Below are 56,577 nucleotides of genomic sequence, written 5' to 3'. Positions count from 1 at the left end.
GGATCACGAACGGAAGAGTGTCGGAGCCTGGCCGTCGGGTGAAGGGTGTGTGACCCATCTGTGGACCTGCTCCTCCAGCGCATCGGACGCCTCCACCGCCATGCCGGCGGCCCGGCGGGGCCGGGCGCTCCGGGTGCTCCGGGCGCCTCCGCGCCGAGGTCGGCGTCGATCAGCGCCACGTCGAAGGCCCGGCCCTCGCCGGCCGCGCGCTCCAAGGCCCGCTCGGCGGCGGCGGCACTGCCGGCCGCCCCCACCTCCACGTCCGGCTCGGCGGCCAGTGCCGCGGCCAGCGCCTCGGCGAAGATCCGGTGGTCGTCCACCACCAGGACGCGAATCCGCCCCATCGTCCCTCCCCCTGCTCACACCGCCCGAGCCCGGGGACGGGGACCGGCCCGGCATCCGCGTTCCGGACCCGCCGTTCCGCCCGCCCACCGGTGGTCGGTGAGGCCGCATGGGCGCCGGCCCCCACCGGTACCGCCCTCAGCCTACGGGGCGGGAAACCCGCTCGTGGCGATTCGGTGAAGTTTCGTCAGGAGGCGGGTGAGTGGCCGGACTTGGACCGTCCGGCCACCGCAGGCCCGCGGTGATTCCTCCCAACGGGCCACGGCTCACCGGCCGTTGTTCACCGCCTGTTCATCGCTGCCCGTCGCTCACTGCCCGTTCTTCGCCAGGGTGAACTTCCAGGCGTCGGCGACGATCTCGTCCAGGTTCGGGCGGCGCGGGGTCCAGCCGAGCGTCTCGCGGGCGCGGGCGGCCGAGGCCACCAGCACCGCCGGATCGCCCGCCCGGCGGCCCTCGACCCGCACCGGGATCTCCCGGCCGGTGACGCGCTGGACCGACTCGATCACCTGGTGCACCGAGAAGCCGCTGCCGTTGCCCAGGTTGCAGATCAGGTGCTCGCCCGGCTTCGCCGCGTCCAGCGCCAGCAGGTGCGCCTCGGCCAGGTCGGCGACGTGGATGTAGTCGCGGATGCAGGTGCCGTCCGGGGTCGGGTAGTCCTCGCCGTACACCGCGATGTGCGGGCGCTGCCCCAGCGCGGCCTGGAAGACCAGCGGGATCAGGTGCGACTCGGGGTCGTGCCGCTCGCCGTACGCGCCGTACGCACCCGCCACGTTGAAGTAGCGCAGCGAGACGGCGGCCAGGCCGTGCGCGACGGCCTCACCGGTGATCAGGTGGTCCACGGCGAGCTTGGTGGCGCCGTAGGTGTTGGTCGGCGCCGTACGGGCGGTCTCCGCGATCGGCACGGCCTCCGGCTCGCCGTAGGTGGCGGCGGTGGAGGAGAAGACCAGCTTGCGCACGCCCGCCGCGCGCATCGCGCTGATCAGCTCCAGCGAGCCGGCCACGTTGTTGCGCCAGTACTTCTCCGGGTCCGCGACCGACTCGCCGACCTGCGAGGAGGCGGCGAAGTGCAGCACACCGTCGAAGGAACCGTCCAGGACCTTGTCGGCCTCCTGGATCCGCCCCTCGACGAACTCGGCACCGGCCGGGACGCCCTCACGGAAACCGGTGGAGAGGTCGTCCAGGACGGTCACCTGGTGCCCCGCCTCCAGCAGGTGGGCGGCCACCACACTGCCGACGTAGCCGGCGCCACCCGTGACCAGGTACTTACTCATGTTGCGACCTCCAGCGAACGACGGTCCGCCCGGGCGGAAGCCGTCGACGGAATGCGTACGACGGGGGTCATTCTCCCAACCCCACCGGGGTGCTCCGCACCATGCGGACGGCCGCTCTCCCGCCGTCCCGCCGGCCCCTCAGCCACCGGCCATCCGCTCCAGCAGGCCGGTGCGCGCCGCCACCGCGGCCGCCTCCAGCCGGGTCCGCGCGCCGAGCTTCATCAGCACCCGCTGGACGTGCGTCCGGGCGGTGCTGGCGGCGATCCGCATCCCGGCGGCGATCGCCGCGGTGTCCTCGCCGTCCGCGATCCGGGCCAGCACCTGCACCTCACGGCGGGTCAGCAGCCGCAGCAGCCGGACGGCCTCGTCGTCCGGCTCGGCCGCCGGGCGCAGCAGGTGGTCGAAGGCGCCGCGCAGGACGTCCACCGCGACCGCGGCCTCGCCCGCGCGCGCCCGTCCGATCGCCCGCTCGACCACCTCGATCCGCTCGTCGCTGGGCACGTAGCCGGCCGCGCCGGCCGCGAACGCCCCTGCCACCGCGCGCAGTTCGCCCACCGGGCCGAGCACGATCACGGCCACCTCGGGGCGCTCGCGACGAATCCGGCGCAGCCCGTCGAAAGCACCCGACTCCGCCGGCGCGGCCACCCCCAGCAGACACACCTCGGGCCGCCGGCCGACCACCAGGTCGGCGGCGACGCCGGCCGGGGAGCCGACCGCGAGCACCCGGTGGCCGCGCAGCTGGAGCGCGGTGGCCAGCGCCTCGGCCAGCAGCCGGTGGTCGTCCACCACCACGAGTCGAACACCCATGACGCCCTCCCGGTCGGGGTCCGGCTCGCGCCCGCACCCCTCGGGCTGGCGGCCGATGACGCACCATCACAGCGCATTCCGTACCCGACCCGCTAGGCCGTGGCGTGTCGACGGGTGCGGAACCGGCCGGAGAACGCGAAAGACCCCCGCCGCGAGGCGAGGGTCTTTCAGTGGAGCCCCCATGCGGAATCGAACCGCAGACCTTCTCCTTACCATGGAGACGCTCTACCGACTGAGCTATAGGGGCTTGCTCGCTTGCCGGTGTTTCTCCCGGCCGCTCGAACAAGGAAGACATTACACGGCTGCGGGCCCGGAAGGGAAATCGGCCTCCGCGCCGCCCTGACCGGCCGAACCGCCTCCCCGCGACGGCCGGTCCTCGGCGGCTCAGTCCTCGCCGTGCGCCGCGTCGAACTCCTCGCGGGCCGCCGTCATCCGCCCGGCACGGTGCTCGGTCCACCGGCCGACCGGCGCGAGCAGCTCGGCCAGTTCCCGGCCGAGCGGCAGCAGGTCGTAGACCACCCGCGGCGGCGTCTCCGGGAAGACCGTCCGGAGCACCAGCCCGCTGCGCTCCAGGTTGCGCAGGGACTGGGTGAGCATCTTGCGGCTGACCCCGCCGACCCCGCGCTGGAGTTCGGAGAAGCGCTGCGGCCCGCAGCCGAGCAGGCTCATCAGGATCAGCATCGACCACTTGTCGGCCAGCTCGGCGAACAGGTCGCGACTGGGGCAGAGCCGGGCGAACACGTCGTACTGCGGGCCCTCCTCCGGCGGGCGGGCTTCCCGCAGGCCGCCTTCCCGCGGGCCGTCCGCCCGCAATCCGTCCGCCTGCGGGCCGTCCGCCTGCAGGCCGCCTGCCGCTTCCCGCTCCGCGGGCCGTCCGGCCCCGGGCCGGACCGCTTCCTCCGTCGTCATGCCTCCAGCGTAGCCGCGGAGGTCTCCAATCCACCCTTGGTAACCAATAGAGACCTGGTCTATATTAGAGACCGATCGGGGCCACCTCCGCCGCCCCGTGCCCGTCCCCCCTGGAGTGCCCCATGACCGCCGTCCGTCCGACCGTCGCCCTCGCCTACCACTCCGGCTACGGCCACACCGCCGTGATCGCCGAGGCCGTCGCCCGCGGCGCCGCCGACGCCGGCGCCGAGGTCGTCCGGATCGCCGTCGACACCATCACCGAGGAGCAGTGGGCCCAGCTGGACGCCGCCGACGCGATCGTCTTCGGCTCCCCCACCTACATGGGCACCGCCTCCGGCGCCTTCCACGTCTTCGCCGAGGCCACCAGCAAGCGCTGGTTCACCGACGCCTGGAAGGACAAGGTCGCGGCCGGCTTCACCAACTCCGGCTCCAAGAGCGGCGACAAGGCCGGCACCCTCGGCTTCTTCCAGACCCTCGCCGCCCAGCACGGCATGAACTGGGTCAACCTCGGCCTCAAGCCCGGCTGGAACGCCACCACCGCCTCCGAGAACGACCTCAACCGCCTCGGCTTCTTCAACGGCGCCGCCGCCTCCTCCCCGACCGACGCCGGCCCGGAGGGCGTCCACAAGGCCGACATCGCCACCGCCGAGCACCTCGGCGAGCGCGTCGCCCGGCACACCGCCGTCCTGCTGGCCGGCCGCGCCGCCCTGGCCGGCTGACGCCCCGGCGCCGCTGCGCCGGCGCGCCGCCAGCGTCGCTACGCCGCCGGATCCGCCCCCCACCGGGGCGCCCGGCGGCTTCCGCCGTCCAGCGGCCCGTCCACCGGTCCGTCCGACGACCCGGCCACCGATCCGTCCGACGACCCGTCCGACGCCCCGGTCACCGAGCCGAGCTCCGCGCCGGTGTTCTCCGGCAGCCTCCGCAGGCACGCCAGGGCCAGCACCCCCAGCGCCGCCAGGTACCAGCCCACCGGCTGGGCCGTCCCGTACGCCCCGGTCAGCCGGGTGGCCACCAGCGGTGTCGTCGCCCCGCCGACCACCCCGCCCAGGTTGTACGTCAGCGCCGCGCCCGTGTAGCGCACCCGGGTCGGGAACAGCTCCGGCAGGAACGCCGCCAGCGGCCCGAACATCCCGCCCAGCACCACCATCGCCCCTGCCAGCGCGACGAACATCAGCGGCCGGCTCACCGTCTCCAGCAGCGGGAACAGCACGAGCGACCAGACCGCGGCCAGACCCGTCGCCCACCGCAGGGTCCGGCGCCGCCCCCAGCGGTCGCTGTACGCGGCACTCAGCCACACCGTCGCCGCCATCCCCGCCGCGCCGGCCAGCAGCATCGACAGCACCAGGGCGCTCGGCACCCCGAGCCCGGTGGTCGCGTACGCCAGCGCGTACGTCGTGGTCAGGTAGAACAGCGCGTACCCCACGGTGATCGCCCCGCCCCCCGCCAGCACCGGGCGCCAGTGCTCGCGCAGCACCTCCAGCACCGGCAGCCGCTCCCGGCGCTCCTCCGCCCGGAACAGCGGCGACTCCTCGACCCGCAGTCGGACGAACAGCCCCACCGCGACCATGACGACCGAGGCCAGGAACGGCACCCGCCAACCCCACGCACGGAACGCCCCTTCGTCCAGACCGAGTTGCAGCGCCAGGAACACCCCGTTCGCCAGCACGAACCCGATCGTCGGCCCCAGTTGCAGGAAACCCCCGTACCGCCCCCGCCGCCCGGCCGGCGCGTTCTCCGCGATCAGCAGCGCCGCCCCGCCCCACTCCCCGCCCAAGCCGACGCCCTGGCACACCCGCAGCACCACCAGCACCGCCGGCGACCACCACCCCCACGCCGCGAACCCCGGCAGCAGCCCCACCGCCGCCGTCGCCAGCCCCATCAGCAGCAGCGACACCACCAGCGTCGTCTTCCGCCCCACCCGGTCCCCGAAGTGCCCGAACACCACCGCCCCCACCGGCCGGGCCAGGAACGCCACCGCGTACACCGAGAACGCCGCCAGCAGCGCCCCCACCGTGCCCAGCCCGGGGAAGAACACCGGCCCGAACACGAGCGCGGCCGCCGTCCCGTAAATGAAGAAGTCGTAGAACTCGATCGCCGTCCCGATCAGCGCCGCCCCCGCCGCCCGCCGCACCTGCCCGACCCGCCAAGCACCCTCCGCATCCATACCACCACCCTCACGACCCCGCCCCACCCCCACCAGCCGCCACCCGAGTGACCCCGGCGCACACCCGCCGCCCCACGCCCCCGACACACACGAGGGCGCCGGGTCACCCCGACGCCCTCCGCTGCCCCTGCTTCTCCGTCCGCCGCTACCGCTACCTCGCGTACGGGTTGTCCTCCGGCGGCACCGGCTGCTGGTACGACGGCAGAGGCGGCGGCGGGGGCAACGGCGGACCGTACACCGCCGACTGCCCGCCCGGCCTCCGCCCGCGGCGCATCACGGCGAACACCACACCGGCCACCAGCACCAACGCGGCCACCACACCCGCCACGACGGGCAGCGTGCTGCCACCCGCCGGCGCCGGCACCTCGGCCTGCGGCTGCACCGTCGGCACATCGGCCGGACTCGGCACCACCGGCGCGGGCGCGACCGGCGCAGCCGCGACCGCACTCGCCGAAGGCGACGGGGCCGCCGCCGGCACGACCACGTCGGCCGCGAGCGGCGACACGTCGGCGGGGCCGGGATCCCCCGGATCCGTCAACGCGATCCGCGGCCGCACCGCGCCGTAGCCGACGATGTCATTGCGACCGGCCCCGTCGTTCGCCTTCCCGGCGGTGTTGATGAGCACCCGCAGGACCTGATTAGCCGTCCAGTCCGGATGCACCGACCACACCAGTGCCGCCGAGGCGGAAACCAGGGCGGTCGCATCCGACGTACCGTGGCTCTTGCAGTACCCGGTCGGGCTCGCACAGGCCCCGATGATGTCCATACCCGGGGCGACGAGAACGACCTGCGGTCCGCGCTCGGACTCGGCGGTGACCGTGGCGTTCCGGTCCGAGGCACCCACACCGACCACATTGGGCAGGGCTCCCGGGTACTCGACGAGGTTCCCCTTGTCTCCGGAGTTCCCGACGCTGGAAACCACCAGCGAGCCCTTCGCCCGAGCCCAGGCCAAGATCCTGTTCAGCTTCTCCACATCAGCCGGAGAAGTCGTGACGGCGGCCGTTCCTTGGGAGATGTTGATGACCTTGGCACCCTGCTCGACCGCATACGTCACGGCCTGCCCGATCTGGTCCAGGAAATCGGCCGAGACGACCGCGTGCTCGGATCCGTTGGCGATCTTCACCGGGAGGACCCTGGCACCGGGCGCAAGGCCATAGGCCCCCCTGCCGCCGTCCGACTTCCCGGTACGCGCGATGAGGCTGGCCATCTGCGTGCCGTGGCCCTCCTTGTAGGACCCGACCCCACCCGGACTCTCGCTGAAGTCCTTGCCCGGAAGGAACTGCCCCTCCAGGTCGGGATGATCCAGCTTGAACCCGCCGTCGATCACCGCGACGGTGACGCCCCGCCCCTTGGAGATCTTCCACATCTCCGGAGCATGCATGGCATCCAGGTGCCACTGATCGGCACGAATCGAGCCGTCCGCGGCGGCCGGCGTCACCGCCGCCCCCACCACGCACAGGCTCGCGCCGCCAAGCGCCGCGAGCCGACGAACCCACCTCAACCGGTCCCCCAACACCTCGAACTACCTCGCGTACGGATTGTCCTCCGGCGGCACCGGCGGCTGGTACGACGGCGGAGGCGGCACAGCTCCCATCGGCTGCTGCGACGGCACCGGCGGCACCTGGGCCGCCGCAGGCTGCGCGGCCGGGGTCCGCCTGCGGCGCATCACGGCGAACACCACACCGGCCGCCAGAACCAGAGCAGCCACCACAGCCGCCACGATCGGCAGCGTGCTGCTCGACCCCGACGACTTCTCCGCTGTCGGCTGCGCCGTCGGGGCGCCCGCTGCCACATCGGTCGGGCTTCCCGCAGGACTCGGTGCCGACGACGCGGGGGCGGACGCACTCGCCGAAGGCGACGGGGCAGCCGAGGGCACAACCGCGTCGGCCGGAAGCGGCGACACGTCCGCCGGCCCGGGATCCCCCGGATCCGTCAACGCGATACGAGGCCGCACGGCGCCCCAACCGGCGTCATTCGTACGGACCGTTCCCCCGTTCGGCCTGCTCGCCGTATTGATGAGCACCCGCAGGACCTGATTGGCCGTCCAGTCCTTGTGGACCGCCCAGACCAGCGCCGCCGACGCGGAGACCAGGGCAGTCGCGTCGGACGTACCGTGACTCTTGCAGTACCCGGATTCGGAGATACAGGCCTCCACCATGTCCTCGCCCGGTCCCACGAGAGCCACCTGCGGCCCAGTCTGGGACTCCGCAGTCACGGTTCCACTCCGATTGATCGCCCCAACACCGACGACATTGGGCAGAGCGGCCGGATACTCTGCGAGATTTCCATCTCGCGCAGAATTCCCGACACTGGACACCACCAACACCCCCCTCGCCCTCGCATTCGCAAGAATGCGAGTCAGTGTGGCGACGTTCTCGGGCGAGGTTCTCACCGCGGCGATGCCTTGGGAGATGTTGATGACCTTGGCCCCCTGACTCACGGCGTAGTCAACCGCTTGGCCGATCTGGCCGAGGAAGTCCGCCGAGACCAACGCACCCTCAGCGCCGTTGGCGATCTTCAGGGGCAGGATCTTGACTCCAGGTGCCAGCCCGTACGCCCCTGCCCCTCCTTGGCCCTTGCCGGTCCCCGCGATAAGGCTTGCCATCTGGGTTCCGTGGCCTTCAGCATCGGATCCGAAACCGCTGGCGCTACCGCTGAAGTCCTTGCCCGGCAAAAACTGCCCTACCAGGTCCGGATGATCGAGCTTGAAGCCTCCATCGATCACCGCGACAATGACCCCGTCACCCTTTGTGGTCTTCCACATGTCCGGGGCGTGCATGGCGTCCAGATGCCATTGGCTGGAACGGATCGAACCGTCTGCAAGTGCTGGCATTGCGGCAGGGCCGACCATGATTCCCGCCGCAAGAAGCGCCGCAGCAGCAGCCCGCCAACGCGCTCGCGCGTTCGTCCGCCCCATCACAACTCCTCGTCAATCTCTCCGTCGACCGGGAAGCGTGCCCCGAACAAGGCTGCCCGGCCACTGGGGGTGCCCAGTGGCCGGGCAGTGTGTCGCCGTCCTACTCAATCACGTCCGGGTTGCTGTGCGGCGTACCGCTGGTCCAGGTCTCCTCGTCCTCGTGCAGGTAGTCGGCCCGCTTGCGGCGGTCGCGCTCGTTCCGGCCGCCGTGGCCCGTTCCGGGGGCCATCATGCCGTTCTGCCTGGACTGGCCGCCGCCCTCGCCAGCAGCCGCCGCGCGGTTGCGCAGACCGGTGCCGCCGGGCGTGAACTCCCCGCCGGCGGTCGGTCCCCTGCGGCCGCCGACCGTCCCGCCGGTGGTCGAGGACAGGCCCCGGCCGCGCGAGCCGCCGCCGGCACCGACCGCACCGCCGTGGGCACCGCCCATACCGGGGTGCATGCCGCCCGCGCCGGGCCCACCGACCCGGCCGCCGCCCGGCCCCGCCTCACGGTTGCCGAAGACCGTCCCGCTGGGCAGCCCCGGGGTACCGCTCTTGCCCTGCCCCGGAGTTCCGCCGAACGGGGTCGTACGCGGCTGGACCTGGCCGCCGCCCTTGGTCGGAAGGGATCCACCACCCGGTCCGGTCGGAATCCCCGGCACCGGGCCGCCTCCGGGAATGCCGGGTCCGTTGTTCGGGCCGTTCGGCCCGCTCGGGTAGCCGGGAAGACCGGTCGGACCGTCCGTCGGCAGCTGACCGCCGCCCGGTCCGTACGGGCCGTACGGACCGGTCTGGTTCGGAAGGGTCGGCACGGGCAGGCTGTTGAGGTCGGTGCCCGGACGGTTGACCGGCTCCGACGGGTAGGACGGCGGGATCGCCGTCCCGGGGTCCTGCGGTGCCGACGGCAGCTGGCCGCCGCCGCTGTGCGGCGGCGGCGTGGTGTTGCCCGGGTTGGAGGGGCCAGGGGCGCCCGAACCCGGGTCACGGGGCAGGACCTTGCCGCCGCCGTAGCTTCCGCCGCCGGACGGGTCGGAAACGCTTCCGCCGCTGCTGCCAGCGCCAGTACGTGGGCTGCGGACTGAACCACCCCCGCCGACACCACTCCCGCTACCTGACGGGATAGCCGTCGTACCGTCACGACTACCCTTGTCGCCCGGCGTCCCCGGCAGCACGACGTTGTCGTCGATCCCGTTCAGCGTCGTCGTCGCCGCGCTGTACGCCTGCGCCAGCTTCTCCATCTGGAGAATGGCTTCCTGGTGTTCCTTCTCGACCTTCGCCTTGGCCTGGTTGAACTCCGCTGTGGTCACCCAGTTGGGGTTGACCGACTTCATGTACTGGTCGGCGGTCTGACCGACGGCGAGCTGGGGAATGTTGGGCAGACTCGACTGGCTGCTGTGCTTGTTCATCGTCTGGATCTCGGTCTCCGGCGGCTTCGGCACCGCCGATCGGGCAGTACTGAGCGCCTCGCCGGCCTGGGTCATCGCGCCGCCGGCGGTCGTGGCGTGCTGAGAGATGATCGCCGCGGACTTGTACAGGTTGCCGACCCAGGTCTTGAAGTTCTCGGCCGCCGGGCCTTCCCAGGTGACCTTGCCCAGGTGAGCCTGGAGCGCCGTGCTGAGCTCCGACAGGACGCGTCCGGCGTCCTGGAGCTGGCCCGCTCGCTTCAGCACCTCCGACGGCTTCGCGCCGTCGACCATTCCCTTGAGCACGGCGTGGTCGACGCCGCCGAAGTCTGTCGTTCCTGCCATGGTTTGCTCCCCGTCTCCCCGTACGTCTCTCCCGGCACCGCTGTCAGAGGTTCATGTCCTTGGACGTCGGTGCCGTCCCGCTCGACCCCGCCGACGGCGAGGTGACGCCCGCTTGCTGCGCCACCGCGTTCTGGGCGGCCGTCGCCTGCTCCTCGTTGCTGGCGTACGAGTTGGCCGTCTTCGCGACCGCCGCCGTCATCGCCTCGATCTGGGACACGAAGTCCTTGTGGAGCTTGACGAGCTGCTCGTGCACCTTGCCGTAGGCGGTGTTCAGGGCCACCGCCTCCGGGAACTTCCCCGCGTCCGCCCCGTTGACGAAGCTGCCCTGGGTGACCTTCTGCTCCTGGAGCTTGTACGGCGCGGCCGCCGAGCCCTCCATCGCGGCGAGCAGCGCCTCGACCTTCCCGGCGAACGTCTTCAGCGTCTGCAGCTCGATCTGGACGTTCTGCGCGCCGAAGGCCGCCACCAGATCACTGGCGCTGGTGTTCGTCTGATGGGTGCTGACGATGGGGGCGAGGTCGATCCCGCCCAGCGGCCACGGGAGCTTCTGCTCCAGCATGTACGGCGCGTCGGAACTCCCGTGGCCGTTCGGGTCGGTACCCGACGGGCTCGGTGCGGAGTTGGACGACGGGCTGGGTGCGGAGCTCGCCGAAGGGCTGGGCGAGGGGTTCGCCGACGGGCTCGGCGAAGGAGTCGCCGAGGGCGTCGGCGAAGGACTGGGCGACGGACTCGGCGAAGGAGTCGGCGTCCCCGAACTAGTTGCACCATTGCCTGCCACAGCAGTTCACCTCTCCCCCGTACGGCCGGTCACGCCCGGGGCGCCCCGGGCGGCTCCCGCCGCAACACACCGTCAACTTCTGGGTCGTACCGTCCTGGTCGGCACACCGTCCGCCCTGTGGACGGTTTCCGCCTCCGTCATCGTAGCCACCACCTCTGTCGGACCGGCAGGGCCCTTGGCCCGCCCGTACGCGATCGGTACGAACTTGACACGTACGAACCGCCGGAGCAGCCCTGGGTAGACTGGCCCGGTACGCCCCATCTGCCGCGCAATGTCGCACAGCAGCGACCCAAGGCCGCAGAACGGACGTGACCGCGTGAGCTCTCCCGACGCCTCCCCCTCCCCCTGGTGGGCCCGTGCCGTGCGGCCCGCGCGGCCGCCGGTGCCGGTGGCGCTGATGGTGCGGGCGGCGGTGGGCATGGCGGTGCCGCTCGCGGTCGGGCTGCTGGTGCACCGGCTGGACCTGGGCGTGTTCGCCGGGCTCGGGGCGATGCACGCGACGATGAACGACCGGGTGGAGCCGGCCGGGCCGCGGGCCGTCCGGATCGGGACGGCCGTCCTCGCCTCGGCGGCCGGCATGCTGATCGGCACCGCCCTCCAGCACGCCGACGCGGACGGCCTCCTCCTGGGCGTCGTGCTGACGCTGACCGCCTTCGCCTCGGGCGCGCTGAGCGCGACGGGTCCGCGCGGTTCGGCGGGCGGGATGCTGCTGCTGGTGTCGGCCGCGCTGGGCAGCGGGATGCCGCTGCCGCAGCCGTGGTGGGCGGCGGCGCCGATGATGCTGCTCGGGGCCGCGTTCGTGGTGCTGCTCGGGCTGCCGGCGGGTGCGCCGAACCGGCCCGCCGCGGATCCGCGCAACCGGGCGCTGGCGGCCGCGTACGACGCGCTGGGCCGCACCCTCGCCGACCTCGGCGGCCCACGGGCGCCCGCCTCGCGCCAGGTGCTGACGGCCCGGCTGAACCAGCTCCAGGACCTCCTCGGCCCGAGGCTCCGGGACGACCAGCACGACCGGGACAACAGGCACGCCAGGCACCACAGGCACGACCGGACCCGCCAGGACCGCCGGACCCGCCAGGAACGCCGCGCCCGGATGTACGAGGCCGCCCTCGCCGCCACCGAGGCGGCGACCGGCCTGCTGTGGGCCCGCCGCCCCGTCCCGCCGGAGGTGGCCGAGGTGCCGAACCGGCTGGCGGCCGCCGTGCGGCAGGGCGGCGGCGAGGTCGCCGTCCCCGACTGGCGGCCCGACACCCCCTCGCGGCAGGCCCTGGACGCGGCCCTGCGCGCCGCCGCCGACACCGTGGCCGGCCGCGACACCCGGCTCGGCACCGCCCCCGCGCCGCCGCCGGACCCGTGGCGGCTGCGGGCGCGGCTGCTGTCCCGGGGATCGGTCCGGTACGGCCTGCGGGTCGCGCTGTGCATCGCGGCCGGCTCGGTGCTCACCGCCAACTTCCCGCTCAGCAAGAGCTACTGGGTCCCGATGACGATCGCCTTCGTGCTCAAGCCCGACCTCGGCTCGGTGTTCCTGCGGGCGGTGAGCCGCTCGGTCGGCACGGTGCTCGGGGTGGCCGTGACCGCGGCGCTGCTCCTGGCCGCCACCGACGAGTGGGCGCTGACCGCGATGGCCGCCGGCTGCGTGGCCCTGCTCCCGTACGCCACCGCGGCGCACTACGGGCTGAACACCGTGGTGATGACGCCGATGGCACTGGTCCTGCTCCAGCTCGGCGGGCAGAGCAGCGCCGCCGAGTTCTGGCCCCGGGTCCTGGACACCGTGCTGGCCAGCGCGATCGTCCTGCTCCTCGGCTACCTGCTGTGGCCGGAGCGCCCGCGCCACCGGATCGAGCCCGAGCTGATCAGGGCGACGACGGCGCTGCGGGCCTACCTCGACGCCGTCGTCGAGGACGCCTCGACCGAGGGCGCCTCGACCGAGGGCGCCTCAACCGAGGACGCCTCGACCGAGAGCGCCGTCGCCCACGTGTGGCTGCGCCGCACGGCCTACCGCTCACTGGCCGACGCCCGCCGGGAGGTCCAGCAGGGCCTGTCCGAGCCGCCGCCCACCGGTCGGCTGGCCGAGCGGTGGCTGCCGGCGACGGCGGCACTGGAACGGCTGGGCGGCGCGGTGGCGGCCTTCGCGGCGCAGATCCGGTACGGCGGCCGGGTGCCGGACCCGGCCGAGGTCGACCGGGTGCGGCACGCACTGGACGAACTGACCGCCGCCGCCCGGGCGCACCGCCCGCCGACACCCCGGACGGCCCCCACGGACCGAACGGACCGAACGGACCGAACGGACCGAACGGACCGAACGGACCGAACGCCCCTTCCGACCACCCCGCACGACCCGACCCGCAGCGCACTGGGCCGCGCCGCGGAGGAGCTCGAAGCGCTCCTCCGCACCCGACCCGACGCCTAGAACAGAGCCCGACGCAAGCAGAGCCGGCCTAGAACAGAGCCCGACGGGAACAGAGCCCGCCGACAACAGGCCCCGAATCAGACCTGCTCGGCCAGCTCCAGCCAGCCCATCTCCAGCTCCTCCTTCTCCTCCCGGACCGCGCGCAGCTGCGCGTCCAGCTCGGCGACCTTGGAGAAGTCGGCCGCGTGCTCGGCGAGTTGGGCGTGCAGCTTGGACTCCTTCTCGTCCAGCTTGGCGATCTGCCGCTCCAGCTTCTGCATCTCCTTCTTCGCCGCCCGCAGGTCCCCGCCGGACAGCGCCGGAGCAGCCCCCTCAGCAGCCGAGCCCGCCGAGCCGGCCGAAGCAGCGGCACCCGCCGAGCCCGCCGAAGCGGCGGCCGCGGCCGCGGCGGCGGCCATCCGGGCCCGGCGCTCCAGGTACTCGTCCACGCCGTTCGGCAGCATCCGCATCTTCTTGTCGCCGAGCAGCGCCTGGACGGTGTCCGTGGTGCGCTCGATGAAGAAGCGGTCGTGGCTGATGACGATCATCGAGCCGGGCCAGCCGTCGAGCAGGTCCTCCAGCTGGTTGAGCGTCTCGATGTCCAGGTCGTTGGTGGGCTCGTCCAGGAACAGCACGTTGGGCTCGTCCATCAGCAGCCGCAGCAGCTGGAGCCGGCGCCGCTCGCCGCCGGACAGGTCGCCGACCGGCGTCCACTGCTTGTCCTTGCCGAAGCCGAACTGCTCGCACAGCTGGCCGGCGCTCATCTCCCGGCCCTTGCCGAGGTCGACCCGCGAGCGGACCTGCTCGACGGCCTGCAGCACCCGGGTCGCCGGGTCCAGCTCGGCGACCTCCTGCGACAGGTAGGCCAGCCGCACGGTCTTGCCGACCTTGATGACGCCCGAGGCCGGCTGGACGTCGCCCTCGCTCGCGTACGCGTCGCGCAGCGCGCGCAGCAGCGAGGTCTTGCCGGCGCCGTTGACGCCGAGCAGGCCGATCCGGTCGCCGGGGCCGAGCTGCCAGGTGACGTTCTCCAGCAGCAGCTTCGGGCCCGCCTTGACGGTCACGCCCTCCAGGTCGAAGACCGTCTTCCCGAGCCGCGCGTTGGCGAACTTCATCAGCTCGGACGTGTCGCGCGGATCCGGCACGTCCGCGATCAGGGCGTTGGCGGCCTCGATCCGGTAGCGCGGCTTGGAGGTGCGGGCGGGGGCGCCGCGGCGCAGCCAGGCCAGCTCCTTGCGGGCCAGGTTCTGGCGCTTCTGCTCCTCGACGGCCTCGATCCGGGAGCGCTCGGCGCGGGCGAAGACGTAGTCGGAGTAGCCGCCCTCGTACTCGTGCACCTCGCCGTGCTGGACGTCCCACATCCGGGTGCAGACCTGGTCGAGGAACCAGCGGTCGTGGGTGACGCAGACCAGCGCGGAGCGGCGCTTCTGGAGGTGCTCGGCGAGCCAGTTGATGCCCTCGACGTCGAGGTGGTTGGTGGGCTCGTCGAGGACGATCAGGTCGGGCGAGCCGAGCAGCAGCTTGGCGAGGGCGATCCGGCGGCGCTCACCGCCGGAGAGCGGGCCGATGACGGTGTCCAGGCCGTCGGCGAAGCCGGGCAGGTCGAGGCCGCCGAAGAGGCCCTCGATGATGTCGCGGATGCGGGCGTCGCCGAGCCACTCGTGGTCGGCCCGGTCGGCGATCACCTCGTGCCGGATGGTGGCCTTCGGGTCGAGCGAGTCGTGCTGGGTGAGGACGGCCAGCTGGAGGCCGCCGTTCCAGGTGATCCGGCCGCCGTCGGGCTCCTCCAGCTTGGCGAGCATCCGGATCAGGGTGGTCTTGCCGTCGCCGTTGCGGCCGACGACGCCGATCCGGTCGCCCTCGCTGACGCCCAGGCTGACCGCGTCCAGCAGGGTGCGGGTGCCGTAGACCTTCGTGACGGACTCGATGGTGGCGAGGTTGACGGCCACGTGTGCTGCGCTCCTGGGTTCGGCGGTCGCGGGGCGGCCCGCCGACTCGACGGCCGGGCACCCCTGTCGGGGACGCCCCGATCTCCCCAGCCTAATGGGCCCGCCGCGGCGGCTCCGCCGCGTCAGCCGACGACGGACGCCCCCGGCACCGGCCCGTGGGTGGCGTGCGCGGTCCGGCAGGTGCCGGAGGCCCGCAGCGCGTCGGCCACCGCGGCGGCGGCCTCGGCGTCCTTGACCAGGAAGGCGCAGGTCGGGCCGGAGCCGGAGACCAGCGCCCCGAGCGCGCCCGCCTCGGTGCCGGCCCGCAGGGTGGCGGCGAGCGCGGGGCGCAGCGAGAGCGCGGCGGGCTGGAGGTCGTTGGCGAGCGCGGCGGCCAGGGCGACGGCGTCGCCCTGGGCGAGCGCGGCGAGCAGGGCCGGGTCGGCGCCCGGGGTGGGGACGTCCGTGTCGCTGGAGCCGGTGCCGGCCTCCTCGCGCAGCCGGTCGCACTCGCGGAACACGGCGGGGGTGGACAGGCCGCCCTCGGCGACCGCGAAGACCCAGTGGAAGGTGCCCTCGACGGCCAGCGGCTCCAGGATCTCGCCCCGGCCGCGGCCCAGCGCGACGCCGCCGAGCAGGGCGAACGGCACGTCGGAGCCGAGTTCGGCGGCCAGCTCCAGCAGGACCGGGAGCGGGGTGTCCAGCTGCCAGAGCGCGTCGCAGGCGACCAGGGCCGCCGCGCCGTCGGCGCTGCCGCCGGCCATCCCGCCGGCCACCGGGATGGCCTTGGCGATGTGCAGGTGCACGCCCGGGTCGGCGATGCCGTGGTGGGCGGCGAGCAGCCGGGCGGCGCGGGCGGCGAGGTTGCTGTCGTCCAGCGGGACGACGGCGGCGTCCGGCCCGGTGCAGCTCAGCGTCACGCCCTCCCCCGCGGTGGCGGTGACCTCGTCCCCGAGGGCGACGGCGAAGAAGACGTTGGCCAGGTCGTGGAAGCCGTCGGCGCGCAGCCCGCCGACCCCCAGCTGGACGTTGACCTTGGCCGGTACCCGTACGGTGATCACGTGGCGTCCTTCGCGGGCTCGTGCGCAGCGGGCTCGTGCGCAGCGGGCTCGTGCGCAGCGGGCTCGTGCGCGGCGGGCTTGTGCTCGGCGATCGCGGCGAACTGCTCGACCGTCAGCATCTCGCCGCGCAGCTTGTGGTCGATGCCGGCCGCCGCGAGCGCCTGCTCGGCACCGGCGGCGGAGCCGGCCCAGCCGGCCAGCGCGGCGCGCAGGGTCTTGCGCCGCTGGGCGAACGCGGCGTCGACCACCGCGAACACCTCCTCGCGGCTGGCAGTGGTCTTCGGCGGCTCGCGGCGGATCAGCGAGACCAGCCCGGAGTCGACGTTGGGGGCGGGCCAGAACACGTTCCGCCCGATGGCGCCGGCCCGCTTCACGTCGGCGTACCAGTTGGCCTTGACCGACGGGACGCCGTACACCTTGTTGCCCGGCTTGGCGGCGAGCCGGTCGGCGACCTCGCTCTGCACCATCACCAGGGTCCGCTCGATGCTGGGGAAGGTCGCCAGCATGTGCAGCAGGACGGGCACCGCGACGTTGTACGGGAGGTTGGCGACCAGCGCGGTGGGCGCCGGCCCGGGCAGCTCGGTGACCTCCATGGCGTCGCTGAACACCAGGTCGAAGGCGTCCGCCTTGCCGGGCATCCGGGCCGCGACGGTGTCCGGCAGGTGCTGCGCCAGCACCGGGTCGATCTCGACCGCGGTCACGTGCCGCGCCACCTCCAGCAGCGCCAGCGTGAGCGAGCCGAGCCCCGGCCCGACCTCCACCACCGCGTCCTCGGCCGTCACCTCGGCGGCCCGGACGATCCGCCGCACGGTGTTGCCGTCGATGACGAAGTTCTGCCCGCGCTGCTTGGTCGGCTTCACGCCGAACGCGGCCGCCAGCTCCCGGATGTCGGCGCTGCCCAGCAAGGGGGTCCCCCCGGCCGGAGGCTGGGGGCGGCTGTCAGAGGTGGGGTCGGTGGTGCTCACGCGCCAAGGATACGGGCGCGCGGGGAACTCACAGTTCGACGACCTTCGCGAGGTCGATCTCCACGGGGTACGGGAGCGAGGTCCGGAGCACGCCCTCGTGCTGCGCGACGGGCAGGTAGACGCCCTTCTCCTCGTCCCGGTGGAACTCGTGGACGATCGGCAGGTTGTCGATGCCCCGCTCGACGCGCCAGTAGTAGGGGATGCCCTTCTCGGCGTACTGGCCGGGCTTGCGGAAACGGTCGGCAGCCCTCGTGCCGTAGGACACGACCTCGACAGTGAGTGCCACAGCCTCGGGCGGAACGCATTCCAGCTCGAAGACGTCGAGGCCGGTCTTGTCGAACACGACGACATCCGGCTTGGTCGTGTTGTCCTTGTCCAACAGCACACAACGCTCGACGTTGGCCGCGTAGGGCAACACCCGCGCGGCGAACAAGGCCATGAACAGCCGGTCCCGCACCTGGTCATGCCACTGATTCGTCTGCCCCCGGACCACGATGACTCCGTCCACCAGATCCCAATCGAACGGCAGGTCGAGGGTCTTGGCCTGCTCGTACGTCCAGTCCTGGGACAGCGCCCGCACCCACTCGGGGAGATCGTCAACGGGTTCATCGACAGGCTCGACGGGTTCGTTGATCGGCTCGGCGGTCATTGCCACCTCCCTCACTGCACTCATGCTAGCCAGCATCGCAGCGCCGCGAGAGTGCCGAACCGTTTCTCCCGAACCCGAAATCCGTTCGACCGGCTCAGTACCCGAAGGCCCGCGCCGTGTTCGCCGCGACGGCCGCCGCCAGCTCGTCCTCGTGCAGCCCCAGCGTCGCCGCCATCGACCGCACCGTGACCGGGATCAGGTACGGGGCGTTGGGGCGGCCCCGGTAGGGGTGCGGGGTGAGGAAGGGGGCGTCGGTCTCGACCAGGATCCGGTCCAGCGGGGTGGCGAGCAGGGCGTCGCGCAGCGGCTGGTTGGCCTTGAAGGTGACCGGGCCGGCGAAGGAGAGGTACCAGCCGTGCTCCGCGCACACCGCCGCCATCTCGGCGTCGCCGGAGTAGCAGTGGAAGACCGTCCGCTCCGGGGCGCCCTCCTCCAGCAGGACGGCGATGACGTCCTCGTGGGCGTCCCGGTCGTGGATGACCAGGGCCTTGCCGTGCCGCTTGGCCATCTCGATGTGGCGGCGGAACGACTCCTTCTGGATCTCCACGCCCTCCGGGCCGGTGCGGAAGTAGTCCAGCCCGGTCTCGCCGACCGCCAGCACCTGCGGCAGCGCGGCGAGCCGGTCGATCTCGGCGAGCGCCTCGTCCAGCGCGGCGGCGCCGCCGGCCTTCCGCTGCTGCCCGGACCAGCCGTCCGCGTCGCCGAGGAAGATCCGCGGCGCCTCGTTCGGGTGCAGGGCGACGGCCGCGTGCACCTGCTCGTACCGCGCCGCCAGTTCGGCGGCCCAGCGCGAGCCGGGCACGTCGCAGCCCACCTGGACCACCGTGGTGACCCCGACCGAGGCGGCCTTCGCTAGGCCCTCGGCCGGGGTGCCGGACTGCATGTCGAGGTGGGTGTGCGAGTCGGCCACCGCCACTGCCAGGGGTTCCGGCAGCGGCGGCGGGGTCGACCGGTCGTCGTCCTTGGCCATGTCAGGCGGTCGGCTTCTCTTCGAGGCGCGGGAACAGGATCTCGCCCTTGGTGACGGTGGCACCGGCGGGCAGCCGGCCCCAGTCGGCCGCGGTGGCGACGGTCTGCGCGGAGAGCGCGCCCAGCCCGGCGGCCTCGGCGCCCAGCGAGGTCCACAGCTTCTCGGCGGTGGACGGCATCACCGGGTTGAGCAGCACGGCGGTGGCCCGCAGCGCCTCGGCCGCGGTGTACAGGATGGTGGCCAGGCGGGCCCGGCCCTCGGCCGAGTCGTCCTTGGCGACCTTCCAGGGCTCCTGCTCGGTGAGGTAGCCGTTGACCTGCTTGACGAACTCGAAGATCGCCGCGAGGCCGCCGGCGAAGTCCAGCTCCTCGCCGATCTTCCGGTCGGCCGTCTCGACGGCCCTGGTCAGCCCGTCCGCCACGGCCTGCTCGGCGTCACCGGCCGCGGCGGCGGCCGGCAGCACCCCGTCGAAGTACTTGCCGACCATCGCGGCGACCCGGGAGGCCAGGTTGCCGAAGTCGTTGGCCAGCTCGGAGGTGTACCGGGCGGTGAAGTCCTCCCAGGAGAACGAGCCGTCGGTGCCGAACGGGATCGCCCGCAGGAAGTAGTAGCGGTACGCGTCCACGCCGAAGTGCGAGGTCAGATCGGTGGGCGCGATGCCGGTCAGGTTGGACTTGGACATCTTCTCGCCGCCGACCATCAGCCAGCCGTTGGCCACGACCCGCTTGGGCAGCGGCAGCCCGGCGGCCATCAGCATGGCGGGCCAGATGACGGCGTGGAACCGCAGGATGTCCTTGCCGACCAGGTGGACCGAGGCGGGCCACAGCTCGGCGAAGCGCTCCGGGTCGCTGCCGTAGCCGGCCGCGGTGATGTAGTTCTGCAGCGCGTCCACCCACACGTAGAGGACGTGCTTCTCGTCCCAGGGCAGCGGCACGCCCCAGTCGAAGGTGGAGCGGGAGATCGAGAGGTCCTTGAGGTCCTGCTCGACGAAGCGCAGCACCTCGTTGCGGGCCGAGGCCGGCTGGATGAAGTCCGGGTTGGCCGCGTAGAACTCCAGCAGCTGCGGGCCGTAGGCGGAGAGGCGGAAGAAGTAGTTCTCCTCCTCCAGCCACTCGACCGGCTTCTTGTGGACGGAGCAGAGCTTCTCGTCCGCGGTGGCGCCGTCGAGCAGCTCGGACGGGAGCTTGAACTCCTCGCAGCCGACGCAGTACGGGCCCTCGTAGCCGCCCTTGTAGATCTCGCCCTTGTCGAACAGGTCCTGGACGAACTCCTGCACCCGGTCGGTGTGCCGCGTCTCGGTGGTGCGGATGAAGTCGTCGTTGGCGATCTCCAGGTGCTCCCAGAGCGGCTTCCAGGCTTCCTCGACCAGCTTGTCGCACCACTCCTGCGGGGTGACGCCGTTCGCCTCGGCGGTCCGCATGATCTTCTGACCGTGCTCGTCGGTGCCGGTCAGGTACCACACCTTCTCGCCGCGCTGGCGGTGCCAGCGGGTGAGGACGTCGCCCGCCACGGTGGTGTACGCGTGGCCCAGGTGCGGGCGATCGTTGACGTAGTAGATCGGGGTGGTAACGAAGTACGCCGGGGCGCTCGCCCCGGTGGTGCTGTGGTCTGCAGTGGCCGCCATGGTCGGAAAGCTTAGTCGGGCGCGGGGACCGCCCTCGACCGAGTTCTCTCCCGGCCGGGGGCGGTCCCTTCCGTCGCCCCGGTGTCAGCCCAGCAGCCGCGACCAGAACCGGGCCCAGCGTCCGCGCGGCCGGACGGGCTCGGCGACCGGGGGCGTACCGGTCGCCGCGGGCGTCCCGGTCACCGGGGGCGGCCCGGCCGGCTCGGCGTGCGCCGGGTAGCCGGGGGCGTGCTGCCAGGGCTGGTCCGCGGAGGCGCGGGCCACCCCGCCCTCGCGCATGATCCGTACGGTGTGGCCGCCGCACCCCGGGCAGGTCGGCTGGAGCAGCGGGGACGGCACCCGGACGCCGTTGGCGTGGTACTCGAACACGACGTGTCCGTCCTTGGCCACGTGGTGCTCGATGTCGTACGCCTGCTCCCAGCCGTACCCGCAGCGCAGGCACGCGAAGGAGTAGGCCTCCCGTACGGTCTCGACGGGAGTGTGCGGCCGGCCGGCCAGACCGGCGGTGCTCAGTGCGCTGCCACTGCGGGGGCTACCGACAACTTCACTCATAGCCGTCTCCCAGCGCCCGCCGGACGCTCGTCCGGCTGGGTCTTTCCCTTCCAGGAAATGCCCGGACCGCCTCGGCCGACGCCCCACTTGTGAAGACTTGGATGCGGGTTGGGGAGCCCTATACGAAGGGCCCTCCCAGGACCGGAACCGCTACCGGAACTTCAGCTCGGCGGGTGTTTACCGGGGCCTTCTCTCCACGGTACGACTCCCCGTGAGCAACGCAACCCCCGGGCGTTCACCCCTTCCCCGGGCCGCTCTCCAGGCCCTCCCGCTTCGCCGCCACGACCGCGTCGAAGACCTCCCGCTTGGGCAGCGAGAGCTCCACTGCGACGGCCGCGATGGCCTCCTTGCGCCGCTCCCCGGCCTCCTCGCGGACGGCCACCAGCCGGGCCAGCTCGGCCGGGGTCAGCTCCTGCGGCGCGGCCGGCGGGGCGCCGGCGACCACCACGGTGATCTCCCCCTTGACGCCCTCGGCCGCCCAGGCCGCCAGCTCGCCGATCGGCCCGCGCTTGACCTCCTCGTAGGTCTTGGTCAGCTCGCGGCAGACGGCGGCCGGCCGCTCCGGCCCGAACGCCCCGGCCATCGCCGTCAGCGCCTCGGCGATCCGGTGCGGCGCCTCGAAGAAGACCATGGTGCGCGGCTCGGCGGCGATCGAGGCGAGCTGCCGGGCCCGGTCGCCGCTCTTGCGCGGCAGGAAGCCCTCGAAGGTGAAGCGGTCCACCGGCAGTCCGGAGAGCGCGAGCGCGGTGAGCACCGCCGAGGGCCCGGGCACCGCGGTGACCTTGACGTCGGCGGCCACGGCGGCGGCGACCAGCCGGTAGCCGGGGTCGGACACCGAGGGCATGCCGGCGTCGGTGACCAGCAGCACCCGGGCGCCGCCGAGCAGCGCCTCGACCAGTTCGGGGGTGCGGCCGACCTCGTTGCCCTCGAAGTAGGAGACCACCCGGCCCGCCGGGGTCACCCCGAGCGCCTGGGTGAGCCGGCGCAGCCGCCGGGTGTCCTCGGCGGCGATCACGTCCGCCGTCGCCAGTTCGTTGACCAGCCGGGGCGGGGCGTCCGAGACGTCGCCGATGGGGGTGCCTGCGAGAACGAGTACTCCTGTCACGGTCCCCATCCTCGCAGCTGTCGCGCGCCCGGGGCTTTTGGTGACGATTCGGTCAGCTTCCGAGGGAGCGGACACACGTGCGAGGAGCGCCCCTACGATGTGGCGGATGAACGGCGACACGGCGGCGCGCACGCCCACTGGTACGGACCACTCCGCGTACGGCGGCGTCGGCCTGCCGTCACCGCGCTCCCCGCGGACCGGGCCGGTCGGCTGGCGCGAGCGCCTGGCGGCGTACGGCTACCGCGCCCGCCCCACGGGGACGCTCACCGAGCGCCTGGTGCCGCCGATGCCGGACGGCCCGCGGGTGACGCCCCGGGACGTGCCGCAGTCGCCGCTGCTGCTGCGGATGGGCCTCTCGCTGCCGCAGGGCCTCTGGTTCTTCCTCTGCCGCTGGGCCGGCTGGCTGGGCCCGATCGCGGTGGCGCTCTTCGCCGGCCTGCTGCGGTTCACCGGCCTCGGCCAGCCGCACGCGATCATCTTCGACGAGACGTACTACGCCAAGGACGCCTACGCGCTCTGGCACGGCGGCTACGAGATCAGCTGGCCGGAGGACGCCAACAGCACGATCATGACGCCCGGCGCGGCCGTCCCGTACCGGGCGACGCCCTCGTACGTGGTGCACCCGCCGGTGGGCAAGTGGATCATCGGTGCGGGCGAGCAGCTGTTCGGCATGAACCCCTTCGGCTGGCGGTTCGCGGTGGCCCTGCTCGGCACCCTGTCGGTGCTGATGGTCGCCCGGATCGCCCGCCGGATGTTCCGCTCCACCCTGCTGGGCTGCGTGGCGGGCCTGCTGCTCTCGGTGGACGGGCTGCACCTGGTGCTCAGCCGGGCCGCGCTGCTCGACCTGGTGGTGATGTTCTGGACCCTCGCCGCCTTCGGCTTCCTGCTCCTGGACCGCGACCGCACCCGGGCCCTGCTGGCCCGGAAGCTGGGCGGGGTCGAGGACCCGCGGCTCGCCCAGCGGGTGAACCTGGGCTGGCGCCCGTACCGGATCGCGGCCGGCGTCTGCATCGGCCTGACCTGCGCCACCAAGTGGAGCGGCCTGTACGTGATGGCGGCCTTCGGCCTGCTGACCGTGCTCTGGGACGTCGGCGCCCGCCGCCTGGCCGGCGCCCCGCGCCCGTACCTGGCGGTGCTCGCCCGGGACGTCGCGCCGGCCTTCGCCTCGGTCGTCGTGGTCCCGATCGCGGTCTACGTCGGCTCCTGGTGGGGCTGGTTCGCCAGCAGCACCGCCCCCGGCCAGGGCGGCTGGGGCCGGGACTGGGCGGTCGGCCGCTCGACCGACTACCCGTGGATACCCGAGGCCGTGCGCGCCCTGTGGCACTACCACTCGACGGTCTACGACTTCCACGTCGGTCTGAGCGACCCGCACACCTACCAGTCCAACCCGTGGTCCTGGCTGGTGCTGGGCCGGCCGGTGTCCTTCTACTACGAGTCCCCCAAGTACGGCCAGGCCGGCTGCACCGCCGCCGACTGCGCCCGCGAGGTGCTGGGCATCGGCACCCCGCTGCTGTGGTGGACGGGCGTCGCGGCGCTGGTCTACTGCCTGTGGCGCTGGGCGGCCCGGCGGGACTGGCGGGCCGGCGCGCTGCTCTGCGGCCTGGCCGCCGGCTACCTGCCCTGGTTCGCCTACCAGCAGCGGACGATCTTCCTCTTCTACGCGGTGGTCTTCGTCCCGTTCCTGGTGCTCGCGGTGACGATGCTGATCGGCGCCCTGATCGGCCCGGCCGGCGCCTCCCGGGACCGCCGGCTCATCGGCTCCACGGCGGCGGGCCTGCTGATCCTGCTGATCGTCTGGAACTTCCTCTTCTTCTACCCGCTCTTCACCGGGCAGACGATCCCGCTGGACGACTGGCGCCGCCGGATGTGGTTCAACACCTGGATCTGACCGCTCCCGCGGTCTCCACCGCGTTCCCCCGAACCGTCCGTATGCGGTGCACACCACGTACCAGATCCGTCACAAGTCCCCGGCGATTCGCCGACGCACCGATCCGGGCTGCCTAGGGTGGAGGGGTACCGCGTTTCCGGCCCCGGCCGGTTGCGCCCGGCCGCGAGACCCCTGGGGGAACTGCACCATGCGCAGTGGCGCGAAGATCGGCATCATCACCGGCGTGTCCATCGCCGTCCTCGCGGGCGGCGGCTACGGCGTGTACAGCCTGGTGAGCGGCTCGGACGGGCCCGGGGCCAAGAAGCCCCGCACGGTGGTCGCCGAACCGCCGTCGGCCGAGCAGGCGGCGGCCGGTCTGAAGGACTTCCTGGCGGCCTGGTCGGCCGGCGACATCGCCAAGGCGGCCTCGCTGACCGACGACCCGGCCGCGGCCACCACCGCGCTGACCGCCTTCCGGGACCAGGTCAAGCCGAGCGCGCTGACCCTCACCCCGTTCGGGCCGACCACCCAGCAGGTCTTCTCCGCCGCCACCGGCACCCCCGCCCCGGCCGCCAAGCCCTCCGCCGCGGCCTCCGCGACGCCCGGGGCGACCGACGCGCCGGGCGGCGACTCCCCGTCCCCCAGCGCGACGCCCGGGCCCACCGGCACGCTGATGTCCTACAAGGCGCGCGCGGAGTTCGCGGGCACCAACCGGGCCTGGGACTACCAGGGCTTCCTGGGCGTCGTGAAGATGAGCGACAACACCCCGGCCGTGCACTGGGCCCCGTCGGTGATCCACCCCCACCTGTCCGGCAACGAGACCATCGCCGTCCAGCCGGTCTACGCCCCGCCGTCCACCGTGGTCGACCGCAACGGCAAGCCGGTCCAGGGCGCCTCGCTCACCCCGGCGCTGATCAGCACCCTCCAGGAGAACGCCAACAAGCTGCTGCCGCCGGACCCGGCCAAGGAGCAGGACGCGGGCAGCGCGGTGGTGATCACCGACCCGGCCGGCAAGGGCGCCCAGGACAAGCTGTTCACCATCGTGGAGCCGAAGCCCGGCAAGCCGTTCAAGGTGACCATCGACAACACCCTCCAGGCCGCCGCCGAGAAGGCGATGACCGACCTGGGCGGCAAGCCCGGCTCCATCGTCGCGATCGAGCCGAGCACCGGCCAGGTGCTGGCCTTCGCCAACTCGCCGGCCAACGGCCAGAACCGGGCCTTCACCGGGCTGCTCGCGCCGGGCTCGACGATGAAGATCGTCACCTCGGCGGCGCTGCTGGAGGCCGGGATCAACCCGGACTCGGTGGTGGCCTGCCCGGAGAAGAGCGGCAACGCGCACCCGATCCCGAACTCGTTCCCGGGCGCCTTCCCGAACAACACGCTCCAGCAGGACTTCATGATGTCCTGCAACACGGCCTTCATCAACCAGGGCCTGGCCAGCCTCAAGCCCGAGACGCTGTCCGGCACGGCCAAGGACGTGTTCGGCATCGGCCTGGAGTGGAAGACCGGCCTGCCGAACGCCGACGGCAAGGTGCCGGCGACCCCGGGCAGCAAGGACGAGCAGGCGATGAACTACATCGGCCAGGGCAAGGTCCAGATGAACCCGCTGGCCATCGCCTCGGTCACCGCCACCGTGCAGAACGGCGAGTTCAAGCAGCCGGTCCTGGTCGCCGAGCTGCCGCAGCAGAAGGCCGCCCGCCCGCTTTCCCCGGACGTGGCCGCCAAGCTGAAGGCGATGATGGCCGCCACCGCCACCGGCGGCACCGCCAAGGACGTGATGGCCGGGATCACCGACAACGCGGGCGCCAAGACCGGCTCCGCCGAGGTCGCCGGCGTCGACGTCACCAACAGCTGGTTCACCGCGTACCGCGGCAACATCGCGGTGGCCTCCGAGGTGCAGGGCGGCGGCCACGGCGTGGACGCGGCCGGCCCGGCCGTCGCCGCCATCCTGAAGGCCGCCGGCAGCCGCTGAGCCCGGCGGGGGTCGAGGGGGCGCGGTCCTCCTCGACCCCCGCGGCCCTCCCCTCAGCCCCGCCGCAGCGCGGGCAGCGGCCTCCCCCGCACCCGGCCGGGCGGGACCGGGCGCCGGCTGCTCCAGCGCCGGGCCGCCAGCCGGGGCCAGATCATCAGCACGGCCGGCAGCGCCAGGTAACCGAACCGCCCGGCCGGGGCCAGCATGAAGGCGATCGCCAGCCCGGCCGCCAGCAGGTCGGCCGCGGCGATCGCGGAGACCGGCGGCCGGGCCAGCAGCCAGATCGCCACCCCGATCAGGGCGATGGTCATCAGCGCCATCGAGATGGAGTGCCCGACCGGCCCGAAGCCGGCCAGCACCTTGCCGGGCAGCGGGCTGCCGGCGGGGGTCCGGATCGCGGTCATCCCGAGCGGGAAGCGCACCACCTGCTCGGCCAGCGCGTCCGCCTGGGTGACCACGGACGGCAGGATCACCACCGCGCTCACCCCGACCCCGATCAGCGCGGTCCGGGCCGCGGGCCGCCGCCCGTACAGCCGCCAGAGCAGCAGGACGGCGACCGGCAGCGCGGGCCAGGCCGTCCACTTCAGGGTGCAGGCGAGGGCGAGCACCAGCCCGGCGCCGACCGTGCGGTCCCGCTCGGCGAGCGCCATGGCCAGGCAGCAGACCCCGATCAGCGGCAGGTCCACCCCGCCGACCACCAGGGCCAGCGCGATCAGCGGCGAGGCGGTGAGGACGGCCAGCGGCAGCAGCGGCGCCCGGTCCCTGGAGGGCCGCAGCAGCCGCCAGGCGGCCAGCAGGCAGGCGAAGAAGGTCAGCGCGAACCAGATCCGGGCGTCCCCGGCGACCCGCGCGAAGGCGGTGGAGTCCCCGAGCAGCTGGCGCGGCATCCCGAACAGGGACATCGCCGGCAGGTACGGGTTGTAGTCGGTGACCACCACCGGGTGCGGCAGGTACGCGGTGCCGGTGGTGAGCAGCAGGTGGGCCGAGCGTTCGACCACCATGACCTCGGACTGGTGGCGGCCGTGCAGGGCGAGCAGTCCGAGCGGGACGAGGACGGCCCCGACGAGGGCGACCGAGGCCGCCGCGTGGGCCGCGACGCGGCGCGGCAGGGTCAGGCAGAGCAGTCCGGCCAGGGCGTAGGCGGGGGCCGCGATCAGGCCCCAGAGCCGCTGGTTGGCCAGGTCGGAGACGAGCGGGAAGGCGGCGGCCCAGCCGGCCGCGATCAGGCAGCCGAGCAGTTGGACGGTCCGCATCGAGGCGAGCTCGGCGAGGCCGGCGGCGCTGAGCCGGTCGGGCGTGGGCGGAAAGGTGCTCTCGCCGCGCTGGCGGGGGAACGGCCGGGTGGAGAAGCCGCGCGGCGGCCGTCCGGCTCGGGACGACGCCTCGGTCGCGGAGGCCTGGGCCGGCGTTCTGCGGCGGCCGGTGAAGCGGCCGCGCGGGCGGGAGAAGCCGGGCGTGCGGGTGCTCACCATGGTGGAAGGTTAGGGGTGGGAGCCGGGCCCTGTCGCCATGGCGAAGGACACCGGACGGGCGGTGGCGCGAAAAGGGCCGCCGGGTGCCTCGGCGGTCGGCGGCCCTTCACGCGGGGTTTGCTCGCCGGTCAGCCGGCGGTGCTGTCCGAGGTCACGGACTGCGGCTCGGTCTGCTCCAGCCGGGAGTGCTTGATGCTGTAGCCGAAGTAGACCACCACGGCGACGGCGAGGGCGATCGCGCCGGCCCGGAAGGTGTCCGCGTGCAGGCCGGTGATCAGGTAGACGCAGAAGGCGACGCTGATCAGCGGGACGACCGGGTAGCCGGGCACCCGGAAGCCGCGCGGCAGGTCGGGCTGGGTGCGGCGCAGCACGATCACGCCGATCGAGACCACCGAGAAGGCGATGAGCGTCCCGAGGCTGGTGATGTCGGCCAGGATGTTCAGCGGGACGAACGCGGCCAGCGCGCCGACGCCGAGGCCCACCACGAGGGTGTTCCACACCGGGGTGCCGCTGCGCGGGGAGAGCTCGGCGAAGCGCCGGGGCAGCATGCCGTCGCGGCCCATCGAGTACAGGATGCGGGTCTGGCCGTAGATCACCACGAGGGTGATGCTGAAGATCGAGACGATCGCGCCGACCGCGAAGAGCATCGCGGGCCAGCTCTGGCCGGTGATGTCCTGGAGGATCTGGGCGAGGCCGGCCTCCTGGCCGTCGAACTTCTGCCAGGGCTGGGCGCCGATGCCGGCCAGGGCGACCAGGATGTAGAGCAGGGTCACCACGACCAGCGAGATGATGATCGCCAGCGGCAGGGTGCGGCGCGGGTTCTTGACCTCCTCACCGGCGGTGGACACGGCGTCCAGGCCGATGAAGGAGAAGAAGATGCTGGACGCGGCGATCTGCACGCCGCCGATGCCGAGCGGCATGAACGGGGTCAGGTTGCCGGAGTGGAAGCCGGTGAGCGCCACGCCGATGAACAGGATCAGGATCAGGATCTTGATCGCGACCATCGCCGCGTTGACCTTCACCGACTCGCTGACGCCGCGGATCAGCAGGACGCAGACCATGGCGACCAGCAGCAGGGCCGGCAGGTTGAACCAGTGGCCGTCGCCCGGCGCGCCGGACAGCTGCTCGGGGATCTTGACCCCGAAGGCCAGGTCGAGGAACTTGTTCAGGTACTCGGCCCAGCTGACCGCGATCGCGGAGGCGGAGACGCCGTACTCCATCAGCAGGCAGATGCCGACGCCGAAGGCGACGCCCTCGCCGAGGGTGGCGTAGGCGTAGGAGTACGAGGAGCCGGAGACCGGGATCGCGGAGGCCATCTCGGCGTAGCAGAGCGCGGTGAGTCCGGCGGTGACCGCGGCGATCACGAAGGACAGGATGACGGCCGGGCCGGCCGAGGGCACCGCGGTGTTCAGCACGAAGAAGATGCCGGTGCCGATGGTGGCGCCGATGCCGATCGAGGACAGCTGCCACAGGCCGATCGAGCGGCGCAGGTGGATGCCGGAGCGCCCGCCCTCCTCGGGCGCGCCGGCCGGGAGGGCGTCCTTGCCTTCGGTCTCAGCGATCAGTGTCGAGACGGGCTTGCGTCGCAGCAGACGCGCACCAAGGGTGTTGCTGGCCAAAACTGCGGTCCTTCTAGGCGGGGGAGGGTGTCCTAGCGGCTGGTCACCCGCAACACCCTGGGGTGTCGGGGGATCAACCGAACAAACATGGGACAGTACCCGGCGAAAGCACCAGTGTCGCAAACGAACAGTCCCAACCGGCGCATTGTCCTAATCGGCAGATATCGCTGTACAAACCGGACACTTCGTAAACGGCGCTTCTACCACTCGGCAGTTAAAGCGGCAGCTCAGCGTGCCTGCACCGGTTGCGCGGACCACCCGCCGCTCGTGGTGGTCACCCGCCGCTCGTGGTGATCACCCGCCGAGCACCGCCCGCATCACCGAGCGGGCGATCGGCGCGGCCAGCGCACCGCCCGTCACGTCGGTGGCGTCACTGTCCGCGACCACCACGGCCACCGCCACCGGCGGCACCGCCGCCGAGCCGGCCGGCGCGGCCCAGGCGATGAACCAGGCGTACGGCGTCCCGCTGTTGCCCACGCCGTGCTGGGCCGTCCCGGTCTTGCCGCCGACCACCGCCCCGGCGATCCGGGCGTTGCCGCCGGTGCCGTGCTCCACCACGTCGGTCATCAGCCCGCGCAGCTGGGCGGCCACCGCCGGGGTCACCGCCCGCCGGTAGACGGACGGCTCCGTCCGCTGCACCGTGGTGCCGTCGCCCGCGGTCAGCCGGTCCACGAGCCGCGGACGCATCACCGTCCCGTCGTTGGCGATCCCGGCCGCGACCATCGCCATCGCCAGCGGGGTGGCCGCGGTGTCGAACTGCCCGATCGAGGAGAGCGCCAGCTGCGACTCGTCCATCCGGGTGTCGAAGTTCGACCGCGCCGCGCGCACCGGGACGTCCACCCTCGCGTCGTTGAAGCTGAAGTCCGCGGCCGTCCCGGCCATCCGGTCCAGCCCGGTCCGCACCCCCAGGTAGCCCAGCACGCTGTTGCAGCTGAGGGTCATCGCGGCGGCCAGCGACAGGCCCGGCCGGTCGCAGGCCGGGGTGTCGTTGACCAGCGGCGTGGTCGTGCCGGGCAGCACGTACGGGAAGGGCGCCCCGGTCGGCGCGTCGGGATCGGTCACCACCCCGGCGGCCAGCGCGGCCGCGGCGGTGACCACCTTGAAGGTCGAGCCCGGCGGGTAGGTCTGGCGCAGCGCCCGGTTGAGCATCGGCTCGTCGGGGTCGGCCTGCAGCCGGTTCCAGGCCTCCTGGTCGTCGGCGCCGTACCCGGCGAAGGCGCCCGGGTCGTAGGACGGCGTGCTGGCCAGCGCCAGGATCCGCCCGGTGGCGGGCTCGATCGCGGCGACCGCGCCCTTCTGGCTCCCGAGCCCGCGCATCGCGGCCTGCTGGGCGGCCCGGTCCAGCGTGGTGTGGACGTCCCCGCCGGGGTTCTGCCGGCGGGTGACGGCATCCCGGAGCGACCAGCCCGCCAGCCGGCCGTCGGTGCCGGTCAGCAGCTCGTCCTCGGTCGCCTCCAGCTGGCTGGTGCCGTACGCCTGGGAGGCGAAGCCGGTGACCGCCGCGTAGGTCGGGCCGTCGGTGTAGCTGCGCCGGTACGCGTACCGGCCGCCGGTCGACTCGGAGCCGGTCACCCGGTCCGGGCCGACCAGGATGTCGCCGCGCGGCTGGGCGTACCGCTCGATGGTGAGCCGCTGATTGGCGCCGTTGCGGTCGAGCTCCCGCGCCTGGAACACCTGCACCCGGGTGGCCTGGGCGCACAGCGCCACGACCAGCAGCAAGCAGAAGGTGCCCGCCCGGCGGCCGGTGACCGAGATGCCGGGCAGCCCCTGCGGGCCGTTGCCCCTGGCCCGGACGCGCGCCATCAGGCCTCCCTCGGAGTCGACCGCCGGGCGATGTCGCTCATCCGCACCAGCAGCGCGACGATGATCCAGTTGGTGACCACCGAGGAGCCGCCCTGGGCGATGAACGGCATGGTCATCCCGGTCAGCGGGATCAGCGCGAGCACCCCGCCCGCCACCACGAACACCTGGAGGCCGACGATCGCGGCCAGCCCGATCGCCAGCAGCCGCCCGAACGGGTCGCGCAGCGCGATGCCGGTCCGGAAGCCGCGCGAGACCAGCGCCGCGTACAGCAGGAAGACCGCGATCAGCCCGGTCAGCCCGAGCTCCTCGCCGATGGTGGCGAGGATGAAGTCCGACTTGGCGGCGAAGCCGATCAGCACCGAGTGCCCGTTGCCGAGCCCGGTGCCCAGCTCGCCGCCCCAGGCGAAGGCGAACAGCGACTGGGCGATCTGGTTGGCGCCCCGGCCCGCCGCGATCGAGCCCAGCGGGTCCAGCCAGTCCGCGACCCGGCTGTGCACGTGCGGCGAGAGCCACCCCACCGTCACCGCCCCGACGGCGGCCAGGCCCAGGCCGATGGCGATCCAGCCGGTGCGCGCGGTGGCCACGTAGAGCATCACCACGAACAGGCCGAAGAACAGCAGCGAGGTGCCGAGGTCGGTCTCCAGCACCAGGACGCCGAGGAACGCCGCCCAGATCAGCAGCACCGGCCCGAGCACCCGCCCGCGCGGCAGCTGCCAGCGCCAGACCCGGCGGCCGGTGAGCGCCAGCGCGTCCCGGTGCACCGCCAGGTACGCGGCGAAGAAGACGGCCAGCAGGATCTTGGCGAACTCCCCCGGCTGGAAGGAGAGCGGCCCGATCACGATCCAGATCCGGGAGCCGTACACCGGCGGGAAGAAGATCGGCAGCACCAGCAGGACCAGCGCCACCAGCGCCCCGAGGTAGGCGTAGCGCCGCAGCCGCCGGTGGTCGCGCACCAGCAGCACCACCGCGACGAACAGCGCCACCCCCAGGGCCGACCAGAGCAGCTGGGTGGGGGCGGCGGCGGCGCGCCCCGGGGTGGCCCGGTCGAGCCGGTGGATCACCACCAGCCCGATCCCGTTCAGCAGCACCGCGACCGGCAGCAGCAGCGGGTCCGCGTACCGGGCCCGCCACCGGACCACGAGGTGCGCCGCCAGGGCGAGCACGCCGAGCGCGGCGCCGTACTCGGCCGCGTCGGCCGGGACCCGCCCGTCCAGGTTGACGCCGACCTCGACGTAGCCGAACACGGCGATCAGGACGGCGCCGAGCACCAGGACGAGCTCGGTGGTGCGCCCGGTCGGCACCGGCCGGCTCGGCCCGGCGGCGGGTCTCGCCACGGTGGAGGGTGTCGCCACGGACCGTCCTGGGGGTCGCACTCGCGGGAGGGCGGGAAGGGGCGGCCGTCAGGCGGACGCGCCCGTGTCCCGATTCCGCACCCTAACGAGTGTTATCCATATCTACGGACTCTTCGCCACGGTGTGTCCGCCATCGTCGGAATCACCCCGCCCCGCCGGTCCCGCCCGCTCCCTGCCGGACCGTCACTCCGGCCGCCGGCCGGCCAGCGCCGCCACCCCCGCGCCGACCGCCGCCAGCAGGACGACGGCGGCCAGCAGGCTCGGCCACGGCACCGCCACCCGGCCGGTCCGGGCCGCCGCCACCAGCCCGCGCACCGCCGCGTTGGCCGGCGAGACCGGCACCACCAGCAGCAGCGCGGCCAGGGCCAGCGCCGTCGGGACGCCGTACTGCGGGCGGACCAGCACCGGACGGTTCGCCACCGCCCCCGCCAGCACTCCCAGCAGCGCGCAGACCGCGGAGGCCGCCAGCCCGGCGAGCACCGCCCGGCCGGCCCCCGGGTCCTGCCCCGCCCCCGCGTTCGCCACCGGCCCGCTGGTCCACCAGACCGCCGCCACCTGGCCGACCGCCAGCACCAGCGACACCGTCAGCGCCGCCAGCAGCGCCGCCAGGTGGACCCGGGCCGGGCCCGCCGCCGCCACCAGGCAGGCCCGCGAGGCCGGCGGCTCCGCACCCAGCACGCCGCGCACGTACCAGGCGCTCACCGGCAGCAGCACCCCCGCGCCGAAGCCGAGGCTCCCCAGCATCGGGTCGCCGACCGTCACCCCGACCACCAGCAGCAGCGCGTACGCCAGGAACGGCGGCAGCCAGGCGTGCGAACGCAGCAGCAGCTCCAGGTGGTACCGGGTCAGCGCACCGAGCCGCGCGCTCACCGCTCCCCCTCCTCGCGCCGCCGCACCGCCAGCACCCGGACGGCCGGGCGGCCCAGCAGCAGCCGGCGCAGCAGCGCGTCCGAGTGCGCGGCCGGCACCACCAGCCGCACCGCCGTCCCGTCCAGCGCGGTGGCCTCCGGCGACCCGGGCAGCGCGGCGGGCAGCGGGGAGCCGTCCGGGACGTCCACCTCGACCTCCATCACCGGGCCGCCCGGCACCGGCTCCCGCACCCCGTCCTCGACCGGCCGCACCGCGCCGTCCCCGCCGACCAGGTACGCGGCGCTGGTCAGCCCGGCCAGCCGGGCCGGGTCGTGGTCGACGAACAGCACCGTGCCGCCCGCCGCCGCCCGCTCGGCGGCGGCCTCGTCCAGCACCGCCCGGGCCTGCGGGTCCAGCCCGGTCCAGGCCTCGTCCAGCAGCAGCACCCTCGCCTGCGGCAGCAGCGCCTGGACGACCGCGACCTTCTGGCAGGTGCCCTTGGACAGCCGGCTCAGCGGCGTGCCCGCCCGGTCCGCGACGCCGAACCGGTCCAGCCACTCCCCCGCCCGCCGCCGCGCCCGCTCCGCCGACAGCCCGTGCACCCGGCCCACCCGCAGCAGGTAGGTGACGGCGTCGAAGGGCAGCGCCGGCGGGAAGCGCTCGGGCACGTACGCGGCCGGCCCCGGCCGCACCACCCGCCCCGCGCTCGGCCGCTCGATCCCGGCGGCCAGCCGCAGCAGCGTCGACTTGCCGCTCCCGTTCCGCCCGGTGATCCGCACCAGCTCGCCCGGGCCGGCCGCCAGGTCGACCCCGCGCAGGACCCACCGCTCCCGCCGCCCGTACCGCTTGCCGACCGCCGCCAGCTCCATCGCGCCCCCGCTCCCGTCCGTCCCGCACGGAAGGCTATCCAGGACGTGTAAGGCCGCCGTGAGCGCCCGGACTCCCCATCCGTGCGCCGGAGTTCACGCCGCGGCTGGTTGGGGCACGATCCGGACTCGTTTCGCCAGGGCGAACTGATGCTCCCTAGGATCGGGCGGGTGAATACCGGACGACGACCACAGACCAGGCTCGGCAGCCTGCTGGCGGCCCTGGCGATAACCGGCGCCTCGCTGCTCCTCGGCCTGCCCGCCCACGCCGACGAACCATCAGCCGGAGCCGCCCCCACGACCAAGGAGGCCCCGAGGGTCGACCTCGTCCTGGACGTCAGCGGCTCCATGCGCGAGGCGGACATCCAGGGCAAGAGCCGCATCTCGGTGGCCCAGCAGTCGCTGAACGAGGTGATCGACGCGCTGCCCGCGGAGACCGAGTTCGGCATCCGCACCCTGGGCGCGAACTACCCCGGCAACGACAAGGCCCAGGGCTGCCTGGACACCAAGCAGCTCTACCCGGTCGGAAAGACCGACAAGGTCGAGGCCAAGACCGCCGTCGCCACCCTGCGGCCCACCGGCTTCACCCCGATCGGCCTGGCTCTGCGCGGCGCCGCCCAGGACCTCGGCAAGGGCGAGACCACCCGCCGCGTGGTGCTGATCACCGACGGCGAGGACACCTGCACCCCGCCCGACCCCTGTGACGTCGCCCGCGAACTCGCCTCCCAGGGCATCCACCTGGTGGTCGACACCCTGGGCCTGGCCCACGACGACAAGACCCGCCAGCAGCTGCTCTGCATCGCCAACGCGACCGGCGGCACCTACACCGACGTCCGCACCCAGGAGCAGCTCACCGACAAGGTGAAGCAGCTGGTCGACCGCTCCAACGACACCTACACGGTGGCCCCGGTCAAGACCGCCGGCACCGACAGGTGCGAGAGCGCCCCGGTGCTCGCCCCGGGCGTCTACACCGACCGCGAGAAGTTCTCCGAGCACCGCGTCTACAAGGTCCCGGTCAAGTCCGGCCAGGAGCTGCGCGCCTCGGTCAGCGTCGCCCTCGACCGCCCGGTGGCCCGGGACTACGGGGTGCTGCTCCAGGCCACCAGCGCGACCGGCCAGGAGCTGGTCCGCGGCACCGACGCCGGCAGCGGCCGCACCGACGTGGTCTCCACCGGCCTGCGCTGGTCCACCGACGACTCCAAGGGCTACGTCACCGCGAGCCCCACCGCCACGAAGGGCTCCAAGGAGAAGCCGGAGACCACCGTCTGCCTGGTCGTCAGCAACTCGCTGGCCCCGCAGACCGGCGTGCTGGCCGACCCGGGCCTGCCGCTGGAGCTGACCGTCGACCTGGCCTCCGCGTCCCCCGCTCCGGAGGGCGCCGCGATGGGCCTCGGCCGCGGCTGGATCCTGCTGCTCACCCTCACCCTGGCCGGCCTGGTCTTCGGGCTGCTCCTCGGCTGGATCGCGCGTTGGCGGATCGCCGTCTGGCGGGAGAACTGACCATGCGTACGACGCTTCGCGGCACCCTCGCCGCCCTCGCCCTGCTGCCCGCCCTCGCGCTGAGCGCCCTGGGCGCCCCGGCCGCCTCGGCCGCCTCGCCGTCCCCCTCGGCCAGCGCGAGCGGCACCCCGGCCCCGGCCACCAAGGCCGGCACCTCCTTCCTGACCGCGGTCAACCTCTCCCCCGGCCAGGACGCCAAGGTCGCCGTCTCCACCGGCGACTACCTGTACTGGGCGTTCGGCGCCTCCGAGGGCCAGACCCCGACGGTCGACCTGACCGTCGACCTGGCCCCGGCGGCCGACCGGCACGGCCCGCAGACCTGGTCCGTCGAGGTCTTCGACGGGCTGCGCCGCCGCCAGTCCTGCACCGCCGGCACCCAGAACGCCACCGCCGAGCAGAGCGCCGCCACCCTGGCGCTGAACTGCACCCTGCGCGAGGTCCGCACCTGGGCCGAGCCGTGGTCCGGCGACCCGCTGCCCGGCACCTACTACGTGCGGCTGTCGGTCAACGACGTCCCGCAGCCGGACCTCGGCCTGGCCTCCGCGGTGCGGCTGCACGTCGCCGCCAGGGGCGACGCCGACAACGCCCAGCCGGAGGGCGGCGAGCTGAAGGCCCCGCTGGTCCCGCCGGCCGGCGGCGGCGCGAGCACCGCCAAGGCGGCCGCCCCGGTGGAGCCGGAGGACCACTGGTACACCGGCTGGTTCTCCGGCTGGAACAGCCGCTGGTACTGGACGATCGGCGGCGGCTTCCTGGCCGCGCTGGCCGGCGTCGTCGGCTACAAGCTGACCCGGCACCCGCGCGGCCACCGGCCCGGCCGCTACGGCGCCGTCCCTCCCCAGGGCTCCCCGCAGAACGGCAGCTACGCCGGCTCGAACCGCCCCTGAGGCACCCCGGAGGGCCGGCCCGGACACCGTTCCGGGCCGGCCCTCCGGCGTCCCCGCCGAAGGCCGCTCAGCCGCGGAACAGGTTGTGCCCCACGTCGGACGGGACCTCGTCCTGGACCGGCTCGCTGTCCGGCCCCGGCACGTGCTCGCCCGGGACCGGCTGGTCGCCCTCCCGGTGCAGCAGCACGACCCCGTCCTCGGCCCACAGCTGCCGGTAGCCGTGCGCCAGCAGCAGCTGGATCCGCTCGGCCTGCTCCTTGTCCGTCTTGAACGGGAAGGACCGCTTGTCGCCCCGGGTGAGCACGTACTCGCGCCCGCGCGGCGTGCCGTCCACCAGCACCACGTCCGCCCGGGCGGTCAGCCGCGGCGCGATCTGGTTGTCCGCCTCGACGGACGCCCCGTCCGGGATCAGCGCGGCCGCCCGCACCAGTGCCGCCTCGCTCGGCTTGGGCGCCCAGGAGGACGGTACGGCCAGCGGCAGCAGCCCGATCGGCAGCGCGGCCACCAGCGCGATGCCGGCCGCGCCCAGGCCCAGCCGGCGGGCCCGCCACAGGCTCCGCTCCGGGCGCCCGGCGGCGCTCAGCCGGCCCAGCACCTCGATCGCGGCGGTGAGCAGGACCGGCCACAGCAGCGAGTCGTAGTGCCGGGCGATCGACCAGTGGTTGGGGTTGCTGGAGAGGATCCGCTCGGCCAGCAGCGGCAGCGCGCACAGCACGGTGGCCGAGCGCAGCGGCAGCAGCAGCGTGGTGCCGAACAGCCAGAGCAGCAGCAGCGGCTTGAGCGGCTGGTCGAAGGCGGCCTGCACCAGCAGGAACGGGTCGTGCAGCAGGCTGCGCAGCGCGTCGCCGCCGTCCGTGCCGAGCGAGCCGTAGTTCCAGTAGTAGCCCGGCTGCCCGCCCATCGCCGGGATCAGCCAGGTGATGGCCGCCACCGAGGCGACCGGCCCGCCCAGCAGCAGTCCCAGGCCGGTGAAACGGCCCGCCCGGTCGCCGGTGCGGCGGGTGCGCAGCAGCAGCACCAGGCCGTACGCCGCGACCATCAGGCCGAGGTCCTCCTTGGTGCAGCACAGCAGCACGGCCGCCGGCACCACCGTGCCGTACCGGCGGGCCAGGCCGCGCTCCAGCATCAGCAGGGTCAGCGGCACCGCGAAGGCGACCTCGTGGAAGCCCACCCGGGCGGCGACCAGCAGCGGCCAGCCGAGCGCGTACACCAGGCCGGCCAGGTCGGCGGCCCGGCGGGCGGTGCGCGGCTCGGCGCCGGCGAAGGCGTGCCCGGCGATCCGCCGGATCAGCGGCACCCCGGCCGCGAACAGCAACGACTGCCCGATGATCAGCGAGCGCGGGTCGTCCCAGATCCAGTACAGCGGCGCGAGCAGCGCCAGTACCGGCGAGAAGTGGTCGCCCAGCAGCGAGAAGCCGGGCGGGAACTCGTGGTGGTAGCTCTTCAGCGTCGAGACGGGCAGCCCGAAGTGGGCGTAGCCGCGCACGCCCTGGTCGAAGATGCCGAGGTCGAAGCCGCCGAGCGACACCGACGTCCAGCCCTGCAGGCCGATGGCGCAGGTCACCGCGAAGCAGAGGGCGGTGAGCAGCGCGGTGTGCCGGGCCGGGCCGAGCAGGACGGCCGCGGCCAGCCGACGGGCGGCGGGCCCGGCGGCGGCCGGCGGCGGGGGTGCGGTCTGGGTGGTCACGTCAGGTCTGGTCCGTCCGGTCTGGGTCGGTGGGTCCGGCCGTCAGGCCCGGTTCGTCAGCTCGGGGTCGCGGTCCAGCCGGGCGGCCAGCAGGGCCCGGGCACCGCCGCCGGTGGTCTCCACGGCCTGCCGCCGGGCGCGCAGGACCCGCACGCCGAGGACGACCAGGACGGCGATCGCGATCGGCGGGTAGATCGCGCCGGGCAGCTGCCAGTACCAGGCGACCCCGCGGCCCCACCGGTGCGGCACCAGCCACATGACGTGGGAGAGGAACACCACCAGGGTCAGGCCGAACAGCACCCGCCGGGCCGTGGTCCTGGCCTCCACCGCCAGCAGGGCGAGCAGCGGGACGCACCAGACCCAGTGGTGGGTCCAGCTGATCGGCGAGACCAGCAGCGCGGTGAGGGCGGCGCAGACCGCGCCCCAGGCGTCGGCCCGGCGCAGCACCCGCGTCGAGCGCCCGGCCAGCACGGCCGTCCCGAGCCCGAGCGCCCCGACCAGCGCCGAGGCGACGAGGCCGACCAGGCCCGGGTCGTTGACGTCGAGCAGCCGGCAGACGGCGCCGCGCAGCGACTGGTTGTCCACCAGGACGGTCACCCCGACCCGGCTCGGGTCCCAGAGGTAGGTGGTCCAGAACCCGTACGAGGCGTCCGGCAGCACCGCCCAGCCGATCAGGCCCGCCGCCAGGAAGGTACCGGCCGAGACCAGGGCGGCCCGGACCCGGCCGGTCAGGAACAGGTACACGGCGAACAGGCCGGGGGTGATCTTGATGGCGGTGGCCAGGCCGATGCCCACGCCCTTGAGCCGGTGGCGGTCCGGGCGGGTCAGGTCCCACAGGACCAGGCAGAGGATGCCGAGGTTGACCTGGCCGTACTGGAAGGTCGTGAAGACCGGCTCCAGCCAGACGCCGAGGCCGGTCGCCAGGACCACCACGGCGGCGCGGTGCTGCCGGGGCCAGCCGGCCAGCTTGAGCGACAGGTGCACGGCGGCGGCGAGCAGCGCGTAGTTGAGGAGCATCACCAGGACGCGCAGGGTGCTCACGTCGAACCAGGTGCTCGGCACGAAGAGCATCGCCGCGAACGGCGGGTAGGTGGCCGGCAGGTCCCAGCCGGGCAGCCGCATCGCGTACAGGTCCTCGCCGTTGACGACGGCCTGGCCCTCGGCCCGGTAGACCAGCATGTCGACCATGGTGGCCCCGTGGGCGTGCCGGAACCAGGCGAACACCGCCAGTGACACCGCCGCCGCGCAAGCGGCCGGGAGGGTCCAGGAATTCGGCCTTCCGGTTTCCGCTGCGCCGCCGGATTCCTCCGGGCCCGACCGCCGCACCCACCGTTTCAGACCGAACTCGCGCACCGCGATGGCACCCCGTCGAGATAGACCAGATCGTTCCCTCGTCAGCGTCTGGGCCCACCCACCATAACCGACCCCCCTGAGCCCCAAACCGCGTCAGAATCGGGCCCGGAGGGGTGATGTGATCTCCCCCACAACCGACCCGGAGCCACCCCGCGCCCCACCCGCCGCCGGCCCCCGACCCCAAAACGCGAAATCCCGCCGGGAGTTGCCTCCCGGCGGGATTTCGTCGACCGGCCTGAGCCGGTCCGTTGGGTGGAGCTGAGGGGATTCGAACCCCTGACCCCCTCGATGCGAACGAGGTGCGCTACCGGACTGCGCCACAGCCCCAACGAGAAGAAACTCTAGCACCTTTCGGAGGTGGTCCGTGACCACCCCCCGGATCACGGTGCCGGCCGGGGTGACCAGGGGCTCGCCCCGAGACGGACGCCGCCCCGTCCGCGGGTGCGGGCGGGGCGGCGTCGGGGCGCGGAGGCGGCGAGGGGTGCGGGCGGGGCCACCGTCACTCGTTGGCCGCGCGCGGGCGCGTCTCGGGCGCCTGCGGATCGGCGTACTGGTCGAAGAGCGGGGTCTTGCGGGACTCCGCGGGGCGGCCGGCGGTCCAGGTGCCGGGGGCCGACAGGTCGAGGCCGCGGGACACCCGGGGGGCGACCGGGGCGGTCACGTAGGTCGGCAGCGGGACGGGCACCGGCTCCCAGGAGTCCGGGCCGGCCGCACCGCGCTCGCGCATGCCGTCGACCCACTCCTCGTGCTCGGTCGCCTCGGCCACCGCCGAGGCGGAGGGCACCGAGACGGTGGCCTGCTCCGGGTCGGCTGCCAACCGCAGGTGCGGACGCCGTACGGCCCGCTCCCCGGCGGGCTCGGCCGGGGCCCGCTCCGCGGCGGCGGGGGCCTCCGCCGGGGCCGCACCGGGCTCCGCGGCCGCGGTCCGCTGCTGCTCGCACTTGCGCAGCCGCTCGGCCGCCTGGGCGGCCCGGACCCGGTCGAGCTTCACCTCGTACCGCTGGCGCTCCAGCTTGCGCAGATGGCCGATGTACAGGGTGAGGAGGACCGCCGGGACCGCCGGGACCCAGAGGAACGCCAGTCCGGCCACCGCGGCGACCACCGCGCCGAGCGCGAAGGAGAGGAACAGGACGGAGACCATCCGGCGCCGCCGGGCCAGCAGCTGCGCCCGGCGCTCGGTACCGGCCCTCGACTCGGGGGCCGGCCGCTCGGCGGCCGGGGGCTCGGCAGCGGCCGGGGGCTCGGCAGCGGCCGGGGGCTCGGCCGGGCGCTGTGCCGGGGGTTCGGGCTCCCGCGCGGGGTCGCCGGAGGCGGCCCCGTCCCGTTCGGGAGGACCGTCGTCGCTCTGCTCGCCGTCACGCGGTTCGTCGCCCAGGGCCCGGGCCGCCCGCCGCTCCAGCGCCGAACGCCCGGCCAGCAGGCGGATGGCGGTGCTGAAGCGCTCCGTCGGGCGCGCCTCGTTGAGTTCGTCCTGCCTGCGGAGCCACATCGGCACCAGATAGGCGGCCCAGGCCCCTACGATGACGGCGTAGATAAGGCCGCTACTGCTCACGATTCACACCGTACGGGCGCCGGGGAAGGCCTGGCAGCAATTTGGCACGGCGTGTCGTGTGATCAAGCTGATTCTCCGACTATTTTGCCGCTATTTGTGGGGGTCCGGTGCCCCTCCGATGCCATATCGATATTTGTTTCGAACAAGTATTCAATTAATCGGCCGGTGCCCGGAACTGAGCGCCCGCCAGCGCTCCAGCATCCCCTCCGGGACCTCCTCGTCGGTCAGCGCGTAGACGAGGTGGTCGCGCCAGTCGCCGTCGATGTGGAGATAGCGCGGGCGGATTCCCTCCGAGCGGAAGCCGAGCTTTTCCACCACGCGCCGGCTCGGGCCGTTCTCCGGGCGGATGCAGACCTCGATCCGGTGCAGTCCGAGCGTGCGGAAGCAGTGGTTCACCGACAGCGCCACGGCGGTCGGGATGATGCCCCGGCCGGCCACCGCCTCGTCCACCCAGTAGCCGATGTTCGCCGAGCACATCGATCCCCAGGTGATCCCGCCGACGGTCAACTGGCCGACCAACCGGCCCTTGTAGAGCACGACGAAGGGCAGCATCCGGCCGGCCGAGGCCTCGCCGCGCAGGAACCGGACCATCTGCCGGTACGTCGGCCGGGGCCCGGCCACCCGGCCGGCCGGGCCGGGCGGCACGGTGGCCTCCCAGCGGCGCAGCCAGTCCCGGTTGCGGCGGCTCACCTCCTGCCACTCGCGCTGGTCGCGGGCCCGGATCGGGCGCAGCACGACCTCCCCCTCGTGGAGTTCTACCGGCCAGCCGGCGTTCAGTGCCCTCTCCTGGATGCTGGAGCCCCGGGGGCCGGGGCGTCGGTCCGGGGGTGGTCCCCGCCGCCGAGCTGGTCGACGGCGTGGGCGAGCAGCGGCTCCAGGACGGCCAGGCCGTCCTTGACGCCGCCGGTCGACCCCGGCAGGTTGACGATCAGGGTACGTCCGGCGAGCCCGGCGAGCCCGCGGGAGAGCGCCGAGGTGGGCACCTTCTCCCGGCCGTACGCGCGGATGGCCTCGGCGATGCCGGGGACCTGGCGGTCGATCACCCGGGCGGTCATCTCGGGGGTGAGGTCCATCGGCGAGATGCCGGTGCCGCCGGTGGTCAGCACCACGTCGTAGCCGGCCGCGACGGCCTCGCGCAGCACGGCCTCCACCGGCTCGCCGTCCGGGACGACCCGGGGGCCGTCGGCGGCGAAGCCCATCGCGGTCAGGCCGGCCACCAGCAGCGGGCCGCCCCGGTCCTCGTAGACCCCGGCCGAGGCCCGGTTGGAGACGGTGACGGCCAGCGCCCGCCCCGCGGACCCGGTCACGCGTCCACCCCCGGGGCGAACCAGTCGCCGCTCTTGCCGCCGGTCTTGCTCAGCACCCGGACCGACTCGATCGTGGCACCCTTGTCCACCGCCTTGACCATGTCGACGACGGTCAGCCCGGCCACCGCGACGGCGGTCAGCGCCTCCATCTCGACGCCGGTGCGGTCGGCGGTCCTCACGGTGGCGGTGATCTCGACCGCGTCGTCCGCGACGGCCAGGTCGACCTTGACGCCGGAGACGGCGATCGGGTGGCAGAGCGGGATCAGGTCCGGGGTCCGCTTGGCGCCCATGATCCCGGCGATCCGGGCCACCGCGAGGGCGTCGCCCTTGGGCACGCCCTCGCCGCGCAGCAGCTCGACCACCCGCGGGGAGACCCGCACCCGGCCGGCCGCGACGGCGGTGCGCGCGGTGGTGGCCTTCTCGGAGACGTCGACCATCCGGGCCGCGCCCTGGTCGTCGACGTGGGTGAGGCGGTCGCCGGGGGGAGGTGTCGTCACGGGTAACTCCAGGGGCGCGCAGGTCGAATACCGCGCTACCGTACCGCCCGGCGACCCGCCCGCTCGCCTCCGGGCGCTCGCGGCCCGGTGCCCGGGGCGGGGCGGCCGCTCAGGAGTCCAGCAGCACCACGTCCACCGCGCTGCCGGCGGGCAGTTCGACGGTGTCCTCGGGGACGGTGATCAGACAGTTCGCCCGGGCCAGCGCGGCCACCAGGTGCGACCCGGCGCCGCCCACCGGCTCGACCGTGTTGTCGGCCCAGGAGTAGCGGCCGCGCAGGAACTGCCGGCGCCCGGCCGGGGAGCGCAGCGCCACCGGGCAGAGCGCGCGGACGACCGGGCGGTGCACGTCGGCGGCGCCGAGCATGGTGCGGATGACCGGGCGGACGAACAGCTCGAAGGAGATGTACGCGCTCACCGGGTTGCCGGGCAGCGCGAGCAGCGGCACCCCGGCCGCGCCGCCGATCCGGCCGAAGCCCTGCGGCTTGCCGGGCTGCATCCGCAGCTTGCGGAAGTCGACGCCGCCGTAGGACTCGAAGACCTCCTTGACCACGTCGTACGCGCCCACGCTGACCCCGCCGCTGGTGACGATCAGGTCGGCCCGGCCGAGCTGGTCCTCCAGGACGGCGCGCAGCCGGTCGGCGTCGTCCGGGACGGCGCCGACCCGGTAGGCGATGGCGCCGGCGTCCTGGGCGGCCGCGGTGAGGGCGAAGCTGTTGGAGTCGGCGATCTGCCCGGGGCCGACCGGCTCGCCGGGCTGGACCAGCTCGCTGCCGGTGGACAGCACCACGACCCGGGGCCGCGGGCGGACCTTCACCGCGGGGCGGCCGATCGCGGCGAGCAGGCCGAGCTGGGCGGGGCCGAGCCGGGTGCCGGCCTCCAGCACCCGGTCGCCGGCCGCGACGTCGCTGCCGCGGCGGCGGATGTGCGCGCCCTCGGCGACCGGGCGCAGGACCCGGACCTCCTCGTCCGGGACCGGCGCGGTCATCGCGGCGGCGGCCACCCCGGTGCCGGTGCCGCCGTCGGTCCACTCGACCGGGGCGACGGCCCGGGCGCCGGGCGGCAGCGGGGCGCCAGTCATGATCCGGGCGGCCTGGCCGGGGCCGACCCTGGGCAGCTCGCCGGCGCCGGCGGCGATGTCGCCGACCACCGCGAGCACCGACGGGTAGGTGTCGGTGGCGCCCTCGGTGTCGGCGGTGCGGACCGCGTAGCCGTCCATCGAGCTGTTGTCGAAGGGCGGCAGGTCGCCGTCGGCGACCACGTCCTCGTCGAGCCGGCAGCCCTGGGCGTCGAGCAGTTGGAGCTCGATCGCGGGCAGCGGGCCGACCGCGGCCAGCACGTCGGCGAGGTGCTCGTCCACCGTCCAGAGGCGGGGGGCCGCCGGGGCCGGGTCCGCTCCGGCGTCGCAGCAGGCGCTGGGCGTGGTGCTGTGCTCGGTGGACCCGGTCATCGGCGACTCGCTCTCTGTCGTGGTCGGCCCTGCGTCAGGCCTGCATCTCGGAGCCGACGAACTCCCGCAGCCAGGAACGGAACTCCGGGCCCAGGTCCTCGCGCTCGGCGGCCAGACGGACGATAGCGCGCAGGTAGTCGGCGCGGTCGCCGGTGTCGTAGCGGCGGCCCTTGAAGAGCACGCCGTGCACCTGGCCGCCGTCCGCGGCCTCACGGTTGGTCAGCTCGCGCAGGGCGTCGGTGAGCTGGATCTCGCCGCCGCGGCCGGGCGGGGTCTCCCGCAGCACGTCGAAGACCAGCGGGTCCAGGACGTAGCGGCCGATCACGGCGTAGTTCGACGGGGCCTCGCCGGGCTCGGGCTTCTCGACCAGGTCGGTCACCTGGAAGACGTCCTCGCCGAAGCCGTTCGCCTTGACGGCGGCGCAGCCGTAGAGGTGGATCTGCGCGGGGTCGACCTCCATCAGCGCGACGACCGAGCCGCCGAGCTGCTGCTGCACCTCGATCATCCGGGCGAGCAGCGGGTCGCGCGGGTCGATCAGGTCGTCGCCGAGCAGGACGGCGAACGGCTGGCCGGCCACGTGCTGCTCGGCGACCGAGACGGCGTGGCCGAGGCCCTTCGGGTCGCCCTGGCGGACGTAGTGCATGTTGGCCAGCTCGACGGACTCGCGGACCCGGGCCAGGCGCTGCTCGTCGCCCTTGCGGACCAGCAGCTCCTCCAGCTCGTAGGCGCGGTCGAAGTGGTCCTCCAGGGCGCGCTTGTTGCGGCCGGTGACCATCAGTATGTCGGACAGGCCTGCGGCGGAGGCCTCCTCGACGACGTACTGGATCGCCGGCTTGTCGACGACCGGGAGCATCTCCTTCGGGGTGGCCTTGGTCGCCGGGAGGAAGCGGGTGCCCAGTCCGGCCGCGGGTACCACGGCCTTGGTTACCGGAACTCGGGAGTTGGTCGTCGTCATGCGTTTACCTTACTCAGGCACGTTTTCGCCCGGCAGAGCACAGGCGGACGGCTAGGACAGCACGTCGCGGGGCCCGGCCACGGTGGCTGGCGTATGGGTCGCGACCGGCTGGGCGAGGGGGTCCCTGCCGACACAGGCCGACAGACTACCGGTCTTTCCCGAACCGTCACGCTCGGCGTCCGTTCCGTGATCGGGCGTGCCCGTGGCCGGTTCCGGACGGTCGGTGCGGGAGCGATCGGTCTGCCCGGCCGGCTGCGCGGAGAGCCGCCAGCAGTCGCCGCCGACCGCCCGGGCCGCGACGAGCGCCGCGTCGGCGGCGCGCAGCAGGACGGCCGCGTGGGTGCCGTCCTCGGGCAGCACGGCGATCCCGGCGGCGGCGGTCAGGCCGTTGCCGGCGGCGGGGCGGGCCTCGCGCGGGCCGGAGGACCAGTCCAGCAGCAGGTGCCGGCGGACCGACCAGACCAGCCGCTCGGCGACCTGCGCGGCGCCCTCGGCACCGGTGTCCGGCAGCACCACCAGGAACTCCTCGCCGCCGTACCGGCCGAGGGTGTCGGCCCGGCGGATCTCCATCGCGAGCCGCTGGGCGAGGTCGCGCAGCACCGCGCCCGCCCGGGCCCGGCCGTGCTCGGCGACGACCGCGTCGAAGCCGCTGATGGCCAGCATCAGCACGGCGAGCGGGCGCGGCCCGTCGGCCTGTTCGGTGTGCTCGGCGCGGCGGGCCCGTTCGATCTCCCGGTCCAGGGTGAGCTGGAGGTGGCGGTAGTTCCACACGCCGGTGAGCGGGTCGCAGGAGGCGGTGCGCTCCAGTTCGGCACAGCGCTCCTCCAGTTCGGCGATCCGGCCGCGCAGCCGCTGCGCCCCGGCGGCGGCCCCGGTCCGCTCCCGTCGTCCGCGCAGTCCGAGGACGGCGGCACCGGCCAGTGCGGGGACGCTCAGTGCGGCCAGGGCCTGGACCAGCAGCGGGGTGGTCAATGGGGGGCGCCCCTTCGCGTGTCAGGCTCTGCGCGTCGACGGTGCGCAGGCCAGGAGGATCGGATGAACGAGGATCGGTTGCCCAACGAGAAGAAGCGCCTGAGGACACGGCTGCTGACCGAACGGCGCGAACTGGCCATCGAGGAGCGGGCGGCGGCGGCCGACGCGCTGGCCGGGCACGCCGGGGAGCTGGCCGCCGCGGGCGCCACGGTGGCCGCGTACGTCTCGGTGGGTGCCGAGCCCGGGACGCGGCCGCTGCTGGACGCGCTGCGGGCGCGCGGGGTGCGGGTGCTGCTGCCGGTGCTGCTGGCCGACAACGACCTGGACTGGGCCGAGTACCGGGGGCCGGACGCGCTGACCCCGGCCGGGCGGGGGCTGCTGGAGCCGGCCGGCCCGCGGCTCGGCCCTGAAGCGGTGACGGGGGCCGACCTGGTGCTGCTGCCGGGGCTGGCGGTGGACCGCTCCGGGCTGAGGCTGGGCCGGGGCGGCGGCAGCTACGACCGGGTGCTGGCCCGGCTGGCGCGGGCGGGCGTGCGGCCGGTGCTGGCGGTGCTGCTGTACGAGCACGAGCTGCTGGAGCGGGTGCCGGCCGAGTCGCACGACCGGCCGGTGGACCTGGCGGTCCTGCCCTCGGGGGTGCGCAGGCTCGGCTGAGCCGGGCGGGAACGGTGGGGAACGCGCGGCGGCCCCGCTCCCTCGGGGGAACGGGGCCGCCGGTGGCCGGGCCGTACGGGCGTCAGCCGGTGGTGAGCACCAGCTTGTGCTTGGTGGCCTTCTCGACCGCGTCCGGCGAGTAGGCCCAGGGCAGCAGCTTGCCCTTGAGCCAGAGGTCGGTCTGGTCGTTGTAGTTGTCGTGGAAGGCGTGGCCGGAGGCGCCGCCGACGTTGACCCAGCGCGAGGAGTCGAGGTCGTTCAGGTCGACCACCATGCGCATCGACGGGATCCAGTCCACCCGGTAGCCGGCCGCCGCGTTCCAGCCGGCCGCGTCGACCGCCGCCGAGCCGCCGGAGAGCCGGTACGGGCCGCGGTTGAGCAGCTTGTGCACCACGCCGGAGGCGATCGAGGAGTCGTCGGTGCCGAGGGTCTGCTCGCGCAGCTCCAGCTTGTGCAGGCGGCCCCAGCTCCAGGTGGAGACGTCCTTGCTGAGCAGCGAGGTCAGCTCCTGGCGGGCGTTCTTCATCGCCTCCTGGAGCAGGTTGTCCAGGCCCTTCTGCTCCTTGTGCTGGTCGTCGATGTACGTCCACCACGAGCTGTCGGGCTTCTCCAGCTGCTGGCGCACCACCTCGGTCCAGCGGTCGCCGCCGTCCGGCTGGGCCTTGCCCGGCTCGCGGGTGCCGCACTCGGTGACGATCTTGGTGGAGCTGTCCGGCTTGGTGGGGTCGTCCTGCTGGCGGACCAGCAGGCAGTTGTCCTTGGCCCGCAGGTCGGCCGGGAACTTCTGCCCGAAGGCCAGGATCAGCAGCTGGCGCCAGACGCCGTTGTAGTAGGCGGCGGCGGCCGAGTCGGCGTCCTGGTGGAAGTTCCAGTCCTTCAGCAGGTCCTGGGCCTCGCGCACGTACGGGTCGCTGATCGGCTGCTTGAGCAGCAGCGGGACCAGCGTCTTGGCCATCACGCTGGTGTTGTCCAGCTGGAGGGTCTGCATGTCGTCCGGCGAGATCTTGCCGTTGTTCTTGAGCAGGCCCTCGATCTGGTCGGTGATCTCCTTGGCGCGGGTGCCGTACTCCCAGTCCTTGGTCAGGTTGTACTTGTAGCTCGGGTCCACCACGGCCTGGTTGGCGGTGACGATGTAGCCGGCCGAGGGGTTGAGGCTCCAGGGCAGCGCGGTGAAGGGGACCGGGTCCGCCTTCCACTGGTACGCGGAGTCCCAGCCCGGCGAGGGGACGGTGCCCTCGCCCTTGCCGCGGACCGGGATGGCGCCCGGGGCCTGGTAGCCGATGTTCTTGGCGTCGGCGTAGACCAGGTTCTGCGCGGGGACGGTGAAGTCCTTGGCGGCGGCCCGGAACTCGTCCCAGTTCCTGGCCTTGTCCAGCTCGAAGACGGCGTCCATGGTCTTGCCGGGGCTGAGCGCCGTCCACTGCAGGGCGACGCCGTAGCCGCCGGTGCCGCGGTCGGGGGCGGACTGGCCGTTGGGGGCGTACTTGCCGACGTTCTGCTGCTCGCTGCTCTGGTCGGAGATCAGCGGGGCGCCGGTCTGGGTGGTGCGGACGGTGATGGTGCGGTCCTCCCCGCCGGCGACCTTGATGGTCTCCTTGCGGAGCTCGAACTTCACGTCCTTGCCGTCCACCTGGTACGTGTCCGGGCCGGTGACCTTCTCCAGGAAGAGGTCGGTGACGTCGGCGCCGAGGTTGGTGAAGCCCCAGGCGATGTCCTTGTTGTGGCCGATGACCACGCCGGGCATGCCCGCGAAGGTGAAGCCGGAGACGTCGAACTGGCAGGCCGGGGAGTTGGTCCGGCAGTGCAGGCCCATCTGGTACCAGACCGAGGGCAGGCCGGGGCCGAGGTGCGGGTCGTTGGCCAGCAGCGGCTTGCCGGTGGTGGTGTGCGAGCCGGCGACCACCCAGGAGTTGGAACCGATGCCCTGGCCGGGGCGGCCGAGCAGCTGCGGCATCGAGTCGATCCGGTCGGTCAGGCCCTGCAGCATCGCCTTCGTGGTGGCCGCGCCCTGCGCGGTGGCGGTGCCGGGGGCCGCGCCGGACTGCGGGGAGCCGTCGGCGGGGCGGTAGTTGTCGCCCGCCACGGTGCCGGTCTTCACGATGGTGCCGTTGCGGGCGTACGGGTAGTCCGGGTACAGCTCGGCGATCTTGTCCGGGCCGAAGTCCTGGGCCAGCAGCGAGCGGTCGATCTCCTCCTGGAGGTTCCCGGAGAGGTTCCAGGCCATCGCCTTGAGCCAGGCCACCGAGTCGACCGGGGACCACTGCTCGGGCTGGTAGCCGCTGTTGACGGCGCCGAGCAGGCCGTACTCCAGCGAGGCCTTCGCGCCGCCGGGGTGCTCGGCGAGCCAGGCGTTCACGCCGTCCGAGTAGGCCTGGAGGTACTTCTTGGTCTCCGGCGACAGCTTGGTGTCGAACTCCTTCTGCGCCACCTGCCGCCAGCCCATGGTGCGGATGAAGGCGTCGGTGTCGACCTGGCCGTCGCCGAACATCTCGGAGAGCCGGCCCGCGGTGATGTGCCGGCGGACGTCCATCTCCCAGAAACGGTCCTGCGCCTGGACGTAGCCCTGGGCGCGGAACAGGTCCTCGCTGGTGTCGGCGTACAGCTGCGGGATGCCGTTGGCGTCCCGCTTGACGTCGACGGGCGCGCTCAGGCCCGCCACCTTGACACTGCCGTCGACCTCCGGGAAGGAGGCGCGGACCGCGGAGACCCCGCGGTAGCCGCCGTAGCCGGTACCGGCCACCAGCAGCACGACCAGCACGATCACGATCAGACGGGCGCGCCGGAACTTCTTCGAGCGGGGCATCTGGGTCCTTGCGGTCCTGACTTCGGGGCGGGCGGGCGTGTCCAGGGCCTGCGGCCGTGACAGGGCACCACATTAGGCCGAGTCGGCCGGGCACCGTGAACGGGGGACCAAGCTAAAGATATGGCAAAATGTTAGACTGCGTAACGATCCGCAAGAGGAGCATTGACGACTTCTTAACGGGTCGCCCCACAGCACCACCAGACACCCCGTCCGCCCCTGCCTGCCCGAGGTGCCCCTGCGTGAACGTCTCCCACCTGAACCAGCTCCTGCTCGAGTCCTCCGTGATCCTGCTGTTCGCGGTGGGCGCCGTACGGCTCTCCACCCGATCAGGGCTGCCCAGCCTGCTGATCTACCTGGGGATCGGCGTGGCGCTGGGCCAGAACGGGATCGGCATCACGTTCAACAACGCCGAGCTCACCCAGGTGCTCGGGTACGCGGCGCTCGTGGTGATCCTCGCCGAGGGCGGCCTCAAGACCAGCTGGCGGGAGATCAAGCCGGCGATGCCGGCCGCGACCGTGCTCGCCACCGTCGGCGTCGGCGTCAGCGTGTTCGCCACCGCGGCCGGCGCGCACTGGCTGGTCGGCCTCGACTGGCGGACCTCGCTGCTGCTGGGCGCCATCGTCTCCTCGACCGACGCGGCCGCCGTCTTCTCGGTGCTGCGGATGGTCCCGCTGCCGCACCGGCTCACCGGCCTGCTGGAGGCCGAGTCCGGCTTCAACGACGCGCCCGTGGTCATCCTGGTCGTCGCCTTCGCCACCACCGGGGAACTGGACTCCTGGTACGTCCTGATCGGCACGATCGTCGCCGAGCTGGCGATCGGCGCCGCGGTGGGCCTGGCGGTCGGGAAGATAGGCGCCTACGGGCTCAAGCACGTCGCACTGCCCTCCTCGGGCCTCTACCCGATCGCCGTGATGGCGCTCACCGTGCTCGCGTACGCCGGCGGCGCGCTGCTGCACGGCTCCGGCTTCCTCGCCGTCTACATCAGCGCGGTGATCCTCGGGAACTCCAAGCTGCCGCACGGCCCGGCCGTCCGGGGCTTCGCCGACGGGCTGGCCTGGATCGGGCAGATCGGCATGTTCGTGCTGCTCGGGCTGCTCGTCACGCCCGAGACCATGGGCGACGCGGTGGTGCCCGCGCTGGTGGTCGGCGGGGTGCTGGTGTTCCTGGCCCGGCCGCTGTCCGTGCTGGTCTCGCTGACCCCCTTCAAGGTCCCCGCCCGCGAGCAGGCGCTGCTGAGCTGGGCCGGGCTGCGCGGGGCGGTGCCCATCGTGCTGGCCACCATCCCGGTGGTGACGGGCGCGCACCGGGCCGAGGACGTCTTCAACATCGTCTTCATCCTGGTCGTCGTCTTCACCCTGCTCCAGGGGCCGACCCTGCCGTGGGTGGCCAGGCGGCTGCGGATCGACGAGGGCGACCTGGGCCAGGACCTGGGCATCGAGTCCGCCCCGCTGGAGAAGCTGCACGGGCACCTGCTGTCCGTCGCACTCTCGCCCTCCTCGAAGATGTCGGGGGTGGAGATCAGCGAGCTGCGGCTGCCCAAGGGGGCGGCGGTCACCCTGGTGGTGCGCGAGGGGAACTCCTTCGTGCCGGACAAGGCGACGGTGCTGCGCGGCGGGGACGAGCTGCTGGTCGTGACCACCGACGAGGTGGGCGAGGCGGCGGAGCGGCGGCTGCGGGCCGTGGACAAGGGCGGCAAGCTCGCGGGGTGGCTGAACGGGCGGTGAGGGCGGGGCCGGGGGCCTGGCGAGTTCCGGGCGGGGCCGGCGGGTTCGGCGGGCCCGTGGTGGGGCCGGTGGGTCCAGAGGGGCCGGCGGGCTTGTCGGGCCTGGAGGGCTGGCGTCGTCTACGCGCGTAACTGTATGCTGGTTCGACCACGTCGAATGACCACCGCTAGACCACCCCCAGCATCTGCCTGACGCAGAGTTGGCGCGACCGCTCGGCGGCCGCGGTCCGGCCCCCGGCCACCACGCCGGACCGACCCGGTATCTACCCCGGTCGACGCGCGAGAGGACGACTCTCGGCGCCGTCGGGGCTCCACCATGCCCTGCCGCGCTACCAGGCAGCAGGAAGGACCGACCGTGACGGCGCGCCGAACGGTCGACACCGCCGCGGACCACGCGGCCACCCCCGCAGCCCCGGCCCCCGCCCGCGTCGGGTACGGCGAGCTGCTGCGCACGCCCGGGGCCTGGACGTTCCTGTCCCCCGCCCTCGTCGCGCGGCTGCCGTACGCGATGCTCAGCATGGGCATCCTGCTGCTCGTCACCCAGACCCACGGCTCGTACGGCACCGCCGGTACGGTCACCGCGGTCGCCGCCGTCGCCCAGGCCCTGGTCGGGCCGCAGACCGGGCGGCTCGCCGACCGCTACGGCCAGGCCTCGGTGCTCGTCCCGACCGTCCTGGTGCACGCGGCCTCGGTCGGCGTGCTGATCGCGCTCGCGCTCGGCCACGCGCCCGCCTGGAGCCTGTTCCTGGCCGCCGTCCCGGCCGGGGCGAGCGTGCCGCAGGTCGGCGCGATGGTCCGGGCCCGCTGGGTGGCCAGGTTCACCGCGGACGGCGCCTCCGACGCCTCCGCGGCCCGGGTGAGCACCGCCTTCGCCTTCGAGTCCGTGACGGACGAGTTCACCTTCGTGATCGGCCCGATCCTGGCCTCCGGCATCGCCGCCCTCGCCAACCCGGCCACCGCCCTGGTCGCCGAGGCCGCGCTGACCCTAGTCGGCGGTCTGGCCTTCGCCGCCCAGCGCGGCACCGCCCCGGCCCGGATCGTGCCGCAGCCCGGCACCAAGCGGGTCTCGGCGCTCGCCTCCCCCGGTGTCCGGCTGCTGGCCGGGACCTTCCTCGGGGTCGGCGCGGTGTTCGGCGGCATGCAGGTCTCGGTGAACGCCTTCGCCGACTCGGTCGGGCAGCACGACGCCGGCGGCACCGTGTACGGGATCTTCGCCGGCGGCTCGATGCTGGCCGGTGTGCTGTACGGCGTCATCGCCTGGCGGCGGCCGGTGCAGCAGCGGATGCTGATCAGCTACGCGCTGCTGGTGCTGGGCTGCTCGGTGCTGTGGGCGATGCCCAACCTGGTCGCGCTGACCGTCGCCGGGCTGGTCTGCGGGCTGGCCATCGCGCCGACCCTGATCAGCGGCTACACGCTGGTCGAGACGCTGGTCGCGGACGGGGCCAAGACGGAGGCCTTCACCTGGCTGACCGGCGCCATCGGGCTGGGGCTGGCCGTCGGGTCGATGGCGGCGGGCCGGCTGATCGACGGGCACGGGCCGTCGGCCGGGTTCCTGGTGCCGGTCGCCGGGGCCGGGCTGGGGCTGGTCGCGCTGTTCTCGCTGCGGCACCTGCTGGTGGCGCCGAAGGGCGGGGTGGACACCGGTGCGCGGACCGCGGAGGGCGGGCGGCCGATGCAGCTGGCGGGTGTCGCCGAGGGCTGAGCGGGCGGCGGCCGAGGGGTCGGCGGGCTTGGCCGAAGGCCGGGCGGGCGGCGGCCGAAGGGTCGGCGGGCGGTGACCGAAGGCCGGGCGGGCGGTGGCCGGCGGGCGCTCCGGGGCCGATCTCACACCGGGGGTCGCTGGACTGTTCCAGCGGAATACCGCATCATTGACCATCGTTAGCACTCATCAGGCGAGAGTGCCAGGAGGAAGACAAGTGCCCACGTACCAGTACCAGTGCACCGAGTGCGGCAACGGCCTGGAGGCGGTGCAGAAGTTCACCGACGAGGCGCTGACCACGTGCCCCGACTGCCAGGGACGGCTCCGCAAGGTCTTCTCGGCCGTGGGCGTCGTGTTCAAGGGCTCCGGCTTCTACCGGACCGACAGCCGCTCCTCCTCCAGCAGCTCGGTGGGCGCCGGGTCGTCGTCGAGCACCTCGACGTCGTCGGCCGCGCCCGCGTCCTCCTCGACCTCGTCGAGCTCCGGCTCCTCGGCCTCGGCCAGCCCGGCTCCGGCCGCGAGCTGACCTCGGCGCCGGGCACCGGCCGGGCGGCTCACAGCTCACAGCTCAGGAAGGCCCGTCGGCCCCGCTTCACGCGGGGGCGGCGGGCCTTTCCGCGCTCCCGCCGCACGCTCCGCTCCCGGGCGTTTCAACACCTCGGGCGGGTCGAATTGCCCCGGACGAGTGAACGAAGCCGTCCATCGGGGCGGGTTGTCCACAGGCCTGGGGAAAGGGCTTTCCGAGTTCGCCGGAACCGCTCATCGTGTGGGCATCCGGTCCGCGAGGGGCCGGACCGCCGACACTCCGGAGGTGCGTCGATGACGACCGCGAGCTTCTCCCTTCCCCTGCCGCTCCCGCTGCCCGCGCCCGCCGTACCGCCCCGGCAGGAGCTGCCGAGCTTCCCGCCGATCCGGCGCGGCTGCGGCGGGTGGCACCGCTGGCGCAGCGCGGTGCGGCGGCGGGCCGGGGTGCCCGTCCTGGTGCTGCTCGCGGTGGCGGCGGCGCTGGCGCTGGGGCCCGCGCGGGCCGGGCTGCCGCCGCCCCAGGAGGGCGCGCTGGGCCGTACGGGTTGTCAATCCGGGATCGCGGAAGATCACCCGTGACCAGGGGGCGACTTCGTCGTTCGAGGCGGCATGAAAGGCTTCAAGGAATTCCTGCTGCGCGGAAATGTCGTCGAACTCGCCGTGGCCGTGGTCATCGGCGCGGCCTTCACCAACATCGTCAACGCCTTCGTCAAGGGCGTGATCAATCCGATCGTCGGCGTGTTCGGGACCAAGGACCTCGCGTCCTACAGTTCCTGCCTCAAGGGGCCCTGCGAGGTGAGCGCGACCGGTGAGGTCACGTCCGGGATCCTCATCCTGTGGGGCGGGGTGCTCAGCGCCGCGCTCCAGTTCCTGATCACCGCGGCGGTCGTCTACTTCGCTCTGATCGTGCCCATGAACAGGCTGGCGGCCCGCCGCAAGACCGACGCCGAGAAGGCGGCGGAACTCGAAGCCAAGGAGGTCAAGCTGCTGACCGAGATCCGCGACGCGCTGGTCGCGCCGACGCGCTGACCGGCAGGCGCCGCACGCCCCCGGTCCGCGTTCCTCAGCCCCCCGTTCCCCCGTCCCCGCTCCTCAGTCCCCGTGGTGCGGCGGGCGCTGGCTCAGGTACCAGTCCAGCCCCCGCCCACCGCTCTCCCCCGCCCCGGGGCGGCCGCCCCAGCCCGCGTCGGTGTCGTCGCTGGACTGCTGGTCCAACGGGTCCCGGAAGACCAGTCGGGCCTTGGCCGCCGCGGCCTTACCGGGCTCCCGCACCGCCTCGTCCTGCTCCGGCTGCCGGTCCTTGTCCTGTCCCTGCTCGCTCACGCTGTCCACTCCGTCGGTTCCGTCCCTCCCCTCCAGCCTAAGAGCCCGTGGCACGCCTCGGGCCCCGGTGCGGAGCGCTCCGCGCCAGGGCCCGGGTGAGGGCTCGGCCCACTGGGGCCGGCTGGTCCGTCAGGCGGCTTCGAAGCCCGCGTGGTCGGCGATCTTCTTCAGCTCGGCCAGCGCGTGCTTCTCGATCTGGCGGATCCGCTCGCGGGTGAGGCCGTGCTGCTTGCCCACCTCGGTGAGGGTGCGCTCGCGGCCGTCCTCCATCCCGTAGCGGGAGCGGATGATCGAGGCGGTGCGGTCGTCCAACCGCCCGATCAGGTCGTCCAGTTCCTCGCGGCGGAGCATGACCATCACGGCGTCCTCGGGGGACGTGGCCCCGGTGTCCTCGACGAGGTCACCGAACTGGGTCTCGCCCTCGTCGTCGACCGACATGTTGAGGCTGACCGGGTCCCGGGCCCAGTCCAGCACGTCCTTGATCCGGGCCTCGGTGGTGTCCAGCTCGGCCGCGATCTCGGCCGGCTCCGCCTCGCGGCCCAGCTCCTTGGACTTCTCCCGCTGCACCCGCCGGATCCGCCCCAGCTCCTCCACCAGGTGCACGGGCAGCCGGATGGTGCGGGACTGGTCGGCGATGGACCGGGTGATCGCCTGCCGGATCCACCACGTCGCGTACGTGGAGAACTTGAAGCCCTTGGCGTAGTCGAACTTCTCGACGGCGCGCACCAGGCCCGCGTTGCCCTCCTGGATGAGGTCGAGCAGCGGCAGGCCGCTGCGCGGGTAGCGACGGGCGACGGCGACCACGAGCCGGAGGTTGGAGCGGATGAAGACGTCCTTGGCGCGCTCGGCGTCGGCGGCTATCGCCTCCAGCTCCTCGCGCGTGGCGCCGTCGGGGAGTCCGCCCTCCTCCAGCAGGTGCTGGGCGTACACGCCGGCCTCGATCCGCAGCGAGAGCTCGACCTCCTCGGCGGCATCGAGCAGGGGTGTCCTGGCGATCTCGTCGAGGTACATGCCGACCAGGTCGCGGTCGGCCTCGAGGTTGGTCGGGCGGGCCGCGCGACTCCGGTCGGCCCTGTCGCGAACGACGGCACGGGTGGCCATGCTTGCTCCCTTTGCTGGTGTTGCCGAGGTCTGCCTGCCTGCCTCGTGAGGGCAAGAAGTGCGGGCCCCTGGGGGCTCACACGTAACGATCCAACGAACAGATTCCGGACAACATTCCCAAGTCGCTCAGATTCTTCCCGGCGATGCAGTATCCTGCCGGTTTTCACCCCGGTTCTGGACGCTGGGTGACCGATCGGACACTTCCCGTGCCATCGGGTGACCGTCGCGGGAGCGTTTCCTTCACCCGGCCCACACCCGGCCGTCGCCTACCCGTTGAACCCGCGGAGGGCCGCCGACGTTCCCCGCGCGCACCGCTTCCCGCCCGCCCTCACACTCCGACGCACGCAGGTCCTCCCCACAAACGATGCCGAATCGCTATCACTCCGGCTCTTGCTCGGCGCGGGACACTGGGAAGGTGTCAGCCATGCACCTGACCAACAGCACGACCCGCCTCACTGCGCGTAACCGCAGTCTCCTTCGGGACGCCGCGCTCGCGCTGGGCTGTGCCGCGCTGTTCGGCCTCCTGGCGGCCCTGGTCACCGGCCAGTGGCGCCCGCTGACCCGCTTCGACCAGGAGTGGATCGGCGAACTGCACATCTACGCCCGGGAGCACCGGATCTGGACCGCCGCGGTGCAGACGC

46 protein-coding genes, 2 tRNA genes and 2 pseudogenes are annotated in these 56,577 nt (G+C 73.5%); 13 read left to right on the top strand and 37 right to left on the bottom strand.

Going from position 1 to position 56,577, the window contains the following annotated elements:
* From ABZW03_RS01840 to ABZW03_RS01820, 5 genes and pseudogenes are all read right to left on the bottom strand, one after another.
* A pseudogene (locus ABZW03_RS01840) lies at nt 1-344 on the bottom strand (hypothetical protein); the annotation flags it as partial.
* A 306-nt stretch (nt 345-650) separates the two neighbouring features.
* Complete coding sequence (galE, locus tag ABZW03_RS01835) at nt 651-1,613, bottom strand: UDP-glucose 4-epimerase GalE (protein ID WP_355250593.1); 963 nt, start codon at nt 1,611-1,613, stop codon at nt 651-653.
* Between the two features lie 138 nt (nt 1,614-1,751).
* Nucleotides 1,752-2,420, bottom strand: coding sequence for a LuxR C-terminal-related transcriptional regulator (locus ABZW03_RS01830; RefSeq protein WP_355250590.1), 669 nt, complete (start codon nt 2,418-2,420; stop codon nt 1,752-1,754).
* A gap of 171 nt (nt 2,421-2,591) precedes the next feature.
* Nucleotides 2,592-2,667: transfer RNA gene (locus tag ABZW03_RS01825), tRNA-Thr, on the bottom strand.
* A 137-nt stretch (nt 2,668-2,804) separates the two neighbouring features.
* Complete coding sequence (locus ABZW03_RS01820; RefSeq protein WP_355250587.1) at nt 2,805-3,329, bottom strand: helix-turn-helix domain-containing protein; 525 nt, start codon at nt 3,327-3,329, stop codon at nt 2,805-2,807.
* A 122-nt stretch (nt 3,330-3,451) separates the two neighbouring features.
* Between ABZW03_RS01820 and ABZW03_RS01815 the strand changes: the two genes are divergently transcribed.
* A complete protein-coding gene (locus tag ABZW03_RS01815; protein WP_355250584.1) occupies nt 3,452-4,048 on the top strand; it encodes a flavodoxin family protein in 597 nt (198 codons plus the stop codon).
* A 38-nt stretch (nt 4,049-4,086) separates the two neighbouring features.
* On the opposite strand, the gene ABZW03_RS01810 is transcribed toward ABZW03_RS01815, so the two are convergent.
* The 5 genes from ABZW03_RS01810 to ABZW03_RS01790 all read right to left on the bottom strand — a co-directional run bounded on the left by ABZW03_RS01810 (nt 4,087) and on the right by ABZW03_RS01790 (nt 10,695).
* The gene (locus ABZW03_RS01810; protein ID WP_355250581.1) at nt 4,087-5,493 is read right to left on the bottom strand and encodes an MFS transporter; all 1,407 of its coding nucleotides are present in this window, start codon (nt 5,491-5,493) and stop codon (nt 4,087-4,089) included.
* Nucleotides 5,494-5,644: 151 nt separating this feature from the next.
* The gene (locus ABZW03_RS01805) at nt 5,645-7,009 is read right to left on the bottom strand and encodes a S8 family serine peptidase (protein ID WP_355250578.1); all 1,365 of its coding nucleotides are present in this window, start codon (nt 7,007-7,009) and stop codon (nt 5,645-5,647) included.
* Nucleotides 7,010-7,015: 6 nt separating this feature from the next.
* Nucleotides 7,016-8,410 carry a S8 family serine peptidase gene (locus ABZW03_RS01800; protein ID WP_355250575.1) on the bottom strand — a complete coding sequence of 465 codons (1,395 nt, stop codon included), beginning with the start codon at nt 8,408-8,410 and terminating at the stop codon, nt 7,016-7,018.
* Nucleotides 8,411-8,510: 100 nt separating this feature from the next.
* Complete coding sequence (locus ABZW03_RS01795; RefSeq protein WP_355250572.1) at nt 8,511-10,136, bottom strand: hypothetical protein; 1,626 nt, start codon at nt 10,134-10,136, stop codon at nt 8,511-8,513.
* Between the two features lie 43 nt (nt 10,137-10,179).
* A complete protein-coding gene (locus tag ABZW03_RS01790) occupies nt 10,180-10,695 on the bottom strand; it encodes a hypothetical protein (protein WP_355250569.1) in 516 nt (171 codons plus the stop codon).
* A gap of 535 nt (nt 10,696-11,230) precedes the next feature.
* On the opposite strand from ABZW03_RS01790, the gene ABZW03_RS01785 reads away from it, so the two are divergent.
* Entirely contained in the window at nt 11,231-13,321 is a 2,091-nt protein-coding gene (locus ABZW03_RS01785; RefSeq protein WP_355250566.1) for an FUSC family protein, read from the top strand.
* Between the two features lie 77 nt (nt 13,322-13,398).
* On the opposite strand, the gene ABZW03_RS01780 is transcribed toward ABZW03_RS01785, so the two are convergent.
* The 8 genes from ABZW03_RS01780 to rsmI all read right to left on the bottom strand — a co-directional run bounded on the left by ABZW03_RS01780 (nt 13,399) and on the right by rsmI (nt 22,154).
* Nucleotides 13,399-15,249, bottom strand: coding sequence for an ABC-F family ATP-binding cassette domain-containing protein (locus ABZW03_RS01780; protein ID WP_355250563.1), 1,851 nt, complete (start codon nt 15,247-15,249; stop codon nt 13,399-13,401).
* A gap of 122 nt (nt 15,250-15,371) precedes the next feature.
* Nucleotides 15,372-16,289 (bottom strand): 4-(cytidine 5'-diphospho)-2-C-methyl-D-erythritol kinase, encoded by a 918-nt coding sequence (locus tag ABZW03_RS01775; RefSeq protein ID WP_355250560.1) that lies wholly within the window; start codon nt 16,287-16,289, stop codon nt 15,372-15,374.
* On the bottom strand, nt 16,286-17,254 hold the full coding sequence (rsmA, locus tag ABZW03_RS01770) for a 16S rRNA (adenine(1518)-N(6)/adenine(1519)-N(6))-dimethyltransferase RsmA (protein WP_355250557.1): 969 nt from the start codon (nt 17,252-17,254) through the stop codon (nt 16,286-16,288). The genes ABZW03_RS01775 and rsmA overlap by 4 nt, the downstream gene beginning before the upstream one ends.
* 28 nt (nt 17,255-17,282) lie before the next feature.
* Nucleotides 17,283-17,903: a Uma2 family endonuclease gene (locus ABZW03_RS01765; RefSeq protein WP_355250554.1), complete on the bottom strand. Its 621-nt coding sequence runs from the start codon at nt 17,901-17,903 to the stop codon at nt 17,283-17,285.
* Nucleotides 17,904-17,997: 94 nt separating this feature from the next.
* Nucleotides 17,998-18,873 (bottom strand): TatD family hydrolase, encoded by an 876-nt coding sequence (locus ABZW03_RS01760; RefSeq protein WP_355250551.1) that lies wholly within the window; start codon nt 18,871-18,873, stop codon nt 17,998-18,000.
* A 1-nt stretch (nt 18,874) separates the two neighbouring features.
* The gene (gene metG / locus ABZW03_RS01755; protein WP_355250548.1) at nt 18,875-20,497 is read right to left on the bottom strand and encodes a methionine--tRNA ligase; all 1,623 of its coding nucleotides are present in this window, start codon (nt 20,495-20,497) and stop codon (nt 18,875-18,877) included.
* A gap of 84 nt (nt 20,498-20,581) precedes the next feature.
* A complete protein-coding gene (locus tag ABZW03_RS01750; protein WP_355250545.1) occupies nt 20,582-21,049 on the bottom strand; it encodes a hypothetical protein in 468 nt (155 codons plus the stop codon).
* Between the two features lie 235 nt (nt 21,050-21,284).
* Nucleotides 21,285-22,154, bottom strand: a complete 870-nt coding sequence (gene rsmI, locus ABZW03_RS01745) for a 16S rRNA (cytidine(1402)-2'-O)-methyltransferase (protein WP_355250542.1) — start codon at nt 22,152-22,154, stop codon at nt 21,285-21,287.
* Nucleotides 22,155-22,260: 106 nt separating this feature from the next.
* Here rsmI and ABZW03_RS01740 point away from each other — a divergent pair, with 106 nt between their 5' ends.
* Nucleotides 22,261-24,042: a phospholipid carrier-dependent glycosyltransferase gene (locus tag ABZW03_RS01740; protein ID WP_355250539.1), complete on the top strand. Its 1,782-nt coding sequence runs from the start codon at nt 22,261-22,263 to the stop codon at nt 24,040-24,042.
* Between the two features lie 187 nt (nt 24,043-24,229).
* Complete coding sequence (locus ABZW03_RS01735) at nt 24,230-25,993, top strand: penicillin-binding transpeptidase domain-containing protein (protein WP_355250536.1); 1,764 nt, start codon at nt 24,230-24,232, stop codon at nt 25,991-25,993.
* A gap of 53 nt (nt 25,994-26,046) precedes the next feature.
* On the opposite strand, the gene ABZW03_RS01730 is transcribed toward ABZW03_RS01735, so the two are convergent.
* The 6 genes from ABZW03_RS01730 to ABZW03_RS01705 form a co-directional block, all read right to left on the bottom strand.
* On the bottom strand, nt 26,047-27,465 hold the full coding sequence (locus ABZW03_RS01730; protein ID WP_355250533.1) for a glycosyltransferase 87 family protein: 1,419 nt from the start codon (nt 27,463-27,465) through the stop codon (nt 26,047-26,049).
* 128 nt (nt 27,466-27,593) lie between these two features.
* The gene (locus ABZW03_RS01725) at nt 27,594-29,084 is read right to left on the bottom strand and encodes an amino acid permease (RefSeq protein ID WP_355250530.1); all 1,491 of its coding nucleotides are present in this window, start codon (nt 29,082-29,084) and stop codon (nt 27,594-27,596) included.
* A 294-nt stretch (nt 29,085-29,378) separates the two neighbouring features.
* Nucleotides 29,379-30,887, bottom strand: a complete 1,509-nt coding sequence (locus ABZW03_RS01720) for a penicillin-binding transpeptidase domain-containing protein (protein ID WP_355250527.1) — start codon at nt 30,885-30,887, stop codon at nt 29,379-29,381.
* On the bottom strand, nt 30,887-32,221 hold the full coding sequence (locus ABZW03_RS01715; RefSeq protein ID WP_355250605.1) for an FtsW/RodA/SpoVE family cell cycle protein: 1,335 nt from the start codon (nt 32,219-32,221) through the stop codon (nt 30,887-30,889). The genes ABZW03_RS01720 and ABZW03_RS01715 overlap by 1 nt, the downstream gene beginning before the upstream one ends.
* Nucleotides 32,222-32,422: 201 nt before the next feature.
* A complete protein-coding gene (locus tag ABZW03_RS01710; protein WP_355250524.1) occupies nt 32,423-33,109 on the bottom strand; it encodes an ABC transporter in 687 nt (228 codons plus the stop codon).
* Nucleotides 33,106-33,957: an ATP-binding cassette domain-containing protein gene (locus tag ABZW03_RS01705; RefSeq protein ID WP_355250521.1), complete on the bottom strand. Its 852-nt coding sequence runs from the start codon at nt 33,955-33,957 to the stop codon at nt 33,106-33,108. Before ABZW03_RS01705 ends, ABZW03_RS01710 begins: the two co-directional genes overlap by 4 nt.
* A gap of 168 nt (nt 33,958-34,125) precedes the next feature.
* On the opposite strand from ABZW03_RS01705, the gene ABZW03_RS01700 reads away from it, so the two are divergent.
* Together ABZW03_RS01700 and ABZW03_RS01695 are read left to right on the top strand one after the other, a co-directional pair.
* A complete protein-coding gene (locus ABZW03_RS01700; RefSeq protein ID WP_355250518.1) occupies nt 34,126-35,454 on the top strand; it encodes a VWA domain-containing protein in 1,329 nt (442 codons plus the stop codon).
* A gap of 2 nt (nt 35,455-35,456) precedes the next feature.
* Nucleotides 35,457-36,338, top strand: a complete 882-nt coding sequence (locus ABZW03_RS01695; RefSeq protein WP_355250515.1) for a peptidase — start codon at nt 35,457-35,459, stop codon at nt 36,336-36,338.
* A gap of 67 nt (nt 36,339-36,405) precedes the next feature.
* Here the strand turns inward: ABZW03_RS01695 and ABZW03_RS01690 are convergent, their stop codons facing one another.
* The 10 genes from ABZW03_RS01690 to ABZW03_RS01645 all read right to left on the bottom strand — a co-directional run bounded on the left by ABZW03_RS01690 (nt 36,406) and on the right by ABZW03_RS01645 (nt 46,108).
* Nucleotides 36,406-38,025, bottom strand: a complete 1,620-nt coding sequence (locus ABZW03_RS01690) for a DUF2079 domain-containing protein (protein WP_355250512.1) — start codon at nt 38,023-38,025, stop codon at nt 36,406-36,408.
* A 42-nt stretch (nt 38,026-38,067) separates the two neighbouring features.
* Entirely contained in the window at nt 38,068-39,261 is a 1,194-nt protein-coding gene (locus ABZW03_RS01685; RefSeq protein WP_355250509.1) for a glycosyltransferase 87 family protein, read from the bottom strand.
* Nucleotides 39,262-39,631: 370 nt separating this feature from the next.
* Nucleotides 39,632-39,705, bottom strand: a tRNA-Ala gene (locus ABZW03_RS01680).
* A gap of 172 nt (nt 39,706-39,877) precedes the next feature.
* The gene (gene glpR, locus ABZW03_RS01675) at nt 39,878-40,930 is read right to left on the bottom strand and encodes a gephyrin-like molybdotransferase receptor GlpR (RefSeq protein WP_355250507.1); all 1,053 of its coding nucleotides are present in this window, start codon (nt 40,928-40,930) and stop codon (nt 39,878-39,880) included.
* Nucleotides 40,931-41,080: 150 nt separating this feature from the next.
* Nucleotides 41,081-41,707: a GNAT family protein gene (locus ABZW03_RS01670; RefSeq protein WP_355250602.1), complete on the bottom strand. Its 627-nt coding sequence runs from the start codon at nt 41,705-41,707 to the stop codon at nt 41,081-41,083.
* Entirely contained in the window at nt 41,704-42,237 is a 534-nt protein-coding gene (locus tag ABZW03_RS01665; protein WP_355250503.1) for a MogA/MoaB family molybdenum cofactor biosynthesis protein, read from the bottom strand. Before ABZW03_RS01665 ends, ABZW03_RS01670 begins: the two co-directional genes overlap by 4 nt.
* Nucleotides 42,234-42,674: a cyclic pyranopterin monophosphate synthase MoaC gene (moaC, locus tag ABZW03_RS01660; protein ID WP_355250599.1), complete on the bottom strand. Its 441-nt coding sequence runs from the start codon at nt 42,672-42,674 to the stop codon at nt 42,234-42,236. The genes ABZW03_RS01665 and moaC overlap by 4 nt, the downstream gene beginning before the upstream one ends.
* 169 nt (nt 42,675-42,843) lie before the next feature.
* Nucleotides 42,844-44,181, bottom strand: a complete 1,338-nt coding sequence (gene glp, locus ABZW03_RS01655) for a gephyrin-like molybdotransferase Glp (RefSeq protein ID WP_355250500.1) — start codon at nt 44,179-44,181, stop codon at nt 42,844-42,846.
* Between the two features lie 34 nt (nt 44,182-44,215).
* On the bottom strand, nt 44,216-45,136 hold the full coding sequence (galU, locus tag ABZW03_RS01650) for a UTP--glucose-1-phosphate uridylyltransferase GalU (protein WP_355250497.1): 921 nt from the start codon (nt 45,134-45,136) through the stop codon (nt 44,216-44,218).
* A 51-nt stretch (nt 45,137-45,187) separates the two neighbouring features.
* Nucleotides 45,188-46,108, bottom strand: a complete 921-nt coding sequence (locus tag ABZW03_RS01645; protein WP_355250494.1) for a GGDEF domain-containing protein — start codon at nt 46,106-46,108, stop codon at nt 45,188-45,190.
* A 63-nt stretch (nt 46,109-46,171) separates the two neighbouring features.
* Between ABZW03_RS01645 and ABZW03_RS01640 the strand changes: the two genes are divergently transcribed.
* Nucleotides 46,172-46,762, top strand: coding sequence for a 5-formyltetrahydrofolate cyclo-ligase (locus ABZW03_RS01640; RefSeq protein WP_355250492.1), 591 nt, complete (start codon nt 46,172-46,174; stop codon nt 46,760-46,762).
* Nucleotides 46,763-46,844: 82 nt separating this feature from the next.
* Here ABZW03_RS01640 and ABZW03_RS01635 read toward each other — a convergent pair whose 3' ends face one another.
* Complete coding sequence (locus ABZW03_RS01635; RefSeq protein ID WP_355250489.1) at nt 46,845-49,565, bottom strand: penicillin acylase family protein; 2,721 nt, start codon at nt 49,563-49,565, stop codon at nt 46,845-46,847.
* A gap of 239 nt (nt 49,566-49,804) precedes the next feature.
* Between ABZW03_RS01635 and ABZW03_RS01630 the strand changes: the two genes are divergently transcribed.
* The 5 genes from ABZW03_RS01630 (at nt 49,805) to mscL (ending at nt 54,541) form a co-directional block, all read left to right on the top strand.
* Nucleotides 49,805-51,289 (top strand): potassium/proton antiporter, encoded by a 1,485-nt coding sequence (locus tag ABZW03_RS01630; protein ID WP_355250486.1) that lies wholly within the window; start codon nt 49,805-49,807, stop codon nt 51,287-51,289.
* A gap of 354 nt (nt 51,290-51,643) precedes the next feature.
* A complete protein-coding gene (locus ABZW03_RS01625; protein ID WP_355250483.1) occupies nt 51,644-52,990 on the top strand; it encodes an MFS transporter in 1,347 nt (448 codons plus the stop codon).
* Between the two features lie 214 nt (nt 52,991-53,204).
* Nucleotides 53,205-53,513 (top strand): FmdB family zinc ribbon protein, encoded by a 309-nt coding sequence (locus tag ABZW03_RS01620; protein WP_355250480.1) that lies wholly within the window; start codon nt 53,205-53,207, stop codon nt 53,511-53,513.
* Nucleotides 53,514-53,806: 293 nt separating this feature from the next.
* Nucleotides 53,807-54,091: a hypothetical protein gene (locus ABZW03_RS01615; RefSeq protein ID WP_355250477.1), complete on the top strand. Its 285-nt coding sequence runs from the start codon at nt 53,807-53,809 to the stop codon at nt 54,089-54,091.
* Nucleotides 54,092-54,121: 30 nt separating this feature from the next.
* Nucleotides 54,122-54,541 (top strand): large conductance mechanosensitive channel protein MscL, encoded by a 420-nt coding sequence (gene mscL / locus ABZW03_RS01610; protein ID WP_355250474.1) that lies wholly within the window; start codon nt 54,122-54,124, stop codon nt 54,539-54,541.
* Nucleotides 54,542-54,604: 63 nt separating this feature from the next.
* Here mscL and ABZW03_RS01605 read toward each other — a convergent pair whose 3' ends face one another.
* Nucleotides 54,605-54,784: a hypothetical protein gene (locus ABZW03_RS01605; RefSeq protein ID WP_355250596.1), complete on the bottom strand. Its 180-nt coding sequence runs from the start codon at nt 54,782-54,784 to the stop codon at nt 54,605-54,607.
* Nucleotides 54,785-54,964: 180 nt separating this feature from the next.
* Nucleotides 54,965-55,936, bottom strand: coding sequence for a sigma-70 family RNA polymerase sigma factor (locus ABZW03_RS01600; protein WP_355250471.1), 972 nt, complete (start codon nt 55,934-55,936; stop codon nt 54,965-54,967).
* Between the two features lie 424 nt (nt 55,937-56,360).
* Between ABZW03_RS01600 and ABZW03_RS01595 the strand changes: the two are divergent.
* Nucleotides 56,361-56,577: pseudogene (locus tag ABZW03_RS01595) on the top strand (hypothetical protein); the annotation flags it as partial.

The organism is Kitasatospora sp. NPDC004799 (assembly GCF_040609095.1).
Lineage (GTDB): Bacteria > Actinomycetota > Actinomycetes > Streptomycetales > Streptomycetaceae > Kitasatospora.
Note: the sequence above shows the minus strand (reverse complement) of the source record. Positions and strands in the feature narration are given on the sequence as shown.

Coding starts and splice junctions, on each gene's coding strand:
- galE (WP_355250593.1), bottom strand. CDS start 1,613: ATGAGTAAGTACCTGGTCACGGGTGGCGCCGGCTACGTCGGCAGTGTG.
- ABZW03_RS01830 (WP_355250590.1), bottom strand. CDS start 2,420: ATGGGTGTTCGACTCGTGGTGGTGGACGACCACCGGCTGCTGGCCGAG.
- ABZW03_RS01820 (WP_355250587.1), bottom strand. CDS start 3,329: ATGACGACGGAGGAAGCGGTCCGGCCCGGGGCCGGACGGCCCGCGGAG.
- ABZW03_RS01815 (WP_355250584.1), top strand. CDS start 3,452: ATGACCGCCGTCCGTCCGACCGTCGCCCTCGCCTACCACTCCGGCTAC.
- ABZW03_RS01810 (WP_355250581.1), bottom strand. CDS start 5,493: ATGGATGCGGAGGGTGCTTGGCGGGTCGGGCAGGTGCGGCGGGCGGCG.
- ABZW03_RS01800 (WP_355250575.1), bottom strand. CDS start 8,410: ATGGGGCGGACGAACGCGCGAGCGCGTTGGCGGGCTGCTGCTGCGGCG.
- ABZW03_RS01795 (WP_355250572.1), bottom strand. CDS start 10,136: ATGGCAGGAACGACAGACTTCGGCGGCGTCGACCACGCCGTGCTCAAG.
- ABZW03_RS01790 (WP_355250569.1), bottom strand. CDS start 10,695: ATGCTGGAGCAGAAGCTCCCGTGGCCGCTGGGCGGGATCGACCTCGCC.
- ABZW03_RS01765 (WP_355250554.1), bottom strand. CDS start 17,903: ATGACCGCCGAGCCGATCAACGAACCCGTCGAGCCTGTCGATGAACCC.
- ABZW03_RS01760 (WP_355250551.1), bottom strand. CDS start 18,873: ATGGCCAAGGACGACGACCGGTCGACCCCGCCGCCGCTGCCGGAACCC.
- metG (WP_355250548.1), bottom strand. CDS start 20,497: ATGGCGGCCACTGCAGACCACAGCACCACCGGGGCGAGCGCCCCGGCG.
- ABZW03_RS01750 (WP_355250545.1), bottom strand. CDS start 21,049: ATGAGTGAAGTTGTCGGTAGCCCCCGCAGTGGCAGCGCACTGAGCACC.
- ABZW03_RS01740 (WP_355250539.1), top strand. CDS start 22,261: ATGAACGGCGACACGGCGGCGCGCACGCCCACTGGTACGGACCACTCC.
- ABZW03_RS01735 (WP_355250536.1), top strand. CDS start 24,230: ATGCGCAGTGGCGCGAAGATCGGCATCATCACCGGCGTGTCCATCGCC.
- ABZW03_RS01730 (WP_355250533.1), bottom strand. CDS start 27,465: ATGGTGAGCACCCGCACGCCCGGCTTCTCCCGCCCGCGCGGCCGCTTC.
- ABZW03_RS01720 (WP_355250527.1), bottom strand. CDS start 30,887: ATGGCGCGCGTCCGGGCCAGGGGCAACGGCCCGCAGGGGCTGCCCGGC.
- ABZW03_RS01705 (WP_355250521.1), bottom strand. CDS start 33,957: ATGGAGCTGGCGGCGGTCGGCAAGCGGTACGGGCGGCGGGAGCGGTGG.
- ABZW03_RS01695 (WP_355250515.1), top strand. CDS start 35,457: ATGCGTACGACGCTTCGCGGCACCCTCGCCGCCCTCGCCCTGCTGCCC.
- moaC (WP_355250599.1), bottom strand. CDS start 42,674: ATGGTCGACGTCTCCGAGAAGGCCACCACCGCGCGCACCGCCGTCGCG.
- glp (WP_355250500.1), bottom strand. CDS start 44,181: ATGACCGGGTCCACCGAGCACAGCACCACGCCCAGCGCCTGCTGCGAC.
- galU (WP_355250497.1), bottom strand. CDS start 45,136: ATGACGACGACCAACTCCCGAGTTCCGGTAACCAAGGCCGTGGTACCC.
- ABZW03_RS01640 (WP_355250492.1), top strand. CDS start 46,172: ATGAACGAGGATCGGTTGCCCAACGAGAAGAAGCGCCTGAGGACACGG.
- ABZW03_RS01635 (WP_355250489.1), bottom strand. CDS start 49,565: ATGCCCCGCTCGAAGAAGTTCCGGCGCGCCCGTCTGATCGTGATCGTG.
- ABZW03_RS01615 (WP_355250477.1), top strand. CDS start 53,807: ATGACGACCGCGAGCTTCTCCCTTCCCCTGCCGCTCCCGCTGCCCGCG.
- mscL (WP_355250474.1), top strand. CDS start 54,122: ATGAAAGGCTTCAAGGAATTCCTGCTGCGCGGAAATGTCGTCGAACTC.
- ABZW03_RS01600 (WP_355250471.1), bottom strand. CDS start 55,936: ATGGCCACCCGTGCCGTCGTTCGCGACAGGGCCGACCGGAGTCGCGCG.